Source organism: Janthinobacterium sp. CG3 (assembly GCF_000344615.1).
GTDB lineage: Bacteria > Pseudomonadota > Gammaproteobacteria > Burkholderiales > Burkholderiaceae_D > Janthinobacterium.
Genome location: NZ_KB467825.1, coordinates 392484 through 449874, shown reverse-complemented (window position 1 = coordinate 449874; position 57391 = coordinate 392484). Strand labels below are relative to the sequence as shown.

Annotated in this window: 47 protein-coding genes (2 of these 47 only partly in view); 26 read left to right on the top strand and 21 right to left on the bottom strand. The window is 66.3% G+C overall.

Annotated elements, in window-relative coordinates:
• The 4 genes from JANGC3_RS0126615 to JANGC3_RS0126600 all read left to right on the top strand — a co-directional run.
• Nucleotides 1-49 carry the end of a Re/Si-specific NAD(P)(+) transhydrogenase subunit alpha gene (locus JANGC3_RS0126615; RefSeq protein WP_026133558.1) on the top strand. The gene continues 1064 nt to the left of window position 1, outside the view, so 49 of the gene's 1113 nt are visible here — the last part of the coding sequence; the start codon falls outside the window, past its left edge; its stop codon occupies nucleotides 47-49.
• Nucleotides 50-119: 70 nt separating this feature from the next.
• Nucleotides 120-452 carry an NAD(P) transhydrogenase subunit alpha gene (locus JANGC3_RS0126610; RefSeq protein ID WP_017879543.1) on the top strand — a complete coding sequence of 111 codons (333 nt, stop codon included), beginning with the start codon at nucleotides 120-122 and terminating at the stop codon, nucleotides 450-452.
• Complete coding sequence (locus tag JANGC3_RS0126605) at nucleotides 449-1906, top strand: NAD(P)(+) transhydrogenase (Re/Si-specific) subunit beta (protein ID WP_017879542.1); 1458 nt, start codon at nucleotides 449-451, stop codon at nucleotides 1904-1906. The genes JANGC3_RS0126610 and JANGC3_RS0126605 overlap by 4 nt, the downstream gene beginning before the upstream one ends.
• A gap of 292 nt (nucleotides 1907-2198) precedes the next feature.
• On the top strand, nucleotides 2199-3221 hold the full coding sequence (locus JANGC3_RS0126600; protein WP_017879541.1) for a M28 family peptidase: 1023 nt from the start codon (nucleotides 2199-2201) through the stop codon (nucleotides 3219-3221).
• A 119-nt stretch (nucleotides 3222-3340) separates the two neighbouring features.
• Here JANGC3_RS0126600 and JANGC3_RS0126595 read toward each other — a convergent pair whose 3' ends face one another.
• The 4 genes from JANGC3_RS0126595 to JANGC3_RS0126580 form a co-directional block, all read right to left on the bottom strand.
• On the bottom strand, nucleotides 3341-4486 hold the full coding sequence (locus tag JANGC3_RS0126595; RefSeq protein ID WP_017879540.1) for an FAD-dependent monooxygenase: 1146 nt from the start codon (nucleotides 4484-4486) through the stop codon (nucleotides 3341-3343).
• Entirely contained in the window at nucleotides 4483-5817 is a 1335-nt protein-coding gene (gene pepP / locus JANGC3_RS0126590; protein WP_017879539.1) for a Xaa-Pro aminopeptidase, read from the bottom strand. Before pepP ends, JANGC3_RS0126595 begins: the two co-directional genes overlap by 4 nt.
• Nucleotides 5814-6521 (bottom strand): N-acetylmuramate alpha-1-phosphate uridylyltransferase MurU, encoded by a 708-nt coding sequence (gene murU / locus JANGC3_RS0126585; RefSeq protein ID WP_026133556.1) that lies wholly within the window; start codon nucleotides 6519-6521, stop codon nucleotides 5814-5816. Before murU ends, pepP begins: the two co-directional genes overlap by 4 nt.
• A 121-nt stretch (nucleotides 6522-6642) precedes the next feature.
• Entirely contained in the window at nucleotides 6643-7701 is a 1059-nt protein-coding gene (locus JANGC3_RS0126580; protein WP_017879537.1) for an aminoglycoside phosphotransferase family protein, read from the bottom strand.
• 98 nt (nucleotides 7702-7799) lie between these two features.
• Between JANGC3_RS0126580 and JANGC3_RS0126575 the strand changes: the two genes are divergently transcribed.
• The 4 genes from JANGC3_RS0126575 (at nucleotide 7800) to rsmA (ending at nucleotide 13407) form a co-directional block, all read left to right on the top strand.
• On the top strand, nucleotides 7800-10055 hold the full coding sequence (locus JANGC3_RS0126575) for an LPS-assembly protein LptD (RefSeq protein ID WP_017879536.1): 2256 nt from the start codon (nucleotides 7800-7802) through the stop codon (nucleotides 10053-10055).
• A 102-nt stretch (nucleotides 10056-10157) separates the two neighbouring features.
• Nucleotides 10158-11504 (top strand): peptidylprolyl isomerase, encoded by a 1347-nt coding sequence (locus tag JANGC3_RS0126570; RefSeq protein WP_026133555.1) that lies wholly within the window; start codon nucleotides 10158-10160, stop codon nucleotides 11502-11504.
• Nucleotides 11505-11511: 7 nt separating this feature from the next.
• A complete protein-coding gene (gene pdxA, locus JANGC3_RS0126565) occupies nucleotides 11512-12591 on the top strand; it encodes a 4-hydroxythreonine-4-phosphate dehydrogenase PdxA (protein WP_017879534.1) in 1080 nt (359 codons plus the stop codon).
• A gap of 36 nt (nucleotides 12592-12627) precedes the next feature.
• The gene (rsmA, locus tag JANGC3_RS0126560; protein ID WP_017879533.1) at nucleotides 12628-13407 is read left to right on the top strand and encodes a 16S rRNA (adenine(1518)-N(6)/adenine(1519)-N(6))-dimethyltransferase RsmA; all 780 of its coding nucleotides are present in this window, start codon (nucleotides 12628-12630) and stop codon (nucleotides 13405-13407) included.
• Nucleotides 13408-13637: 230 nt separating this feature from the next.
• Here the strand turns inward: rsmA and JANGC3_RS0126555 are convergent, their stop codons facing one another.
• Together JANGC3_RS0126555 and JANGC3_RS0126550 are read right to left on the bottom strand one after the other, a co-directional pair.
• A complete protein-coding gene (locus tag JANGC3_RS0126555; RefSeq protein ID WP_017879532.1) occupies nucleotides 13638-14225 on the bottom strand; it encodes a hypothetical protein in 588 nt (195 codons plus the stop codon).
• A gap of 54 nt (nucleotides 14226-14279) precedes the next feature.
• Complete coding sequence (locus JANGC3_RS0126550) at nucleotides 14280-14861, bottom strand: hypothetical protein (protein WP_017879531.1); 582 nt, start codon at nucleotides 14859-14861, stop codon at nucleotides 14280-14282.
• A 215-nt stretch (nucleotides 14862-15076) separates the two neighbouring features.
• On the opposite strand from JANGC3_RS0126550, the gene JANGC3_RS0126545 reads away from it, so the two are divergent.
• Together JANGC3_RS0126545 and hrcA are read left to right on the top strand one after the other, a co-directional pair.
• Nucleotides 15077-15793, top strand: a complete 717-nt coding sequence (locus JANGC3_RS0126545) for an HAD family hydrolase (protein WP_232429822.1) — start codon at nucleotides 15077-15079, stop codon at nucleotides 15791-15793.
• Between the two features lie 74 nt (nucleotides 15794-15867).
• Nucleotides 15868-16884, top strand: a complete 1017-nt coding sequence (hrcA, locus tag JANGC3_RS0126540) for a heat-inducible transcriptional repressor HrcA (RefSeq protein ID WP_017879529.1) — start codon at nucleotides 15868-15870, stop codon at nucleotides 16882-16884.
• Between the two features lie 41 nt (nucleotides 16885-16925).
• Here the strand turns inward: hrcA and fur are convergent, their stop codons facing one another.
• On the bottom strand, nucleotides 16926-17354 hold the full coding sequence (gene fur / locus JANGC3_RS0126535) for a ferric iron uptake transcriptional regulator (protein WP_017879528.1): 429 nt from the start codon (nucleotides 17352-17354) through the stop codon (nucleotides 16926-16928).
• 76 nt (nucleotides 17355-17430) lie between these two features.
• Between fur and JANGC3_RS30295 the strand changes: the two genes are divergently transcribed.
• From JANGC3_RS30295 to JANGC3_RS0126455, 16 genes are all read left to right on the top strand, one after another.
• Entirely contained in the window at nucleotides 17431-18027 is a 597-nt protein-coding gene (locus JANGC3_RS30295) for an outer membrane protein assembly factor BamE (protein WP_081612042.1), read from the top strand.
• A gap of 16 nt (nucleotides 18028-18043) precedes the next feature.
• Nucleotides 18044-18853, top strand: a complete 810-nt coding sequence (gene dapB / locus JANGC3_RS0126525) for a 4-hydroxy-tetrahydrodipicolinate reductase (RefSeq protein ID WP_017879526.1) — start codon at nucleotides 18044-18046, stop codon at nucleotides 18851-18853.
• A 19-nt stretch (nucleotides 18854-18872) separates the two neighbouring features.
• On the top strand, nucleotides 18873-19562 hold the full coding sequence (locus JANGC3_RS0126520) for a MotA/TolQ/ExbB proton channel family protein (RefSeq protein ID WP_017879525.1): 690 nt from the start codon (nucleotides 18873-18875) through the stop codon (nucleotides 19560-19562).
• Between the two features lie 38 nt (nucleotides 19563-19600).
• Nucleotides 19601-20029, top strand: coding sequence for an ExbD/TolR family protein (locus JANGC3_RS0126515; protein ID WP_017879524.1), 429 nt, complete (start codon nucleotides 19601-19603; stop codon nucleotides 20027-20029).
• Between the two features lies 1 nt (nucleotide 20030).
• Nucleotides 20031-20357, top strand: coding sequence for a barstar family protein (locus JANGC3_RS0126510; RefSeq protein WP_017879523.1), 327 nt, complete (start codon nucleotides 20031-20033; stop codon nucleotides 20355-20357).
• Nucleotides 20358-20729: 372 nt separating this feature from the next.
• Nucleotides 20730-23372 (top strand): leucine--tRNA ligase, encoded by a 2643-nt coding sequence (gene leuS / locus JANGC3_RS0126505; RefSeq protein ID WP_017879522.1) that lies wholly within the window; start codon nucleotides 20730-20732, stop codon nucleotides 23370-23372.
• 15 nt (nucleotides 23373-23387) lie between these two features.
• A complete protein-coding gene (locus tag JANGC3_RS0126500) occupies nucleotides 23388-23972 on the top strand; it encodes an LPS-assembly lipoprotein LptE (RefSeq protein ID WP_157407044.1) in 585 nt (194 codons plus the stop codon).
• 9 nt (nucleotides 23973-23981) lie between these two features.
• Nucleotides 23982-24998 carry a DNA polymerase III subunit delta gene (gene holA / locus JANGC3_RS0126495; RefSeq protein WP_026133554.1) on the top strand — a complete coding sequence of 339 codons (1017 nt, stop codon included), beginning with the start codon at nucleotides 23982-23984 and terminating at the stop codon, nucleotides 24996-24998.
• A 46-nt stretch (nucleotides 24999-25044) separates the two neighbouring features.
• Complete coding sequence (locus JANGC3_RS0126490; protein WP_017879519.1) at nucleotides 25045-26310, top strand: glutamate-5-semialdehyde dehydrogenase; 1266 nt, start codon at nucleotides 25045-25047, stop codon at nucleotides 26308-26310.
• A gap of 15 nt (nucleotides 26311-26325) precedes the next feature.
• A complete protein-coding gene (locus tag JANGC3_RS0126485; RefSeq protein WP_017879518.1) occupies nucleotides 26326-26757 on the top strand; it encodes a CopD family protein in 432 nt (143 codons plus the stop codon).
• Between the two features lie 10 nt (nucleotides 26758-26767).
• Nucleotides 26768-27382 carry a 2-hydroxychromene-2-carboxylate isomerase gene (locus JANGC3_RS0126480; protein ID WP_017879517.1) on the top strand — a complete coding sequence of 205 codons (615 nt, stop codon included), beginning with the start codon at nucleotides 26768-26770 and terminating at the stop codon, nucleotides 27380-27382.
• 112 nt (nucleotides 27383-27494) lie between these two features.
• Nucleotides 27495-28709, top strand: coding sequence for a THUMP domain-containing class I SAM-dependent RNA methyltransferase (locus JANGC3_RS0126475; RefSeq protein ID WP_409030178.1), 1215 nt, complete (start codon nucleotides 27495-27497; stop codon nucleotides 28707-28709).
• 96 nt (nucleotides 28710-28805) lie between these two features.
• A complete protein-coding gene (locus tag JANGC3_RS0126470) occupies nucleotides 28806-30092 on the top strand; it encodes a multidrug effflux MFS transporter (RefSeq protein ID WP_081612041.1) in 1287 nt (428 codons plus the stop codon).
• Nucleotides 30093-30509: 417 nt separating this feature from the next.
• Nucleotides 30510-32600, top strand: coding sequence for an HDOD domain-containing protein (locus tag JANGC3_RS0126465; protein WP_017879514.1), 2091 nt, complete (start codon nucleotides 30510-30512; stop codon nucleotides 32598-32600).
• A 7-nt stretch (nucleotides 32601-32607) separates the two neighbouring features.
• Entirely contained in the window at nucleotides 32608-34854 is a 2247-nt protein-coding gene (locus tag JANGC3_RS0126460; RefSeq protein ID WP_017879513.1) for a putative bifunctional diguanylate cyclase/phosphodiesterase, read from the top strand.
• 6 nt (nucleotides 34855-34860) lie between these two features.
• Nucleotides 34861-36462 (top strand): tetratricopeptide repeat protein, encoded by a 1602-nt coding sequence (locus JANGC3_RS0126455; protein ID WP_017879512.1) that lies wholly within the window; start codon nucleotides 34861-34863, stop codon nucleotides 36460-36462.
• A 3-nt stretch (nucleotides 36463-36465) separates the two neighbouring features.
• On the opposite strand, the gene JANGC3_RS31045 is transcribed toward JANGC3_RS0126455, so the two are convergent.
• The 14 genes from JANGC3_RS31045 to JANGC3_RS0126380 form a co-directional block, all read right to left on the bottom strand.
• Entirely contained in the window at nucleotides 36466-39381 is a 2916-nt protein-coding gene (locus JANGC3_RS31045) for a bifunctional diguanylate cyclase/phosphodiesterase (RefSeq protein ID WP_017879511.1), read from the bottom strand.
• 159 nt (nucleotides 39382-39540) lie between these two features.
• Nucleotides 39541-40584, bottom strand: a complete 1044-nt coding sequence (locus tag JANGC3_RS0126445) for an MBL fold metallo-hydrolase (protein WP_017879510.1) — start codon at nucleotides 40582-40584, stop codon at nucleotides 39541-39543.
• A 395-nt stretch (nucleotides 40585-40979) separates the two neighbouring features.
• Nucleotides 40980-41402: a 3TM-type holin gene (locus tag JANGC3_RS31040; RefSeq protein WP_017879509.1), complete on the bottom strand. Its 423-nt coding sequence runs from the start codon at nucleotides 41400-41402 to the stop codon at nucleotides 40980-40982.
• A complete protein-coding gene (locus JANGC3_RS0126435) occupies nucleotides 41399-41878 on the bottom strand; it encodes a glycoside hydrolase family 108 protein (protein ID WP_017879508.1) in 480 nt (159 codons plus the stop codon). The genes JANGC3_RS31040 and JANGC3_RS0126435 overlap by 4 nt, the downstream gene beginning before the upstream one ends.
• Entirely contained in the window at nucleotides 41875-42171 is a 297-nt protein-coding gene (locus tag JANGC3_RS33070) for a hypothetical protein (RefSeq protein ID WP_157407042.1), read from the bottom strand. The genes JANGC3_RS0126435 and JANGC3_RS33070 overlap by 4 nt, the downstream gene beginning before the upstream one ends.
• Nucleotides 42172-42220: 49 nt before the next feature.
• On the bottom strand, nucleotides 42221-44497 hold the full coding sequence (locus JANGC3_RS31035; protein ID WP_017879505.1) for a C1q-like domain-containing protein: 2277 nt from the start codon (nucleotides 44495-44497) through the stop codon (nucleotides 42221-42223).
• 45 nt (nucleotides 44498-44542) lie between these two features.
• On the bottom strand, nucleotides 44543-50530 hold the full coding sequence (locus JANGC3_RS0126415) for a hypothetical protein (RefSeq protein ID WP_017879504.1): 5988 nt from the start codon (nucleotides 50528-50530) through the stop codon (nucleotides 44543-44545).
• Nucleotides 50530-52650, bottom strand: a complete 2121-nt coding sequence (locus JANGC3_RS0126410; RefSeq protein ID WP_017879503.1) for a transglycosylase SLT domain-containing protein — start codon at nucleotides 52648-52650, stop codon at nucleotides 50530-50532. Before JANGC3_RS0126410 ends, JANGC3_RS0126415 begins: the two co-directional genes overlap by 1 nt.
• Nucleotides 52650-53207 carry a virion core protein, T7 gp14 family gene (locus JANGC3_RS31030; RefSeq protein WP_017879502.1) on the bottom strand — a complete coding sequence of 186 codons (558 nt, stop codon included), beginning with the start codon at nucleotides 53205-53207 and terminating at the stop codon, nucleotides 52650-52652. The genes JANGC3_RS0126410 and JANGC3_RS31030 overlap by 1 nt, the downstream gene beginning before the upstream one ends.
• A gap of 54 nt (nucleotides 53208-53261) precedes the next feature.
• The gene (locus JANGC3_RS0126400) at nucleotides 53262-55328 is read right to left on the bottom strand and encodes a hypothetical protein (RefSeq protein WP_017879501.1); all 2067 of its coding nucleotides are present in this window, start codon (nucleotides 55326-55328) and stop codon (nucleotides 53262-53264) included.
• Entirely contained in the window at nucleotides 55325-55996 is a 672-nt protein-coding gene (locus tag JANGC3_RS0126395) for a hypothetical protein (protein ID WP_017879500.1), read from the bottom strand. The genes JANGC3_RS0126400 and JANGC3_RS0126395 overlap by 4 nt, the downstream gene beginning before the upstream one ends.
• A 64-nt stretch (nucleotides 55997-56060) precedes the next feature.
• On the bottom strand, nucleotides 56061-56390 hold the full coding sequence (locus tag JANGC3_RS0126390) for a hypothetical protein (RefSeq protein WP_017879499.1): 330 nt from the start codon (nucleotides 56388-56390) through the stop codon (nucleotides 56061-56063).
• Nucleotides 56391-56437: 47 nt separating this feature from the next.
• Nucleotides 56438-56932 carry a Bbp16 family capsid cement protein gene (locus JANGC3_RS30270; RefSeq protein WP_017879498.1) on the bottom strand — a complete coding sequence of 165 codons (495 nt, stop codon included), beginning with the start codon at nucleotides 56930-56932 and terminating at the stop codon, nucleotides 56438-56440.
• 67 nt (nucleotides 56933-56999) lie between these two features.
• Nucleotides 57000-57391, bottom strand: the 3' portion of a protein-coding gene (locus JANGC3_RS0126380) for a major capsid protein (RefSeq protein WP_017879497.1). It continues 628 nt past the right edge of the window; 392 of the gene's 1020 nt are visible here — the last part of the coding sequence; its start codon lies off the right edge, out of view — the gene reads right to left on this strand; its stop codon occupies nucleotides 57000-57002.

The following is a 57391-nucleotide window of genomic DNA, read 5'->3' as shown; positions in this document are numbered from 1 at the left end:
CATCAAGGCCAGCCTGGTCTGCCACGGTGGCGAAGTGCTGCGCAAATAAACCGCGCGGGTCACACACAACAGTGGGAGGGGCGGCCGCGGCCGGTCCCGCCCATGCAATCGGAGGAATCATGGAAATCAGTCACACCATCATCAATCTTATTATTTTCGTGCTGGCGATCTACGTCGGCTACCACGTGGTCTGGACCGTCACGCCGGCGCTGCACACGCCGCTGATGGCCGTCACCAACGCCATCTCGGCCATCATCATCGTCGGCGCCATGCTGGCCGCCGGCCTGACCACCGGCCCGGTGGCGCAAATCGCCGGCACGCTGGCGGTGGCGCTGGCGGCGGTCAACGTCTTCGGCGGCTTCCTGGTCACCCAGCGCATGCTGGAAATGTTCCGCAAAAAAGCGCCGAAGGCGGCGCCGGCGCCAGTTGCCAAGCAAGAGGTGAAAGCATGAACTTCATCACCATGAACCTCGTGACGATGATGTACCTGATCGCCTCGGTGTGCTTCATCCAGGCCCTGAAGGGCTTGTCCTCGCCGGCCACGGCGCGCCGCGGCAACGCCTTCGGCATGTCCGGCATGGCCATCGCGGCGCTGACCACGGTGGCGCTGATCCTCAAGCTGCAAGCGCAGCAGGGCGTCGGCGGCATGGGCTTCGGCCTGGTTATCCTGGGTATCGTCGTCGGCGGCGGCGTCGGCACCTACCTGGCCAAGACCGTTGAAATGACCAAGATGCCGGAACTGGTGGCGGCCATGCATTCGCTGATCGGCCTGGCGGCGGTGTGCATCGCGGTCGCCGCGGTGTCCGAGCCGACCGCCTTCGGCATCGCCCTGGCGGGCCAGCCGCTGCCGTTCGGCAACCGCCTGGAACTGTTCATCGGCACCTTCGTCGGCGCCATCACCTTCTCCGGCTCGGTGATCGCCTTCGGCAAACTGTCGGGCAAGTACAAGTTCCGCCTGTTCCAGGGCGCGCCGGTCAGCTTCGCCGGCCAGCACATGCTCAACCTGGTGCTGGCGCTGGTGATGGTCGGCCTGGGCCTGGTGTTTTGCTTCGCCGACGGCAGCGAACCGGCCTGGACGCCGTTCGTCGTCATGGCCGTCATCGCCTTCGCGCTGGGCGTGCTGATCATCATCCCGATCGGCGGCGCCGACATGCCGGTGGTGGTGTCGATGCTGAACTCGTACTCCGGCTGGGCCGCGGCCGGCATCGGTTTTTCGCTGAATAACTCGATGCTGATCATCGCCGGCTCGCTGGTTGGTTCCTCCGGCGCGATCCTCTCTTACATCATGTGCAAGGCGATGAACCGCTCCTTCTTCAACGTGCTGCTGGGTGGCTTCGGTGGCGCCCCCGCCGCCGCGGCCGCCGCCGGCTCCGCCGAGCAGCGTCCGGTCAAGTCGGGCTCCGCCGACGACGCCGCCTTCCTGATGAGTAACGCCGAAACCGTCATCATCGTGCCGGGCTACGGCCTGGCCGTGGCGCGCGCCCAGCATTCGCTCAAGGAGCTGGTCGAGAAGCTGACCCACAAGGGCGTCATCGTCAAGTACGCGATCCACCCGGTGGCCGGGCGCATGCCGGGCCACATGAACGTGCTGCTGGCCGAAGCCGAGGTGCCGTACGACCAGGTGTTCGAGATGGAAGACATCAACAGCGAGTTCGGCCAGGCCGACGTGGTGCTGGTACTGGGCGCCAACGACGTCGTCAACCCGGCGGCCAAGGACCCGAAATCGCCGATCGCCGGCATGCCGATTTTGGAGGCGTACAAGGCCAAAAGCATCATCGTCAACAAGCGCTCGATGGCTTCCGGTTACGCCGGCCTGGACAACGACCTGTTCTACCAGGCGAATACGATGATGGTCTTCGGCGACGCCAAGAAAGTCATCGAGGACATGGTCAAAGCGGTCGAATAAGAGCAAGCGCCGGCGCGAAAAAAAAACCAGCGGTCTGTCCCCCGCACCGCTGGAGGATTTTCGTAGGTCGGGTTAGCCCGCGAGGGCGTAACCCGACTGGCGTCGACGGTGGCTCGGCGTTACAAAAATTTAAACCAACGGCGTAACCCCCTGGGGCAGACCCTCCGCGCCAAGGCGAGAAGGTCTGACCCCGGCTCTTTAGCCAGCAAGGCCCCGATCTGTTTTCACCAAGCGTCCCGCCGCCGCGGCGGCGATGCGCTATCCTCGGGCTGTCTCCACCGCAGCAGCCGCCATGAAAAAAATCCTGTTGAGCACAGTCCTGGCGCTGGGCGCGCTGGTGTTTTACCTGGCGCTGGCGCAACGCGGCGAAGAAGCGCGCATGGCGCAGCCGCTAGCCGGCGCCGCGCGCGACCCCGGCGGCCCGGTCGACCTGCGCGTCCTGCTCGACGACGTGCGCACGCTGTCCTCGGACGCCTTCGAAGGCCGCGCCACCGGCACGCCCGGCAGCCGCAAGGCGCAGGCCTACCTGCAGGCGCGCTTCCGCGCCATCGGCCTGCTGCCGTTCGGCCGCGACTACGCCCAAGCGTTCGCCTTCAGCACCCACAGCGTCGGCAACATCTTCGTGCCGGGCCGGCCGTTCCGCGGCGACTATCCCGACGCCGCCAACATCGTCGGCTACCTGCGCGGCAGCGCCGCGCCGGACCAGTTCCTCGTGGTGTCGGCCCACTACGACCATCTCGGCATCGTCGACGGCAAGCTGTATCCGGGGGCCGACGACAACGCCTCGGGCGTGGCCGCGCTGCTGGCGATCGCCAGCTATTTCACAGCCCACCCGCCGCGCCATTCGGTGCTGTTCGCCGCCTTCGACGGCGAGGAGCTGGGCCTGCGGGGCGCGCGCGCCTTCATGGCCGCGCCGCCGGTGCCGCGCGCGCAACTGGCCGCCAACCTGAACCTGGACATGCTGGCGCATAACGACAGCAACGAGATCGTCGTGGCCGGCAGCCACCTGTGGCCGGCGCTGAAGGCGCCGCTGGAGCAGGCCGCCGGCCGCAGCGCCGTGCGCGTGCTGACCGGGGACGACCGGCCGGTGCTGGCGGCCGGGCTGGTCGAGCGCTGGGACGACAGCTCGGACCACGCCGTATTCAACGAGGCCGGCATCCCCTTCCTGTATTTCGGCGTCGCCGACCACGCCGACTACCACGCGCCCAGCGACACCATCGAACACATCAACCCGGCGTTTTTCGGGCGGGTCGCCAATTTGCTGGTGGACGTGGCGGCGCTCATGGAGCGTGACCTGGACAGGGTCGCGCGGTAGGTGCGCAGGGCTTCGGCGTTGAAACAATCAAAACCAAGGGCGTCACCCCGGGGCCAGACCTGAAGGTCCGACCCCGGCTCTTTGCCTTGGCTTGATTTTGGCGTGGCCGGCCCGCTGGTTTAACGGCGGCCGTACATCATCAGTTCGGCCAGCAGCTTGCGGGCCGGGTTGATGGCGTCGATCAGGCCGAGCGAGGCGCCCAGCAGCGCTTGCGCCGGGCCGGCGCCGGTGAAGGCGCGCGCCATGGTGTCGGTCAGGCGTACGGTCAGGCCGCGGTCCTGCGCGCGCAGCGCGTGGAACCGCGCCAGCATGGCCGGCGTGGCGTCTTGCGCCAGCAGGCGCGCCAGCACGGCGGCGTCGCGCAGGCCCAGGTTCAGGCCCTGGCCGGCGACCGGGTGCAGGGTTTGCGCGGCGTTGCCGATGGCGACCGTGCGGGCGCTGGCGGGGGCGCCGGCGTTCAGTCCGAGCGGGTAGGCGAAGCGCGCCGAGGTGGCGCTGAAGCGCCCCAGGCGGCTGCCGAAGGCCCGCTCCAGCTGCGCCAGGAAGGCGGCGTCGTCCAGCGCCAACAGCTGTTGCGCCCGCTCCGGGGGCACGCACCAGACCAGCGCGTAGGCGTCGCCCTGCGGCAGCAGCGCCAGCGGGCCTTCGTCGGTGAAGCGTTCATAGGCGCGGTGGGCGATCGGCGCGCTGGCGTGGATCTGCGCGATGATGGCGCTTTGCCGGTAGTCGCGCTGCTGCGCGCGTTGCGCCTGGGCGCCGAATAGGCCGCCCTCGGCCTGCACCAGCAGCGCCGCGCGCAGTTCGCGCGGCGCCGTCTCGCCTTCGCGAATCGTCAGCGCGACGCCGGCGCCGTCCTCTTTGGCGTCCCGCACCAGCGCCGGGCGCAGCGCCGTCACGCCGAGGCGGGCGCAGACCGCGCCCAGCGCCGCCACCACGTCGCCATAGCGCGCCACGTAGCCGAGCGCCGGCACCTGGTGGTCGGCGCGGTCGATCAGGCTGCGCCCGAAATGGCCGCGGCGCGAGACGTGGATCTGGTGGATCGCGGTGGCGGCGATGGGCCAGGCGCCGATTTCTTCGAGGATCTGGCGGCTGCCGTGCGACAGCGCGATCGAGCGCGGGTCGGCGCCGGCCCGGGCCAGCGTTTTCGCGTCGAGCAGGGCGACCCGCGCCGGCGCCACGCCGCGCCGCGCCAGCAGGGCCGCCAGCGCCATACCGACCGGGCCGGCGCCGCAGACGGCGATGTCGTATGTGTTTTGCCGGTTCATGCCGCGCCCCGCATCAGTGCTTCGATGTCGGCCACGCTCTTCGGCGCCGCCGCGCTCAGCACCGTGTGGCCGGCGGGCGTCACCAGCACGTCGTCCTCGATGCGGATGCCGGTGTGCCAGAAGCGCTCCGGCACGCCGGCGCCCGGGCGCACGTAGAGGCCCGGCTCCACCGTCAGCGTCATGCCCGCCTGCAGCGCGCGCCACGGTTTGCCTTCGCGCGCGCTTTCGCGGTAGGCGCCGACGTCGTGCACGTCCATGCCGAGCCAGTGGCCGGTGCCGTGCATGTAGAACTGGCGGTAGCTCTGGTTGGCGATGACGTCGTCGACGCCGCCCACCTGGTCGCGCGCCAGCAGGCCCAGGTCCAGCATGCCCTGCGCCAGCACGGCGACGGCGGCGTCGTGGATGCCCTGGTAAAGCCGGCCCGGTCGCACCGCGTCCAGCGCCGCCGCCTGCGCCGCCAGCACCAGTTCGTACAACTGCCGCTGCGCTGCGCTGAAGCGGCCGTTGGCCGGGTAGGTGCGGCTGATGTCGGCGGCGTAGCCGTCCAGCTCGCAGCCGGCGTCGATCAGCACCAGGTCGCCGTCCGCAACCAGGGCGTTGTTGGCGCTGTAGTGCAGCACGCAGGCGTTGGCGCCGGCCGCGACGATCGAGGTGTAGGCCGGGGATTGGGCGCCGTGGCGGCGGAATTCGTATAGCAGCTCGGCTTCGATTTGGTATTCGCGCATGCCGGGCCGGGTTGCGCGCATCGCCCGCGCGTGGGCCTGCCCGGAGATGGCGGCGGCGCGCGCCATGACGGCCTGTTCGCCGTCGTCCTTGAACAGGCGCATCTCGTCGAGCAGGCCGAGCACGTTGTGCACCACGGCGGGCGCGGTCACGCCGCTGCGGGCCTGGCTGCGCACGTCGCGCAACCACAGTTTGACTTGCGCGTCGAGTTCGTTGCTGCTGCCGAGCGCGTAGTAGATCGCCGGCGCGTCGGCCAGCAGTTTGACCATCTCGGCGTCCAGTTCGTCGATCGGGAAGGCGGCGTCGACGCCGCAGGCCAGGCGCGCGCCCTCGGGGCCGTGGCGGAAGCCGTCCCAGATTTCGCGCTCGCTGTTTTTGGCGCGGCAGAACAGGATGCAGCGGGCCGCCGCGCGCGGGCCGGCGGCCAGCAGCACCAGCACGCTTTCCGGTTCGGCGAAGCCGCTCAGGTAGTAGAAGTAGCTGTCGTGGCGGTAGGGGTAGTCGCAGTCGCTGTTGCGGGTCACTTCGGGCGCGGTCTGCAGCACGGCCACGCCGCCCGGCTGCATCTGGGCCAGCAGGGCGGCGCGGCGGGCCGCGAACGCCGTCATGGCGCGGTCCCGCCGTTCAGTTCGGCCAGCTGTTCGGCGGTGCCGACGTTGGCCCAGGCGCCGGCGTAGAGCTCGCCGCCGATCCGGCCCAGGTCGGCGTACTGGCGCAGCAGCGGCGCCAGCTTGGCGTGGCTGCCGGGCGCGACGGCGTCGAACATCTCGGGCCGGTAGACGCCGATGTTGGCGAAGGTGAAGCGCGGCGCGCCGTCGTTGTTGAGCGAGTACAGCGTCAAGCCGAAGTCGCCGTCCGGGTGGTAGGGCGGGTTGTCGACCAGGTACAACCAGGCGATGTCGCGCTGCTCGGCCGGGTAGGGGTTGCCCAGGATGTCCTTGTCGGCCAGCACGTCCTTGACTTGCTCGAAGTCGAAGTAGGGGATGTAGATGTCGCCCGAGACGGCCAGGAAGGGCTCGTCGCCGAGCAGGTGGCGGGCGTTGGCGATGGCGCCGGCCGTCTCCAGCGCCTGCGCCTCCGGCGAGTAGACGATGCGGGCGCCGAACTGGCTGCCGTCGCCCAGCGTGTCTTCGATCATCTGGCCCAGGTGGGCGTGGTTGACGACGATGTCGGTGATGCCGGCGCGTACCAGGTTCAGCACGTGCCAGACGATCAGCGGGCGGCCGCGCACTTTCAGCAGGGGTTTGGGGCAGGTGTCGGTGAGGGGACGCATCCGCTCACCGCGGCCGGCGGCGAAAATCATGGCTTTCATGGGGGGCACTCGTGGTTGGGTGTAGGGGGCTGGCGGGCCGGCGGCGCCGAAAAAAACCGGGGGCGAAGAGCCGCGGCCGGACCCCGAGGGTCTGAGCCCGGATCGGCGGCGCCCGGCGTGCCTAGAAAGTGTAGCCGACTTCCGGCGTCTTGTTTTCCAGCGCGTCGAGCAGGCGCACCAGCGGTTTCAAGTCCTTGTAGCGGTTGGCGGTCTTGCGCACGTAGTCGAGCACCGTCGGCAGGTCCTCCAGGTAGGCGGCCTTGCCGTCGCGGTGGTTCAGGCGGGCGAACAGGCCGAGGATTTTCAGGTGGCGTTGCAGCGCCATGAATTCGAAATCGCGGTAGAAGGCGTCGATGTCGGGGTTCACCGGCAAGCCGGCCTTCTTGGCCCGCTGCCAGTAGCGGATCACCCAGTCGAGCACCATTTCCTCGTCCCACTGGATGTAGGCGTCGCGCAGCAGCGAGGCCAGGTCGTAGGTGACCGGGCCGTACACGGCGTCCTGGAAGTCGAGGATGCCGGGGTTGCCCTCGTCCATCCGCATCAGGTTGCGCGAGTGGAAGTCGCGGTGCATGAACACCTGCTGCTGCGCCATGACGTTGCCGACGATGGCGTCGAACACGCCGTCCAGCTGGGCCTGCTGCGCCGCGGTCAGCGTGGCGTTCAGGTGGCGGCCGATGTACCACTCTGGGAACAGGTTCATTTCGCGCAGCGCGAAGGCGCGGTCGAATTCGGGCAGCACGCCGGGCTGGCTGGCTTGCTGGATTTTTACCAGCGCCTCCAGCGCCTCGCTGTAGAGGACGGCGGCGTTGTCGTGGTCGAGCGCCTGCAGGTAGGTCGTGTCGCCCAGGTCCGACAGCAGCAGGAAGCCGCGTTCGAGGTCGTGCGCGACGATCTCCGGCGCCGACGCGCCGGCCGCCTTCAGCAGGCCGGCCACCTTGACGAAGGCGGCGACGTTCTCGCGCTCGGGCGGCGCGTCCATCGCCACCAGGGTGGCGCCGTGGGCGGCGCGGCTGCCCGCCAGCGTGTCGAGGCGGAAGTAGCGGCGGAAGCTGGCGTCGCACGAGGCCGGGCGCGCCGACTCCGGCGTGACCAGGTTCAAGCCGCCCAGCCATGCTTGCAGCAAGGCCAGGCGGGCGTCGTCGGCGGCGGCCGCGGCGGGTAAAACGGGGGTGATTGACATAAAGCGACCTGTGGAATCCGGTTGATTGTGAAGATTCCCATATAATAAGGGATTGCAATCAAAAAATCGCCTGCCATGGTGTTTCACCTCTTCTTTTCATGAGCTGGTATACAGCCCCCCCATCGTCGCAGCGCTGGGCCTTCGCCCTGAGCGCCATCGCCGCCGCGTTCGCCGCGGTGCCGAGCCACGCCCAAACGCCCAAGCGCGCCGCGCACGTGGAAGACAAGAACGCGCCCACCCATTTGCGCGCCGAGCACATCAGCGGCCGGGCCGAGCGCGAGTTAAACCTCGAGCGCGACGCCGAGGTGGTGCGCGACCAGACCAGGATGACCGCCGACACGGCCTGCTACCAGATGGTCGAGGACCAGCTCGACGCCAGCGGCAATGTGCGCATGTGGCGCTTCGGCGACTACTACAGCGCCGAGCTGCTCAAGCTGAACCTGGAGACCGGGCGCGGCTTCGCCCTCAAGCCGACCTATAAAATCGCGGTCGGCAACGGCCAGGGCCACGCCGAGCGGATCGACTTCATCAACTCGGAAGAGGCCGACGTTGTCGACGGCACCTACAGCACCTGCGAAGGCACCAAGCCGGACTGGTATCTGAAGTCGAGCACCTTGAACCTCGACACCGGGCGCGACGTCGGCACCGGCGGCAAGACGGTGGTGTATTTCAAGGGCGTGCCCATCCTCGGCACGCCGGCGATCTCGTTCTCGCTGTCGGGTGCGCGCCGCTCCGGCTGGCTGGCGCCGACGCCGCGGCTGGACTCGAAGAACGGCCTGGAACTGCTGGTGCCCTACTATGTCAACATCGCGCCGAACCGCGACCTGACGCTGTACCCGAAATACATACAGCGGCGCGGCCTGCAGTTGGGCGCCAACGCGCGCTACCTCGGCGAAACGGCGGCCGGCGGCTACGCCGGCGAAACGTATATCGAGTACCTGCCCAACGACAAGGTGCGCGACAGCGACCGCTATATGCTGCACTCGGTCCACACCCAGGCGCTGGCGCCCGGGCTGTCGTACGGCTGGAACCTGCGCAGCGCCTCGGACAACGACTATCCGACCGATTTCTCGAAAACCGTCGCCACCAGCGCCGAGCGGCAGTTGCTGCGCGAGCTGCGCACCGATTACCGCGGCGAATTCTGGAACGCCACGGCGCGCGTGCAAAACTACCAGGTGCTGCAAGACCCGGGGGCGGAGAAAAATCCGGGCCTGTTCGTGCCGCGCCCGTACGACCGGCTGCCGTCGCTGAACCTGCACGCCGGCCGCTTCGACGTCGCCGGCGGCTTCGACTGGGCCGTCGACAGCGAGCTGACGCGTTTCTGGCACCCCGAGCAGGTACGCGGCAACCGCCTGGTGGCGGTGCCGCAGGTCAGTTATCCGTTCATGCGCCCGGGCTACTTCGTCACGCCCAAGCTGGTGCTCAACGCCAGCGCCTACCAGCTCGACAACAACAACGCCGTCGGCAGCGTCCAATACCGGGACACCGCGTTGACGCGCGCCGTGCCCACCGTGTCGGTCGACAGCGGCCTGGTGTTCGAACGCGACGCCAAGCTGTTCGGCCGCGCCGTCACCCAAACGCTGGAGCCGCGCCTGTTCTACGTGTATACGCCATACCGCGACCAGCGCGCCTTCCCGCTGTTCGACACCTCCGACGCCGGCTTCAGCTTCGCCCAGCTGTTCAGCGAAAACCGCTACGTCGGCGCCGACCGCATCGGCGACGCCAACCAGGTCACGGCGGCGCTGACGTCGCGCTTCCTCGACCCGAACGGCGCCGAGCGGCTGCGCTTGGCCTTGGGTCAACGCTTCTATTTCAACGAGCAGCGGGTGCAACTGGGTAGCGCCGCGGCCAACGAGGCGAGCCGCTCCGACGTGCTGCTGGCCGGCGCCGGCCGCATTGCCGATTCCTGGGGCTTCGACAGCGCGGTGCAGTACAATCGCGACGAGGGCCATTCGATGAGCTGGAACTACGGCGCGCAGTGGCAGCCGGCGCCGAAAAAGGTGCTGAACCTGGAGCACCGCTACCTGCGCGGCGTCAACGGCATCAAGAACGTGCTGGTGTCCGGCCAGTGGCCGCTGTCGACGCGCTGGTACGGCGTCGGCCGGGTCAGCTACTCGATGCGCGACCGGCGCGTGCTCGAGAGCCTGGCCGGCCTCGAATACAAGCAGGACTGCTGGGTGTTGCGGATGGGCGCGCAGCGCTTCGTGACGACTACCAAGAGCGTCTCGAATTCGATCTTCTTCCAGCTTGAGCTGATCGGCCTGTCGAGCAACCTCGGCTTCGGCAGCAACGCGCTCGATACGTTGACGAAGAGCATCCCCGGCTATCAAAGGCTGACGCCGTCCAGCCGTTAGGGATGGCAGTAGCACCGGAACTTTCGGCCGGCGGCGCGCCCTTACCAGCGCCGTGGCCGGCGGTTTTTTTATCCACCCGAACTCATGAGCGCTCTACACATTATGCGGAATGCCAGTATGCACCAACTGAAAATTGCAGCGGTTTTGCTGTGCGCGCTGTCCGGCGCCAGCGCCCCCGGCGCCTGGGCGCAGAGCGCCGCGGCCGCCGCCACGGGCAAGCCGATCGACTCGATCGCCGTCGTCGTCAACGACGACGTCATCACGCGCAACGAGCTGGCGGCCCGCATCAAGACCGTCGAACGGCGCATGAAGGCGCAAAACGTCGCGCTGCCGGAGCAGGCCGACCTGCAGCGCCAGTTGCTCGAACGGATGATCGTCGAGCGCGCGCAGATGCAGCTGGCCAAGGAAATGGGTATCCGCGTCGACGACTTGACGCTCGACCGCGCCATCGGCCGCATCGCCGAACAGCAGAAAATGACGGTGCAGGAGCTGCGCAACCAGATGGAGAAGGAGGGCACCACCTTCGCCGCCTTCCGCGAGGAGATCCGCAGCGAGATCGTGCTGCAGCGCCTGCGCGAGCGCGAGGTCGACGCCAAGATCCAGATCTCGGACGCCGAGGTCGACAATTTCATGGCGGCCGAACAGGCCGCGGCGCGCGAGCAGGTCGAGCTGAACCTGGCGCAAATCATGGTGCGCATCCCCGACAACGCCTCGCCCGAGCAGATCGCCGCGCGCCGCGCCCGCGCCGAGGAAGTGATGCGCCAGTTGCGCACCGGCGCCGACTTCGCCAAGATGGCCGGCACCTATTCGGAGGCGGCCGACGCGCTGAAGGGCGGCGAGATCGGCTGGCGCAGCCCGGAGCGGCTGCCGCCGCTGTTCGCCGAGCAGCTGGCCAAGCTGAAGCCGGGCCAGGTCACGCCGATCATCAAGAGCACCGGCGCCTTCCACATCCTGAAGCTGGTCGACAAGCGCAGCGCCGCCGACGCCCAGGCCAGCGCGGCGGTGCAGCAAACGCACGCGCGGCACATCCTGATCAAGGTCACGCCGACGGTGTCGGCCTACGACGCCAAGCGCAAGCTGGCCGAACTCAAGGAGCGCCTCGACAACAAGGCCGCCAAGTTCGAAGAGCTGGCGCGGCTGTTTTCGACCGACGGCGCGGCCGCCAAGGGCGGCGACCTGGGCTGGCTGTATCCGGGCGACACGATGCCCGAATTCGAGGCCGCGATGGCCGCGCTGAAGCCGGGCGAAATCAGCGCGCCGGTGGAAACGAGCTTTGGCTTCCACCTGATCGAGGTGCTCGAGCGCAAGAGCGACGACGTCTCGAAGGAAAAGCAGCGCAACCTGGCGCGCAACGCGCTGCGCGAGCGCAAGCTGGAAGAGGCCACCGAGGATTGGCAGCGCGAAGTGCGCGACCGCGCCTACGTCGAATTCCGCGCCGACGACAAGTAAGAAGACGATGAGCCCAGCCACCCCGGCGCGTCCCGGCGCCCGCCCGGCGCTCGCCGTCACCTGCGGCGAGCCGGCCGGCATCGGCCCGGAAATCTCGCTGCGCGCCGCCTGGGCGCTGCGCGACACGGTCAATTGCGTGCTGCTGGGCGACGCCGCCTTCCTGGCGCTGACGGCCAGCCTGATCGACCCCGGGATCAAGCTGGCGGCGCTGTCGCTGCAGGCACTGCGCAACGGCGGCCTGCCGCAGTTCGGCCCGGGCCGCGTCGCCGTGGTCGACGTGCCGCTGGCCGCGCACGTCGTGCCCGGCGTGCTCGACAAGGAAAACGGCCGCGCCGTGCTGGCCACGCTGGACGCCGCCGTCGAGGGCGTGGCGGCCGGCTGGTTCGACGCCATCGTCACCGCGCCGCTGCAGAAAAGCACCATCAACGACGCCGGCGTGGCCTTTTCCGGGCATACCGAATACCTGGCCGAACGCACCGGCACCGCCCAGGTGGTGATGATGCTGGCCGGCGAGCCGGGCGGCTCCGGCGCCGCCGCGCCGCTGCGGGTGGCGCTGGCGACCACCCACCTGCCGCTGGCGGCGGTGCCGGCGGCCATCACGGCGGCCGGCCTGGCCACCACGCTGGACATCATCGCCCATGATTTGCAAGAGAAATTCGGCGTCGCCGCGCCGCGCATCCTGGTGGCCGGCCTGAACCCGCACGCCGGCGAGGGCGGCTACCTGGGGCGCGAGGAGATCGAGACGATCGCCCCGGCCATCGCGGCGGCGCGCTCGCGCGGCATCGACGCGCGCGGCCCGTATCCGGCCGACACGCTGTTCCAACCGAAATACCTGCAAGAGGCCGACTGCGTGCTGGCGATGTACCACGACCAGGGCTTGCCGGTGCTCAAATACGCCACCTTCGGCAACGGCGTCAACATCACCCTCGGCCTGCCGCTGATCCGCACCTCGGTCGACCATGGCACCGCGCTCGACCTGGCCGCGCGCGGCCTCGGGCTGGCCGACTGCGCCAGCATGGAAGCGGCCATCCACACCGCCGTGCGGATGGTGCAAGCGCGCCGCCGCCACGGCGCCGGCGCCGGCTGATTGCGCCGCGCGTCCCACCCCACTGAAAACAAGAATATGAAACACATTGCCCGCAAGCGCTTCGGCCAGAATTTCCTGCACGATAAATACGTCCTCGACGAGATCACCGCCGCCATCGCGCCGCAGTCCGACGACGCCCTGGTCGAAATCGGCCCCGGCCTGGGCGCGATGACCGAGCAGCTGCTGAAGCGGCTCGACAAGATGCACGTCGTCGAACTCGACCGCGACCTGGTCGCGCGCCTGGAAAAGACCTTCAACCCGGCCAAGCTGACGATCCACGCCGGCGACGCGCTGAAGTTCGACTTCGCGACGATCCCCGTGCCCGAGGGCAAAAAGCTGCGCGTGGTCGGCAACCTGCCGTACAACATTTCCAGCCCGCTGCTGTTCCGCCTGGCGGAAATCGCCCCGCTGGTGCAAGACCAGCACTTCATGCTGCAAAAGGAGGTCGTCGAACGGATGGTCGCCGCGCCCGGCAGCAAGACCTACGGCCGGCTGTCGGTGATGCTGCAATGGCGCTACGACATGCACCTGCTGTTCATCGTGCCGCCGACCGCGTTCGACCCGCCGCCGAAGGTGGAGTCGGCGATCGTGCGCATGATCCCGCTGGCCGAGCGCCTGCCGTGCGACCTGGAAACGCTGGAGGCGGTCGTCATGAAGGCGTTCTCGCAGCGCCGCAAAGTGATCCGCAACTGCCTGGCCGGCATGTTTACCGAGGCGCAGATCGTCGAAGCCGGCATCGACCCGAGCATGCGCCCGGAGACGGTGGGCCTGGCCCAGTACGTCGCGCTGGCCAACCTGCTGAAGGCGCCGGCGTAAAGGCCGCGGCGGACGTCAAAAACCAGCGCCCCTTGCGCTGGTTTTTTTTACGTTCACCACCGCCTCCGCCACGAAAAGCCGGGCAAAAAAAAGCCCGCTGGTAAAAGCGGGCTAAATCCAATTCTTGGAAGAGTTGGAGGAGACAGATGCATTATGCTGTGGCGCCGCATATAACGCCAATTTATATTTCACATATCATTCATATGGAATTTGAATATCTGCCTTCCTATTTAGATGCAAGTGACCAGCACGTTGCTGACGGCGGCCGTGCCCATCACACCGGCGCCGTTGGCGACGCTGCAGGTCTGGTTGGGGGCGTTGGGTTGCGGCGGCACCACCACCACGCTGTACGGCGTGCCGTCGGCAACCACGGCGAACTGGAAGGCGACGCTGGCGGCGGCGGTGCCGGTCACGGTGATGGTTTCGATCTTTCCGTTCGCCAATTTCACGGTGTTGCCCACTTTTAAGCCCGTCACGCTGCCGCCCAACAAGCGGGTCTGGCGCGTGCAGACGACGGTCGCGGTAATCGAGGTGAAGTGGCCGGCGCTGCCGCTGCCGCCGGCGACGCTGCAATTCATGTGCGCCGGCTGGTTCGCCGTGATGTTATACGCGGTGCCATAGTCGATTTGCTTGGGGAACGTGAAGCTGGTATCGTCCTTCTTCGGCGCCACCGTGTCGCCGTTGTTCGTCAGCACCAGGTCGTTGTCGCTCACCCCGCTGAGCGTGCCGTTGACCTGGAACGATTCCTTGCCGCCGCAGGCGGACAGGCTCAGGACGATGGTCAGCGCGGCGAGGGTGCGCGGATAAGATAGTTTCATGTGTGTCTCCAGGGATAGATGGTGCCGGCGGCGCCCGGCCCGGCGTCGGTAGGGTTATTCGGGAACGCAGGTGACGGTCAAGCCGTTAAAGTCGGTTGTCGGCATGGTGCCGCCGCCGTTTGGCAGGCTGCACACCTTCCCGGGGGAGGACTTGAGCACGCTCACGCCGTAGTTATTGCCTTCGCCAACCGTGAAGGCGAAGGTGAAGGCGCCGCTGCCGGTCTGGACAAGCTGCTCCGGGGCGTTGATCAGGGTCACGCTTTCGCTAGCCGCGAGGCCGCTGACGGTGCCGCCCAGCTTGTGTTGCTTGGTCAGGCAGGAAATCACCACGCTGGTGATGTTGAAGTTGGACGCCTTGGCCTTGCCGTTGAGCACGGTGCAATCGGCGCCGGTCGGCTGTTTGTTGATCTGCACGTCGTAGTTCGACTCGGAGGCGATCCGCTCGGTAAACGCGAAGGTGCCGGCGTTGGCGGCCACGTCGAGGGTGGCGCTGCCGTTCTTCAGTTGCAGCCCGGTTTTCGAGAGGCCGACGACGCTGCCGCCCAGGCTCAGGTTGCCGTCGTCTTTGCCGCCGCAAGCGGCCAGGGTGGCGGCGCAGGCGAGCGCCAGCATCGAGCGCATATACAAGTTTTTCATACATTCTCCAAACGAATCAGGTAACGGGGCCGGCGCCGCGCGTGCGCGCTCGCGGCAGCTATTTTAGTATATCCGGCAACATCCGGGCTCCCCCTGTTGTATCTCCCTGTAACAATTTTCCCCTTGCGCGGCGGCGCGCCCGGCGCCGCGCACGCAGGCCGGCGGCGCCGATAAGTGCGACAATACGGCCATCCACAGCGAAGCCCCCGATATCCATGAAGCAGTTACGCCCGCCCCGCCCGAAAGCCATGCTGTTCGACCTCGACGACACGCTGTGGCCGATCGGCCCCGTCATCGCCCGCGCCGAGGTCGCGCTGCACGACTGGCTGGCGCGGCATGCGCCGCCGGTGGCGCGGCGGTTTTCAATCGCGCAGTTGCGCGCGCGCCGCCTGGCCCTGCTGGCCGAGCGGCCCGAGTTGCACATCGACCTGGGCGAACTGCGCCGCATCGGCCTGCACGCCGCCTTCGAGGAGGTCGGCGCCGACGCCGCCAAGGTGGCGCCGGCGATGGCGCTGTTCCACGCCGCGCGCAACGCCGTGACGCCCTACGACGACGTGCTGCCGGGGCTGGCGCGGCTGCAGGGCCGCATCTTGCTTGGATCGATTTCGAACGGCGTGGCCGACCTCGACAGCATCGGCATGGCCCACCATTTCACGGTGTCGCTGGCGGCCAACCGCTTCGGCCGCGCCAAGCCGGACCCGGCCATTTTCCACGCCGCCTGCGCGGCGCTGGGCGTGGCGCCGGCCGAGGCGGTCTACGTCGGCGACGATTTGCAGCTGGACGTGGTCGGGGCGCAAAACGCCGGCATGCGCGCGCTGTGGCTGAACCGCCTCGGCGGCGAGGCCCACCTTGAAGCGGGCGTGCGCCCGGACGCTATTTGCGCGACGTTTGACGAACTGCTGCTCTGGCTCGACGGCCATGCGGAAGAATGATGCACGGCGCGCCTGCCAGCGTGCATAATGGAGCCAAGTAACTAGCGCACCCCGCGTCTGCCGAGAATAGACTTATGCAACTCGATATCCGTGCCCAAACACTGCTCAAAGCCCTGGTCGAGCGCTACATCGCCGACGGCCAGCCGGTCGGGTCGCGCGCGCTGTCGAAGATCTCCGGGCTGGAGCTGTCGCCGGCGACCATCCGCAACATCATGGCCGACCTGGAGGAAATGGGTTACGTGTCGAGTCCGCACACCTCGGCCGGGCGCATCCCGACCCCGCGCGGCTACCGCATCTTCGTCGACACGCTGCTGACGGTGCAGCACATCGACGAGCACGCGGTCGAGTCGCGCATGCGCCTGCAAATCCAGCAGCCGCAGAAAATGATCGCCAACGCTGCGCAAATGCTGTCGTCGCTGTCGCAGTTCGCCGGCGTGGTGCTGAGCCCGCGGCGCGAATCGGTGTTCCAGCAAATCGAATTCCTGCGCCTGTCGGAAAAGCGCATCCTGCTGGTTATCGTCGGCCCCACCGGCGACGTGCAAAACCGCCTGCTGCTGACCGCGGCCGACTACACGCCGGCGCAACTGGTGCAGTCGGCCAACTACATCAACCAAAACTACGGCGGCCTGTCGTTCGACGACGTGCGCATCCGCCTGCAGGGCGAGCTGCGCCAGTTGCGCGACGATATGGGGCGGCTGATGCAGGCGGCCGTCGAGGCCGGCAGCGAGGCGATGGCCGACAACTCGGACGACATGGTCATCTCCGGCGAGCGCAACCTGCTCAGCGTCAGCGACCTGTCCTCGAACATGAGTTCGCTGCGGCAAATGTTCGACATGTTCGAGCAAAAGACCGGGCTGATGCAACTGCTGGACGTGTCGAGCAAGGCCACCGGCGTGCAGATCTTCATCGGCGGCGAGTCGAACCTGGTGCCGATGGACGAGATGAGCGTGGTCACCGCGCCTTACGAGGTGAACGGCAAAATCGTCGGCACCCTCGGCGTGATCGGGCCGACGCGCATGGCCTACGAGCGCGTGATCCCGATCGTCGACATCACGGCGAAGCTGTTATCGAGCGCGCTCAGCCAGCATTGACGCGGCGCGCCACATAGGAAAGACCCGCGGCGCGTAGCGTATTATGCCCGGTGCGGGCAAGCAACCTTGATGCAGTTGCCGTAGATCGCCAGCGCGTGCTCGGCAATCTTGAAGCCGCGTTCCTCGGCCACGCGTTGCTGGCGCAGCTCGATTTCCTCGTCGAAAAACTCTTCGACGCGGCCACAGTCGAGGCACACCAGGTGGTCGTGGTGCGAGCCTTCGTTCAATTCGAAGATCGCCTTGCCGGTTTCGAAATGATTCCGGTTTAGCAAACCGGCTTGCTCGAACTGGGTCAGCACGCGGTAGACGGTGGCCAGGCCAACGTCCATATTGTCGGCCAACAGGACCTTATACACGTCTTCGGCCGTCAAATGGCGTACCGGGCTGCTCTGGAAAATGTCCAGAATCTTTAGGCGGGGCAGCGTGGCTTTCAGGCCGCTGGCCTTCAGATCGCTAGGATTGTTACTCATGTTTTGCTCGCATATGGTTCATGTGCTTTATCATATAGCGTTTTAGCACTTCTGCTCAATCGAATTGAGGACACTTATGCGCGTAACCACGGCTTTATCGCCATCTTTGCTGCACCGTATTGCGTCAAGGACGCCACTGCTCGCCGGCCTGGTGTGCGCCGCGCTGGCGCTGTCCGGCTGCGCGGGCCGCAGCGTGCTCGGCGAGAAGCCAGCCGCGACCAAGGAAGGCGGCGCCGCCGTCGAACCGGCCAGCGGCGCGCAGACCAGCACCGTGACGCCGCTGCAAAAATTCCTGTGGGTGTTTTCGCCCTACCGTCCGGTGATTCAGCAAGGTAACTTTATTTCCGAGGAAATGCTGGCGCAGTTGAAAGTCGGCATGAGCCGCGAGCAAGTCCGCTTCATCCTCGGCACGCCCCTGCTGACCGACGTGTTCCACGGCGAGCGCTGGGACTATCCGTTCCGCCTGGCCAAGGGCAATGGCGAACTGACCACCAGCCGCGTGGTCGTCTTCTTCAAGGACGGCAAGGTCGAGCGCTTCGAGGGCGGCAACCTGCCGACCGAAAAGGAATACATCGCCCGCATCGCCGGACCGGCCCCGGCCTTGACGAGCGCGGCGCCGGCCCCGGCGGCGAAGCCGCCGACGCCCGCGCCGACGCCCGAAGTGACTAAATAATTCCTTGAGAATAGCGATGACTGAACTGAAAATTGCAATTGCCGGCGCCAGCGGACGCATGGGCCGTATCTTGATCGAAGCGATCGACCAGGCGCCCGACGCCGTGCTGGCCGGCGCTCTGGACGTGGCCGGCGCGCCCGGCATCGGCCAGGACGCCGCCGCCTTCCTCGGCAAGCCGGCCGGCGTGGCCATCGCCTCCGAGCTGGCCGAGGGCCTGGCCGGCGCCGCCTACCTGATCGACTTCACGCGCCCCGAGGGCACGCTGAAGCATGTGGCCTACTGCGCCGAGCACGGCATCAAAATGATCATCGGCACCACCGGTTTCGACGCCGCCGGCAAGGCGGCCATCGCCGCCGCCGCCGAAAAGACCGCGATCATGATGGCGCCCAACATGAGCGTAGGCGTCAACGTCACGCTCAAGCTGCTTGAAATGGCCGCCAGGAGCCTGTCCGAAGGCTACGACATTGAAATCGTCGAGGCGCACCACCGCCACAAGGTCGACGCGCCGTCGGGCACCGCGCTGCAAATGGGCGAAGTGGTGGCCGCCGCGCTCGGGCGCGACTTGCAGGAGTGCGCCGTCTACGGCCGCGAAGGCGTCACCGGCGAGCGCGACCCGTCGACGATCGGCTTTGCCACCATCCGCGGCGGCGACATCGTCGGCGACCACACCGTGCTGTTCGCCGGCATCGGCGAGCGCATTGAAATCAGCCACAAGTCGAGCAGCCGCGCCACCTACGCCCAAGGCGCGCTGCGCGCCGCGCGTTTCCTGGCGGGCAAGACCAGCGGCCTGTACGACATGCAGGACGTGCTGGCGCTGAAGCGCTAACCGCGAGCGCCGCCCGACGATGACCCCGACCCTCGACAACCATTTCAGCCTGGCGCGCTATTGGTCGCAGGGCGACGCGATCAGCCACGCGGTGGCCTACGTGTTGCTGGCGATGTCGCTGCTGAGCTGGTACCTGATCCTGTCCAAGGGCTGGAGCGCCTGGCGCATCCGCCGCAGCGCGGTCGCGTTGGACGCGTTCTGGGCCGCCCCCAGCATGGCCGACGCGGTCGCCGCGCTGACCCTGGCCGACCCGGAACAAGTCTACGCGCCGCTGGCGCAGCACGGCGCCGCGCACCTGGCGGCCGCTGGCGGCGCTTCGCTGGGCGCCGAGATGGAACCGGCCGAACAAATCACCCGGGTCCTGCGCCTGGCGATCCACCGCGGCGGCGCCCGGCTGGAAAGCGGCTTGACGCTGCTGGCCTCGATCGGCTCGACCGCGCCCTTCGTCGGCCTGCTCGGCACGGTCTGGGGCATTTACCACGCGCTGGCGGCCGTCTCCAGCGCCGGCGTGGTGCAGATCGACAAGATCGCCGGACCGGTCGGCGAGGCGTTGGTGATGACCGGCATCGGCTTGTCGGTGGCGATTCCCGCCGTGCTGGCCTACAACGGCTTGAACCGCGTCAACCGCCTGACCCTGGCCGAGCTGGACGCGTTCGCGCACGACCTGCACGCCTACCTGACCAGCGGCGCCCGCGCCCGGCGGCACTAACCGGCGCCCGCCGGCATTCGCGTAGAGGAGGAGGCACGATGTCTTTTGGCAGCTTCAACCACCACCGGCAGCAGCCGCTGATGGCCGACATCAACGTCACGCCGATGGTCGACGTGATGCTGGTGCTACTGGTGATTTTCATCATCTCGGCGCCGATGTTCACGCACGCGGTCAAGCTTGAGCTGCCGCGCGCCCAGGCCGCCGCCGCGCCGCGGAACCCCGGCGCCACCGTCACCCTGGCGATCGACGCCGCCGGCACCGTGTTCTGGGACAACGACGCGCTCACCCCGGCCGAGCTGGGGGCGCGCCTGGCGCGGGCCGCCGCCCTGCCGGCGCAACCGGAACTGCAGCTGCGCGCCGACAAGGCCACCCGCTACGAAGCGGTGGCGCAAGTCATGGCGGCGGCCCAGTCCAACGGCCTGAGCAAACTGAGTTTTGTCACCGACCCCAACAAAGAAAAGAAATAATATGCCAAGCGCCATACTCAACGGCAGTGCCATCACCGACTGGACCAGCTTCCACGAACAATGCAAGCGCGCCCTCGGCTTTCCCGAGTTTTACGCCGACACCATGGACGCCTGGGTCGACTGCCTGAGCTACCTGCGCGACGAGGACGGCATGACGCAATTCCTGCTCAAGGCCGACGAAACGCTGGAAATCGTGGTGCGGGACGCCGAGGCGATGCGCCTGCAAGTGCCGGACATCCTCGAGGAAGTGACTTTTTGCATCGCCGGCATCAACGAACGCTACGAGGACTACGGCGAAAAACCGGCGCTGAAGCTGGTATTGCGCTGAACCCCGCGAGATTTTCGTAGGTCGGCTTAGCCCATCGGGCGTAACCCGACTGGCGTCGGCAGCGGCCCGGCGTCGGATGACGCGTTCGGCTAATCCGGCCGACGATTCTCGATCAGCCCGACCTGCTTGCCGTACGGGTCGAGCAGCTCGGCCACGCGGATGCCTTCGCATAAATCATCGTGCGCAGTCCTTTGATCATCTCGTTCCCCGTTTGATGGTTGAAAACCCCACGCTGCCATCGAATCCGCGCAAGCAATTGGAAAATAAACAAGAGTGCGCCGGCCGCGGGGCGGCCAGCCAGGCATCGACCTGCTATCGGGGCGCATGAACCCAGTATAATGCTTGGTTCATATTCACTTTTGGCCGCACATCATGCAAGATAAATATAGTCCCGCCGACGTCGAACAAGCCGCCCAATCGCACTGGAAGGCGATCGACGCCTACAAAGCCGTCGAGCACGACCCGCGTTTCCCGAAGGGCAAGTACTACGCTTGCTCGATGCTGCCTTACCCTTCGGGCAAGCTGCACATGGGCCACGTGCGCAACTATACGATCAACGACGTGATGTACCGCTACCTGCGCATGAACGGCTACAACGTGCTGATGCCGATGGGCTGGGACGCCTTCGGCATGCCGGCCGAAAACGCCGCGATGGCCAACAACGTGCCGCCGGCGCAGTGGACCTATTCGAACATCGCCCACATGAAGCAGCAGATGGAGTCGATGGGCCTGGCGATCGACTGGTCGCGCGAAATGACCGCCTGCACCCCCGAATACTACAAGTGGAACCAGTGGATGTTCCTGAAGATGCTGGAAAAAGGCATCATCTACAAGAAGACCGGCACCGTCAACTGGGACCCGGTCGACCAGACCGTGCTGGCCAACGAGCAGGTCGTCGACGGCTGCGGCTGGCGTTCCGGCGCGCCGATCGAGAAGCGCGAAATTCCGATGTACTACGCCCGCATCACCGACTACGCCGAGGAGCTGCTGGCCTACGTCGACGACAAGCTGCCGGGCTGGCCGGAGCGCGTGCGCACCATGCAGACCAACTGGATCGGCAAGTCGACCGGCGTGCGCTTCGCCTTCCCGCACCAAATCGCCGACGCCGACGGCGCCCTGATCGGCGAGGGCAAGCTGTACGTCTTCACCACCCGCCCCGACACCGTCATGGGCGTGACCTTCTGCGCCGTGGCGCCGGAGCACGCGCTGGCCGCGCACGCCGCGCAAAGCAACCCGGCGCTGGCCGCCTTCATCGCCGAGTGCAAGCTCGGTAGCGTGATCGAGGCCGACATGGCGACGATGGAGAAGAAGGGCATGCCGACCGGCCTGTTGGTCACCCATCCGCTGACCGGCGCCCAGGTCGAGGTGTGGGTCGGCAACTACGTCTTGATCACCTACGGCGACGGCGCCGTCATGGGCGTGCCGGCGCACGACGAGCGCGACTTCCTGTTCGCCCAAAAATACGCGCTGCCGATCAAGCAGGTAATCGCCGTCGAAGGCAAGCAATACTCGACCGACGCCTGGCGGGAATGGTACGGCGACAAGGACAGCGGCGTCTGCGTCGACTCCGGCAAATACGACGGCTTGCATTACGCCGCCGCCGTCGACGCCGTCGCGGCCGACCTGGCCGAACGCGGCCTGGGCGAGAAGAAAACCACCTTCCGCCTGCGCGACTGGGGCATTTCGCGCCAGCGCTACTGGGGCACGCCGATCCCGATGATCCATTGCGCCGACTGCGGCGTGGTGCCGGTGCCGGAAAAAGACTTGCCGGTGATCCTGCCGGAAGACTGCGTGCCGGACGGCAGCGGCAACCCGCTCAATAAATACGAAGCCTTCCTGCAGTGCGACTGTCCGCAGTGCGGCAAGCCGGCGCGCCGCGAAACCGACACGATGGACACCTTTGTCGATTCGTCGTGGTACTACATGCGCTACACCTCGCCGGGCAGCAAGGACGCCATGGTCGACGCGCGCAACGACTACTGGATGCCGATGGACCAGTACATCGGCGGTATCGAGCACGCCGTCATGCATCTGCTGTACGCGCGCTTTTGGACCAAGATCATGCGCGACTTCGGCCTGGTCAAGTTCGACGAGCCCTTCGTCAACCTGCTGACGCAGGGCATGGTGCTGAACGAAACCTACTTCCGCCAGGAAGCGTCCGGCAAGAAGGTCTGGTTCAATCCGGCCGACATCGACCTGACGCTGGACGACAAGGGCCGAGCGCAAGGCGCGACGCTGAAGTCCGACGGCCAGCCGGTGCAGATCGGCGGCACCGAGAAGATGTCGAAGTCGAAGAACAACGGCATCGACCCGCAGGCGCAGATCGAGCAGTACGGCGCCGATACCGCGCGCCTGTTTACGATGTTCGCCTCGCCGCCGGAGCAGACGCTGGAATGGTCGGGCAGCGGCGTCGAGGGCGCCAACCGCTTCCTGCGCCGGGTTTGGGCCTACAGCTACGCCCAGGCGCCGCGCATTGCGATGGCGCTGGCCTCGGCCCCGGCGGGCGCCGCCAGCGACGCGCAGAAAACCCTGCGCCGCGAATTGCACAAGATCTTGCAGCAGGCCGACTACGACTTGAAGCGCATCCAGTACAACACCGTGGTGTCGGCCTGCATGAAGATGCTCAACACGCTGGAGTCGGCCAAGCTCGACGACGGCGCCGCCTCGGCCGCGCTGGTGGCCGAGGGCCTGGCGATCTTCCTGCGCCTGTTGAACCCGGTCGCGCCGCACATCACCCATGTGCTGTGGCAAGAGCTGGGCTACGCCGGCGTGCATGGCGACATCCTCAACGCGCCGTGGCCGCAGGTCGACCCGGCCGCGCTGGAACAGGCCGAGATCGAGATGATGATCCAGGTGAACGGCAAGCTGCGCGGCTCGATCACCGTTGCCAAGGGCGCCGACAAGGCCAGCATCGAAGCGGCCGCGCTGGCCTGCGAGAGCGTGCAGAAGTACATTGACACCCCGCCGAAGAAGATCATCGTCGTGCCGGGCAAATTAATCAGCATTGTGGTGTAGACGATGAGCGCTTTCATGACGATCCAACGGGCCCGCGTGGCGGGCTTGATGTTGCTGGCGGCGCTGGCGCTGTCGGCCTGCGGCTTCCACCTGCGCGGCGCGAACGGCAGCTTCAACCTGCCGTTCGCGACGCTGTTTATCACGCTGCCGAAATTGTCGCCGCTGGCGATCGACTTGAAGCGCAACATCCGCGTCAATGGCGGCACCGAGATCCTCGAGGCGCGCGACGGCGCCGACGGCATCATCGACGTGTTGAGCGATCCGGACACCACCCGCGGCAAGACCATCCTGTCGCTGAGCAACAACGGCCGGGTCCGCGAGTACCAGCTCAGCTACACCATTGTGTTCCGCGTGCTCGACCGCCAGGGCACCGAGTTGCTGGGGCCGACGACGATTTCGCTGACGCGGCCGATCAGCTTCAACGAGTCGCAACTGCTGGCCAAGGAAACCGAAGAGGCGCTGCTGTACCGCGACATGAAGTCCGACATGGTGCAGCAGATGATGCGCCGCATCGCCGCCGTCAAGCTGGCGCTGCCGGCGATGTCGGTGCCGCCGGCCGCGTCGGCGGCCGCGGCACCCGCCGCCGCGGTCAAGCCATAGGACGGCGCCATGCAATTGCGGGTTGAAGCGCTGGACGGCCATTTGGGCAAACCGCTGGCGCAGTTGTACGTGATCAGCAGCGACGAGCATTTGCTGGCGCTGGAGGCGGCCGACAAGATCCGCCGCGCCGCCCGCGCCAACGGCTACTCCGAGCGCGAGGTGCTGACCGTCGAGCGCAGTTTCAAGTGGGGCGAGCTGCTGGCGGCGAACCAGGCGCTGTCGCTGTTCGGCGACAAGAAGCTGATCGAGCTGCGCATCCCGACCGGCAAGCCGGGCAAGGACGGCGGCGCGGCACTGCAAAGCTACGCCAAGGACCTGAGCCCGGACAACCTGACGCTGATCACGCTGCCCAAGCTGGACTGGGCCACGCAGAAGGCGGCCTGGGTCGCCAGCCTGCAGCAGGCCGCCGTGTATATCGAGATCGCGCCGGTCGAGCGCGCCCACCTGCCGAACTGGATCGCCGGGCGCCTGTCGGCCCAGGGCCAAAGCGCCGAGCGCCACAGCATCGACTTTATCGCCGACCGGGTCGAGGGCAACCTGCTGGCGGCGCACCAGGAGATCCAGAAACTGGGCCTGCTGCACGAGCCGGGCAAACTCAGTTACGAGCAGGTGCAGGACGCGGTGCTGAACGTGGCGCGCTACGACGTCTTCAAGCTCAGCGAGGCGATGCTGTCGGGCGACCCGGCGCGCCTGGTGCGCATGCTCGAAGGCTTGAAGGGCGAGGGCGAGGCGCTGCCGCTGGTGCTGTGGGCGGTGTCCGAGGAAATCCGCACGCTGTTAAAATTGAAGGCCGGGATGGCGCAGGGCCGCCCGCTCGGCGCGCTGCTCAAGGAATACCGCATCTGGGGACCGCGCGAGCGCATGATGGACCCGGCGCTGCGGCGCATTTCGCTGCCGACGCTGGAGGCGGCGCTGCGGCAGGCGGCGCAGGTGGACAAGATGATCAAGGGGCTGCGCGCCAAGGCTTACGCCGGCGACGCCTGGGACGCAATGCTACAACTGGCGCTGAAGGTGGCGCGCGGTTGATGGACAATCAGCGCGAACAATCAGCGCGAAGGATAAGGCAATGACGATGAACATCACTGAGTACATGGAACAGGTCGGCCAACAGGCGCGCGCCGCCTCGCGGGCGATGGCCAAGGCCGACAGCGCCACGCGCAACCGCGCGCTGACGCTGATCGCCGCGGCGATCGTGCGCGACGCCGACCTGCTGCGCGAAGCCAACCGCCTCGACCTCGCGGCGGCGCGCGCCAACGGCCTGGCGCCGGCCATGTTGGACCGCCTGACGCTGTCGGACGGCGCCATCGCCACGATGGTGGAAGGTTTGCGGCAGATCGTCGCGCTGGCCGACCCGATCGGCGAGATCAGCGGTATGAAATTTCGCCCGAGCGGCATCCAGGTTGGCCAGATGCGGGTGCCGCTGGGCGTCATCGGCATCATTTACGAGGCCCGTCCGAACGTGACGGTGGACGCCGCCGGCCTGTGCATCAAGAGCGGCAACGCGACCATTTTGCGCGGCGGCTCCGAGGCGATCCATTGCAACCGCGCGCTGGCCAAGCTGGTCAAGGAGGGCCTGGCCGGCGCCGGACTGCCGGAGAACGCGGTGCAGGTGGTCGACACCACCGACCGCGCCGCCGTCGGCGCCCTGATCACCATGCCGCAATACGTCGACGTCATCGTGCCGCGCGGCGGCAAGGGCTTGATCGCGCGCTTGATGGCAGAGGCGACGGTGCCGATGATCAAGCACCTGGACGGCATCTGCCACGTCTACATCGACGCCAAGGCCGACCTGGCCAAGGCGCTGGCGATCGCCTTCAACGCCAAGTGCCAGCGCTACGGCACCTGCAACACCATGGAAACGCTGCTGGTGGCGCGGGCGATCGCGCCGCAGGTGTTGCCCAAGCTGGCCGAGCTGTACCTGGCCAAGCAGGTCGAGCTGCGCGCCGACCCGGAGGCGCACGCGCTGCTGGCCGGCTACCCGCACCTGGCCGCGGCCGGCGAGGCCGACTGGAGCACCGAGTACCTGGCGGCGATCCTGTCGGTCAAGGTGGTGGCCGGCATCGACGAGGCGATCGACCATATCGACGCGTATTCGTCCAAGCACACCGAGGCCATCGTCACCGAGGACTACAGCGCCGCCATGCGCTTCCTGCGCGAGGTCGATTCGGCCTCGGTGATGGTGAACGCCTCGACGCGCTTCGCCGACGGCTTCGAATACGGCCTGGGCGCCGAAATCGGCATCTCGAACGACAAATTGCACGCGCGCGGGCCGGTCGGCCTGGACGGCCTGACGTCGCTGAAATACGTGGTGTTCGGCCACGGCGAAGTGCGCACATAACCACGCGGGACAGCCATGCTCTGGATTAAAGCTTTACACATCGTTTTCGTCACCAGCTGGTTCGCCGGGCTGTTTTACCTGCCGCGCATCTTCGTCAACCTGGCGCAGGAAAGCGACACCGTGACCACCGAGCGGCTGCTGCTGATGGCGCGCAAGCTGTACCGCTTCATGGGCATGCTGGCGCTGCCGGCGCTGGCGCTCGGCCTGGTGCTGCTGTGGATGCAGTACGGCGGCGCCGCCGCCGGCATGAAGATGCCGGCCTGGATGCACGCCAAGCTGGCCTTCGTGGTCCTGGCGCTGGGCTACCACCACGCCTGCGGCGCGATTTTGAAAAAGTTCGAGAACGGCGTCAACCAGCGCAGCCATGCCTGGTTCCGCTGGTTCAACGAAGTGCCGGTGGTGCTGTTGCTGGCGATCGTCGTGCTGGTGGTCGTCAAGCCTTTCTGATCGGAGCAGCATGAGCAAAATTTGCCAGTATTTTTTCGCCCCGCAGTCGCCGTGGACCTATCTGGGGCACGCGCGCATGGTGGCCATGGCCAAGCGGCACGGCGTGCAAATCGAGGTGCGGCCCTTCGACCTGGGCAAGGTGTTCAGCCTGTCGGGCGGTCTGCCGCTGGCCAAGCGCGCGCCGCAGCGCCAGGCCTACCGCCTGGCCGAGCTGGCGCGCTGGTCGGCGTTCCTGCAAATGCCGCTGAATCCGCAGCCGAAGTTTTTCCCGGTCTCGCCGGACGCCGCCGCCAAGCTGATCATCGCCACCCGGCTGGCGCTGGGCGTCGAGGTGGCGCTGGAACTGTCGCAGGCGATCATGCGCGGCCTGTGGGCCGAGGAGCGCAACATCGGCGACGACGAGTCGCTGGTGCAGATCGCCAATAGCTGCGAGCTGGACGGGCGCATGCTGCTGAAGTCGTCGCAGACCGCCAGCGTGCAGGCCGAGTACGACCGCAACACCGAGGACGCCAGCGCGGCCAGCGTGTTCGGCTCGCCGTGGTACGTCTTCGACGGCGAAGGCTACTGGGGCCAGGACCGCCTGGACTTCCTGGAACGCGCCTTCGCCGGCGACGTGGACAAGTAATCTGCCCTTGTTTTGTTTTTTTTGATGTGCGGCGCAGCGTCTGGTCGCGCCCCGGTATTTTTTACCGCGGCAGTTTTTTGTTTTTTTGTTTTCAACGGATAAAAGGTACACCATGGCTTCATATTTTTGCCCATGCCCGCGCGGCATGGAAGCGGCGCTGGCCGAGGAACTGGGCGAGATCGCCCAGCAGGCAGGCGCGACCCTGAAGGTGCACAACCAGGTACCCGGCGGCGTGCATTGCTCCGGCGACCTGACCGACGCCTACCGCGTCAACCTGCATTCGCGCATCGCCTCGCGCGTGCTGATGCGCATGGCCCATGCGGGCTACAAGAATGAAAACGACATCTACGACCTGGCGCTGGCGCAGCCGTGGGAAGACTGGTTCGGCGTGCACCACACGATCCGCGTCGACGTCACCGCCGTCAAATCGCCGCTGCGCAGCCTGGAGTTCACCACGCTGAAGATCAAGGACGCGATTTGCGACCGCTTCCGCGACCAGTGCAACGAGCGCCCGTCGGTCAACACCAAGACGCCGGACATGCGTATCGTCGGCTTCCTCGACGCGCACACCTTCACGCTGTACCTCGACACCTCGGGCGAGGCCCTGTTCAAGCGCGGCTGGCGCGAAGAGACCGGCGACGCGCCGCTGCGCGAAAACCTGGCCGCCGGCCTGCTGCGCGTGTCCGGCTGGAAGCCGGGCATGGTGCTGTTCGACCCGATGTGCGGTTCCGGCACCATCCTGGCCGAAGCGGCGCAGATGGTGCAGGGCATTCCGCCCGGCGCCAGCCGCCAGTTCGCCTTCGAGAATTTCAACGGCTTCAAGCCGCAGCCGTGGCAAGACCTGAAAAACGCCATCAAGGCGAACCCGCTGCCGCTGGAACCGACCATTTTCGGCAGCGACATCTCGGGCGACATGGTGGCGATGACGCGCCACAACCTGCGCTGCGCCGGCGTGGTGTTCGAGGTTCCGCTCAAGCAGATCGAGGCGCAGGAAGTCAAGCCGCCGAGCGAGCTCGCCGGCATCATGCTGACCAACCCGCCGTACGGCGAGCGTATCGGCGTGCGCGGCGACAGCACGCTGCCGGAAGACGAGTTGTCGAGCGCGTTCTACTCGGCCATGGGCACCACGCTGAAGCAGCGCTTCGCCGGCTGGACCGTGTTCCTGTTTACCGCCGACCTGGGCCTGCCGCGCCTGCTGCGCTTGAAAGAGGCGCGCAAAACGCCGTTCTTCAACGGCGCGTTGGAATGCCGCCTGTTCCGCTTTGACATGGTGGCCGGTTACAACCGCCGCGAGGAAGCCAAACCGAAGGGCCCGGCCGCGGGCTGACGCCGTGGCGGCGCGGGCCGGGTCGGCAGCCCGGCCTGCCGCCGCCAGCCCCCCCATACCAGCGACCCCCGGCACGCCCGGCTTACCAGGATTCCCATGTTCCCCACTCCCACGCCGAACATTCCCGCCGATCCGGTGACGCCGGTGCCGCCGCCGCCGCCCAGCCACATGGCGCCGCTCAGCGGCGTCGCGCTGGCGACCATGCTGGCGCTGCTGGCCATGCTCGGGCCGTTCTCGATCGACACCTACCTGCCGGCCTTTCCGGCCATCCAGGCTTCGCTCAACGCCAGCGCCATCGAGGTGCAGCAGTCGCTCACCGTCTACATGCTGGCCTTCGCCGGCATGGTGCTGTGGCACGGCGCGCTGTCGGACTCGTTCGGCCGGCGCAATCTGATTTTGATCTCGCTGGCGCTGTTCGCCATCGGCACGCTGGGCTGCGCGGCCGCCAGCACCGTGCATTACCTGTGGGCGTTCCGGGTGCTGCAGGGCGTTTCCGCCGGGGCCGGCGTGGTGGTCGGGCGCGCCATTATCCGCGACCTGTATTCGGACGCGCCGGCGGCGCGCCTGCTGTCGATGGTGACGATGATTTTTTCGATCGCGCCGGCCATCGCCCCGATCATGGGCGGCTGGATCGTCAAGCTGCTGGACTGGCGGGCGATCTTCCTGTTCCTGTTCGCCTACACCCTGATCCTGCTGTGGTTTTGCTACAAGCGGCTACCGGAAACGCTGCCGCCGCACCTGCGCCAGCCGTTCAACCCGCACTACATCGCGCGCAACTACCGGCAGATCCTGAGCGCGCCGCTGTTCCACATGAAGGCCGGCGTCACCGCCTTCAATTTCGCCGGCCTGTTCCTGTTCATCACGGCCGCGCCGGTGATGCTGCCGCGGCATCTGCACCTCGGCCCCGACCAGTTCGGCTGGCTGTTCATCCCCGCCGTCAGCGGCATCTTCCTCGGCGCGCTGGCGGCCAACCGCCTGGCCGGCTCGATCACCTTGGTGCGGCAGATCGGCATCGGCTTCGCCCTGCTGCTGGGCGCCGCCGTCTGCAACGTCGGCTACCACCTGTTGTTCGCGCCGTCGCTGCCGTGGTCGGTCGCACCGCTGTTCTTCTACACCTTCGGCATGTCGCTGGTCACGCCCGGCGCGACGATGCTGGCGATGGACCTGTTTCCGCACATCCGCGGCACCGTCGCGTCGTGCCAGTCGTTCGCGCAGACGCTGCTGGGCGCGCTGGTGGCCGGCGTCATCGCGCCGTTCCTGTCGCACTCGGTGCTGTGGCTGGCGGCGGGCCAACTGGCCTGCGCGGCGATCTCGCTGGCGCTGTGGATCGCCTCGCGGCTGTTCCGCGAACGCTGGCGCAAGGACGTCGCGGCGCCGTTTTAACGCCGCTCGGCCAGGCTTGCGCCGGTCGGATTGGCAAAGCGTCGTCCGCCGCCGAGCCGCCGCCGGCGCCGGTCGGGTGACGCCCTGGCGGGCTAACCCGACCTGCGACAATCTTGGAGGGCTGATGTCCTTGGTTCGAGCCACTTCACGGTACGAATGGGTATAGGGAAATGCTCAACTAGTTTTTCTTATTTGCAAGTTATTCTGCGCTTTATGCTAATATCACTTTTTTGTCGAATCGGCTCGCACTAACAAAACAGCCGCTTCAGCTGAGTTCCAGAGTCAACCAACGTGGCTGCGCTGCGCCGTTCCAGCGCACCTCCGATCCGACCCTCTCTTTTGGCGGCTGTGCTTGATACGATGCATCATTCAGACCAAGATATTCGCAATCGCCTGCTGATTGCCCGCCTGCCGGCGATGCCCCAGATACTCATCAAGCTGATCGAGCACCTGCAGGCCGACGACGCCGGCATGCCGGAGCTGGCCGCGCTGATCGCCAAGGACGCCGGCATGACCAGCAAGATCCTGGCGGTGGCCAACAGCTCGGCCTACCACCGGCCCGGCCGCAGCGTCGGGTTGGAGCAGTCGCTGGTGTCGCTGGGCACCGACATGATCAAGACCCTGGTCATCAGCGAATCGGTGTTCCAGACCTTCAGCAGCTTCCCCCACTCCGGCAGCACCGACCTGCGCGGCTTCTGGAAAACCTCGCTGACGGCGGCCGTCATCGCCCGCGACATCGCCAAGGCGATGGACTACCCGCACGTCGAGGAAGCCTACCTGGCCGGGCTGCTGCACAACGTCGGCCGGCTGGCGCTGCTGGCCACCGCGCCCAAGGAATACGCCGTCAACTTCATGGCGCGCGACGACGAGGCGCTGTGCGCGGTCGAGCAGCGCACGCTGCAAATCACCCATTCCGAAGCCGGCGCCTGGCTCATCGAGCGCTGGCACCTCGACTCCTTCCTGGCCGACAGCGTGCTGTACCACCACGAACCGGCCGCGCGGCTGGAGTCGGCCCACCCGCTGATCCGCATCGTGCGCCTGGCGCATCTGCTGTGCTGCCACCGCGACGAGCAGGGCGCCATCGACGACGCCGTGCGCCTGTGCGGCCTGGACCGGGAGCGGCTGGCGGCGGTCGTCCAGACGGCCGCGCGGCAGGTCGCCAAGGCGGCCGACCAGCTTGGCATCGACCTGAGCGGCGCCGACGACGTGGTGGCGCCGCCGGCCTGCGCGGCGGCGCCGCCCGACCCGGTGCAGCAGCGCCTGTCGGAAGAGGTGCGCAACATGGTGCTGGTGTCGGAAATGGGCCAGACCTTCGCCCGCCAGCAGGGCGAGGCCGGGCTGCTGGACTCGATCACCCGCTCGGCGCGCATCCTGTTTGATTTCGACGCCACCGTGGTGCTGCTGGAAAACCCGACCGGCCACGCGCTGGTCGGCGCCGCCGGCGGCGAGCAGCAGCAACGCCTGGCCGAGTTCGCGGTGCCGCTGGCCGGGGGCGGGCCGCTGGCCGGCGCCGCGCTGCAGCGCCGCCTGGCCTGCGTCGGCCGCGGCGACGCCGCCCTGGGCATCGCCGAGGAGCAGTTGCTGCGCATCCTGGCCAGCGACACCCTGGTGTGCCTGCCGCTGGTGGCCGGGCAACGCTGCCTGGGTCTGCTGGTCGGCGGCGCGCGGGCCTGGCAGGTGCCGGGCTACCTGAAGCGCGAGCGCTTCCTGCAAGCGTTCGGCCACCAGGCCGCCGCCGCGCTGGAGACGGCGATGAGCGAGCGCGGCCACGCGCGCCGGCAACTCGCCCACGTCGCCGAGGAGTACCGCGAGGCGTCGCGCCGCGTGGTGCACGAGGTGAACAACCCGCTGTCTATCATCAAGAACTATTTGAGCGTGCTCGACAGCAAGCTGGCGCGGCAGGAGCCGGTGCTTGGCGAAATGGCCATTTTGAACGAGGAAATCGACCGCGTCGGCCAACTGGTCGGCGGACTGGCCGACCTGCAGCCGAGCGAGACGGCGCGCGCCACCGACGCGGCGCGGGTGGCGGCCGAGGTGCTGCGCCTGTTCCGCGCCACCGACTTCGTGCCCGCCTCGGTGCAGATCGTCGCGCGCATGCACGACCAGCCGGCCGAGGTCGAGGCCGACGCCGACATGCTCAAGCAGGTGCTGGTGAACCTGGTCAAGAACGCGGTCGAGGCGATGCCGGCCGGCGGCACGGTGGAAATTGCCAACCGCGGCCACGTCAACCGCGAACGCCGCCTGTACCTGGAACTGTGCGTCAGCGACACCGGCCCGGGCCTGTCGGCCGAGGTGCTGGCCAACCTGTTCGCGCCGGTGCGCAGCGCCAAGGACGGCGCCCACCACGGCCTCGGCCTGTCCATCGTGCACGGCCTGGTCAAGAAAATGCAGGGCATGATCAGCTGCCGCAGCGGCCGCAACGGTACCTCGTTTGAAATCCTGCTGCCCGCGCGCAGCGGCAACAGCCAACCGTCCGGCGTGCACACGCGGGCGATGGACCCAGTTTAAGGCCAGAATGAACGCGAACCCCGCCGGCGCCGCCGCCACGCACCCCGCCGCCGCGACGCCGCACGGTTTCGACACCGAACACTGCGCCCGCATCCTGCTGGTCGACGACGAACCGCGGCTGCTGTCCTCGCTCTACGAACTGCTGCGTGGACGCGACTACCAGCTCGTCACCGCCACCTGCGGCGGCGAGGCGCTGGCCGAGCTGGGCAAGCTGCGCTTCGACCTGATCCTGCTCGACCTGCGCCTGCCCGACATGAGCGGCCACGAGATCATGGACTACATGAACAGCCGCGGCATCGAGGGCGACGTCATCGTCATGAGCGGCGAGGTCGGCATCGAGGCGGCGATCGGCGCCCTGAAGCGCGGCGCCTACGACTACCTGCGCAAACCCTACAGCCGCGAGGAGCTGCTGAAGACGGTCGACAACGCGCTGCAAAAGCGCAAGCTGGCGATCGAGAACGAGCGCATCGCCTCGCAGCTGGAAAACTCCGAGCGCATGTACCGCTACCTGGTCGACAGCTCGCCGGACATCATCTACACGCTCAACCATGACGGGCGTATCACCTACGTCAACGACCGCGTCCAGCAATTGCTCGGCTTCAGCCGCGAGGAGCTGATCGGCAAGCACTATACGACCCTGGTGCACGACGAGGACCAGGAGCGCGCGCGCTATGCCTTCAACGAGCGCCGGCTCGACGAGCGCGCCTCGCGCAACGTCGAGCTGCGCCTGAAATGCCGCAACGGCAACGGCGCCGACCGCACCTTCAGCAATACCCTGATGATGATCGGCCTGAACGCCATCGGCATGCACGCGCCGCCGCTGGGCGCCAAGAAGGCGGAGCTGTTCGGCACCTACGGCGTGGCGCGCGACATCACCGACCGCAAGCGCGCCGAGGAGGTGATTTCCTACCAGGCCTACCACGACATCCTGACCGACCTGCCGAACCGCATGCTGTTCAAGGACCGGCTCGGCCTGGCGGTGATCCAGGCCAAGCGCAAGCTGAGCGAGCTGGCGGTGATGTTCATCGACCTGGACCGCTTCAAGCTGGTCAACGACACGCTCGGCCACGTCAAGGGCGACGAGCTGTTGCAGCAGGTGGCGCAGCGCCTGAAGGATTGCCTGCGCCGCGGCGACACGCTGGCGCGCCAGGGCGGCGACGAGTTCACCATCGTGCTGCCGGAGCTGCGCGACCGCGAGGACGCCAAGCTGATCGCCGACAAATTCCTCGACAGCCTGCAGCGGCCGTTCGACCTGGACGGCCACCAGGTGCATATTTCGGCGAGCATCGGCATCGCCATCTACCCGGGCGACGGCGAGGGCATCGACGAGCTGCTGCGCCACGCCGACATCGCCATGTACCAGGTCAAGGCGCTCGGCAAGAACGGCCACAGCTTCTACCACACGTCGATGCTGGACGTGTCGCACCAGAAGATCGCGCTGGAGCAAAGCCTGCGCAAGGCGCTCGAGCTGAACCAGCTGGAAATGTACTACCAGCCGCAGATCGACGTGGCGAGCGGGCGCATCATCGGCGCCGAGGGCCTGATGCGCTGGAACCACCCGCAGCGCGGCCTGCTGTCGGCCGGCGAGTTCCTGCCGTTCGCCGAGGAAAACGGCTTGATGCTGCCGATCTCCGACTGGATGCTGGGCGCGCTGTGCCGCGACCTGTTGCAATGGAACGCCGCCGGCGGCGAGGACATCCGCCTGTCGCTGAACGTCTCGCCGCAGTACCTGGACCGCGGCGACTTCTTCGAGAAGATGCGCGGCGCGCTGATACGCTACGGTATCTCGCCGGCGCAGATCGAAGTCGAGATCACCGAGAACATTTGCATCCGCAACCCGCAGTACGCGATCGAACAGCTCAACAAACTGTGCCAGCTGGGCGTCTCGGTGGCCATCGACGATTTCGGCACCGGCTATTCGTCGCTGTCCTACCTGCACCGCTTTCCCATCCACACGATCAAGATCGACCAATCCTTCGTCAAGGAAATCCACGACGAGCACGGCCACTTCCCGGTGATTTTGGCGATCATTTCAATCGCCCGCGGGCTCGGCCTGCACCTGATCGCCGAGGGCGTCGAGACCGAGGTGCAGGCGCGCTACCTGCAGGCCAACGGCTGCAGCACGATGCAGGGCTATCTGTACCACCGGCCCATCTCGCTGGACGATTTCATCGACGTCTTGCAGCAGCAGCGCCGACCCGCCGCCGCCGCCGCCGCCGCCGCCGCGGCGCGGCACTTGGCGGCCAAGGCTTAAGCGGCGATGCCGAACCCGAGCGCCAGCGTGGCCGAGGCCGCCGCCAGCGGCCACTTCACCGCCGAATTGCTGCGCGTCAAGGCGTTGGCCGAGCGCGGCGTCGCCAACGCCCAGCACAGCCTGGGCTTCATGTACTTCAACGGCCAGGGCGCGGCGCAGGACTACGCGGCGGCCGTGGCCTGGTACCGGCGCGCCGCGGCGCAGGGCTTGGAGCACGCCCAATACAACCTCGGCGTAATGTGCCAAAAGGGCCAGGGCGTCGAGCAGAGTTACGAACAGGCGGCGCACTGGTACGGGCAGGCCGCCGAGCAGGGTTACGCGGCGGCGCAGTACAACCTGGGCTGGTTGCACGCCAAGGGCCACGGCGTGGCGCAGGACAGCGCGCTGGCGATGCACTGGTTCAGCAAGGCGGCCGAGCAGGGCGACGCCGGCGCGCAAAACAACCTGGGCATGATGTACGACAACGGCAAGGGCGTGCCGCGGGACTTGAACCTGGCCGTCGCCTGGTACCGCAAGGCGGCCGAGCAGGGCCACGCGCGCGCCCAGTTCAACCTGGCGCTGCGCTACGACAACGGGCAGGGCGTGGCGCCAGACCGCCAGCAGGCCACGGCCTGGTTCCGCAAGGCCGCCGAGCAGGGTTACGCGCCGGCCCAGTTCAACCTGGCGCTGCGCCACGACAAGGGCGCCGACCCTCTGCTGGAACGGGACAGCGAGCAGGCGATCCTGTGGTACCGGCGCGCCGCCGAGCAGGGCCACGCCAGCTCGCAGTTCAACCTCGGCCTGATCTTCGACAACGGCCAGGGCGTGCCGCGCGACGAGTTCAAGGCGCAGCAATGGTATCGCCAGGCGGCCGGGCAGGGCCACGCGGCGGCGCAGAACAACCTCGGCCTGCACTACGAGCACGGCCAGGGCGTGGCGCAAGACTACGGCCAGGCCCAGCTGTGGTATCGCAAGGCCGCCGAGCAGGGCTTCGCGGCCGGGCAATACCACCTCGGCCTGCTGTACGAGCACGGCTACGGCCTGCCGGCCGACCCGCAGGAGGCGGTGTTCTGGTACCGCAAGGCGGCCGACCAGGGCCACCCGCGGGCCCAGTTCGACCTCGGCCTGCGCTATGCAACCGGGCAGGGCGTGCCGCGCGACGCGCGCCTGGCGCTGGCCTGGTACCGCCGCGCCGCCGAGCAGGACTACGCCGCCGCGCAATACATGCTGGCGCTGCTGCACGACCAGGACGACGGCCCGGCGCCGGACGGCGCCCAGGCGCACGCGTGGTTCCGCAAGGCCGCCGAGCAAGGCCACACGCAGGCGCAGTTCGCCCTTGGCCTGCGCTACGACAACGGCCAAGGTGTACCGCAAGACTACGCGGCGGCCCACTGTTGGTACCTCAAGGCGGCCCAGCAGGGGCACGCGCGGGCCCAGCTCAACCTGGGGCTGATGTACGCCAGCGGCCAGGGCGCGCCGGCCGACCCGCTGCAAGCCTACCTGTGGCTGTCGCTGGCCGACAAGGGCGGCGCCCACGGCGCCGCCAAGTTCATCCGGCAGGCGGCGGCGCGCATGGGCGCCGCCGAGCTGGCGCAGGCGCAGCAGCGCCTGGAACTGCTGCCGGGCTAAGGCTCAAGCGCGCGGCGCCGGCGCCAGCGGGCGCGGTTTGCCGAGCAGGAAGCCCTGGGCGAAATCCACGCCGATCGCCTTCAATTGCTGCAGCGTGTCCTGGTTGCTGACGAATTCGGCGATCGTGCGCCGGCCCATCAGGTGGCTGATCTCGTTGGTGAAGCGGACCATTTCAAAATCGACCTGGCTGCGCCCCATCGCCTGGATGAAGGAGCCGTCGATCTTCACGTAGTCGACCGGCAACTGCTTCAGGTAGGCGAACGAGGCCATGCCGGTGCCGAAATCGTCGAGCGCGAAACTGCAGCCGAGCGCCTTCAACTCGTTGATGAACGACAGCGTCTTGTGCAGGTTGGCGGCGGCGCCCGTTTCGGTGATTTCAAAGCACAGTTTCTGCGGCGGCAGCGACGACGAGCCGATGCGCGCGACCGCGTATTGCCGGAACGCCGGGTCGGCCAGCGTGCGCTGCGACAGGTTAATGCTGCACAGCTCCAGCTCGGCGACGTGCTGTGGATGCTGCTCCAGCCACGCCAGGCTGTGGTCGAGCACCCAGCGGTCGATGCTGGGCATGATGTCGTAGCGCTCGGCCGACGGCAGGAAGGTGCCGGGCAGGATCGGGCCGGCGCTGCCGTTCTTCATGCGCAGCAAGATTTCGTAGTGCAGGCCCCGCGCCGCGCCGCCGAGCGCCTCGATGGGCTGGTAGAACAACTCCAGCTGGTTGGCCCGGAAGGCGTCGCCGACGCGTGTGGTCCAGTACATGTCGTTGCGCCGCTGCACCATCTCGACGTCACCGCTTTTCTGAATGAAGACGCGGTTGCGGCCCGACTCCTTGGCGATGTAACAGGCGTGGTCGGCCAGCCGCAGCGCCTCCTCGACGCTGTCGGCGACGCCGTCGATGGGGATCAGGCCGATGCTCACGCCGAGCTGGAACGAGCGCTCCTTGCAGACGTAGCGGAAGGCGCGGGTGGTTTCAAGCAGCTTGTCGGCCACGCGCATGGCCTCGGCCTCGGTGCAATGCTCGACGATCAGCGCGAACTCGTCGCCGCCGATGCGCGCCAGCGTGTCGCGCTCGCGCACGTGCTGGCCATAGGCGTAGGCGAGCTGGCGCAGCAACTCGTCGCCGGCGCCGTGGCCGCAAGTGTCGTTGATGATCTTGAACTGGTCCAGGTCCATGTACAGCAAGGCGCTGTTTTTCTCGGCCGTCTCCTTGTTACGGTCGAGTGCGCGCTGCAGGCGCACGCTGAATTCGCGCCGGTTGACCAGGCCCGTCAGCGCGTCGTGGGTGGCCTGGTGGCTCAGGCTGTCGAGCAGCCCGCGCGCCTCGGTCACGTCGTGCAGCACCAGCACGGCGCCGTCGGGGCGGCCGTTGGCCAGGTGCAGCGGCGCGCTGGCGTGCTCGACCGAATAGCGGCGCCCGCCGCGCGCCAGCAGCAGCGCGTGGCCGGGCGAGCTGACCGCGCGGTTGTCGCGCAGGCACAAGGCGATCGGATCGTCGGGCGCGGCGGCGCCGTCGGCGTCGCGCAGCTCGACCACGGCGCCGACCGCCTGGCCGCGCGCCTGCGCCTCGCTCCAGCCGGTCATGCGCTCGGCGGCGGCGTTCATGCTGTCGACCAGGCCGTCGAGGTCGGTGGTGACGACGCCGTTGGTGATCGCCTTCAGCGTCACCTGGGCGCGCTCCTTTTCCGCCTCGAGCAGCTTGCGCAGGCGCGTTTGCGCCTCGATGTCGTGCATCACCGACACCGCCACGCGGGCGACGCCGTCGTCATCGTGCACCGGCGCGGCGCTGACGGAAAAGTGCGCCAGCGCGCCATCGGCCTGGCGCGCCAGCACTTGCTCGGCGCTGGCCGGCGCGTCCTGCGCGATGGCGCGCGCCAGCGGATGCTCGTGCGCCGGCAGCGGCCGGCCGTCGGCGTCGGCCAGCTGGAATTGCGCGTAGTCGCGGTAACTGGGCAGCGCAAGCGGCGGCGTGCCGAACAGCCGCTGCGACACATGGTTCTGGTACAGCACGGCGCCGCCCGGCACCTCGGCGAGCACGACCGACACCGGCATCTGGTCGAGGATCGCGGCAAAGCGGTTGCGCTCGGTTTGTATCTGCAGCGCCAGCGCCTCCCTTTCCTGCGACAGCAGTTTCCTGTCGTGGATGTCGACGTTCACGCCCATCAGCAAAAACGCCCGGTCGCGTTCGTTCCAGCGCCAGTCGGCGCGCATGTAAAACCAGCGCCACGCGCCGTCCTTGCGGCGCAAGCGCAGCTCGCACGCCAGCGGCAACGCCGGGCATTGCTGGCGCACCGCGGCGAGCTGCGCGCCCCATCCCGGCGCGTCGTCCGGATGCACCAGCTTGGCCCAGGCGTCGTCCTGTTGGCCCGGTTCGTGCTCCTGATAACCGAGCATCCCGAGGAAGGCCGGGGAAAATTCGATGTGGCCGTTGCCGACCTGCCATTTCCACGTGCCGGCCTTGGCCGCCTCCATGATGCGCTGGGTTTCCTCTTTTTCATCGAGGCATTGTTCGAGCATTTTGTGGGGCGTCAGGTCCAGCGTGACCTTGGAGAAGCCGAGCAACTGGCCGCCGTCGTCGCGCAGCGCGGTCAGGGCGATGTGGGCGAAAAACAGCGAACCGTCCTTTTTCTTGCGCCAGGTCTCTTCGCGGTAATAGCCGTGTTTAGCCGCCTCGCGCAGGTTGTGCGCCGGCCGGTCGCGGGCCACGTCTTCCGGCGTGTACAGGATGCCCAGATACTGGCCCACCGCCTCGTGGGCGAGGTAACCCTTCATCACTTCGGCGGCCCGGTTCCAGGTGGTGATGACGCCGTGCGGGTCCATCAGAAAAATCGCGCATTCCTCGATTTCTTCCGCCATCAGGCGGAACAGTTCCGCCGCCTCGTGCGGCACCGGGACGATGTCGTGTTTGGAATCGGATGTGCTCATAATAGTGGGCTGGCCTCGATACGGGGAAAAAGTGGACGTGGCGCAAGCTTGCCACGGGCGCAATTCGGCCGAATTCGGCCGTTACCGTATAGATCGTTTTTGCGCGCAAGCGTTCCCGCTTCGTCCACGGCGGCGGTTTTTCCACACCGTAGCAATGGCCTAGTCCGCCAACGTATTCACCAAGCCGTAGACGCTGTACCCGATCATATAAGGCAGCTGGTATTCGGGGAACGCGCTGGCGAAGCGTCCCTGTAGCGCCTGGTAATGCGCCTTGCTTCGCGCCGGGTCGCGCAATTCGCGCTTGCGCTGGCCCAGTTCATCGATATAGCCGGCCACCAAGGCCCGCGCCCGCGCCAGGTAGCGCTGCTGTTCACGCACGGCGTCGGCAACGGCGATTGCCTCGCCGCGTCCGCCATACAGCTTCGCCGCCGGTTTGCCGGCGGCCAGCGGCGGCAATTCGGCCACCGCGTCGGACCAGCGCCGCAGATCGGCGTGCGGCTTGCCGTCTACCAGGCCGCCTTCGAGCCACAGATGGGCCTTGGTATGCACCAGGTCGCCGACGAGCAGGTCGCCGGTGGCGTCGATGCGCACCACCACTTGGTGCGCCGCCACGCCGGGATTGTCGAGTTCGAACAAGGACAGCGTTTCGCCGGACTTCAGGCGAATGGTCGAGGACTTGGCAAACGTCGTCTTCACCTGCTCGAAGGCAGGGTAGGTGCCCGGCTTGAAGGCCTCGGCCACGTTCACCCAGAAGTTCTCCTTGTACGCATGCACCAGCGGCATGTCGGCGGCAACGGCCGCGCTGGTGATGGAGTCGACCCCGAGTTGGTGCAGGTAGGGCAGGCCATTGAACTTGTCCGGATTGGCGTGGGTGACGATGACGCGGGTGACGGGGGACGCGGTCTGGCGCTTCACTTGCGCCAGCATGGCGGCGGTCAGCGCCGGCACGAACTGGGTATCGATCAGCGTGACTTCCTGGCCGTCGTCATAATAATAAGTGTGGGTGTCGAAGCCGTTGGCGTCCGACGTGAACGTGCCCAGGGTGCCGGCGCACGCGGCGCCCGCCGCCAGTCCGGCGCAAGCTGCAAGCACCAGCGCGGCGAGCCGCGCCCATGCGTTTTTGCTGTTGCCGGCTGCAGCCGGGGCGCCGGTGGCAAACCGGCTTGCCGGCGCCGTTTTCTTGCCTATGATTGCGCTATGCATGTTCTCTCCTGTCGTGGTGGGGGGGCGGTACTGCTGGGTCCCAGTATGGTTGACAGTGCAATGGAGATAAACGGCGCCGCGCTTACTTAATTTGTAACCACCGGTTCGCAACCGACGGCTAGCCCAGCTTCGATGGATCTGCTTGGACGCGAGTGAAATTTGTCAACGATGTGCAAACTCGCGTAGAATGCGAGCTTCGCGGGTGTAGCTCAATGGTAGAGCAGAAGCTTCCCAAGCTTTAACATAAACCCAGCAAACATGCGGGTTCTGACCAGATTCCAGCACCGCAAAAAGCTAAATTCTTCGCGTTTTCTAGCCCTTGCCGCCGGCAAAATGCGCCTGTTTTGCGGAGCAAATTTAAGCCAGAATACGCGCCCCTTTTACTCGCGCGTAGGTCATGCGACGCCCTTGATTTTCTCGCCCGTCCGCATGGCGCCAAGGCCAAGCAAGGCAAACAGGATGGTTGACATTTCGGAGAAGTCCAATTCGGGCAAGTCAACAGGATGGCCTACCAAAGCCGCGCAGAACGCCAGCAGCGGCCCCAGGATGAATTTAAACGCGAGGGATGCCCCGCACACCCACCCGATGAACGGGCGCCAGCCAGCGACGAACAGGGACGTGCTAGCGGCCTCGGCGGCGTTGACGCCGATCTGCGCTTTCGCCAGGTCGGTCGCGGCGGCAAGCTGGGCCAGCTCGCCATTTTGCACCATCACCGCCAGTTTGAGTTGCGCGTCGGCCTGCGCCGCCGGGTCCGGCCAGACTCTGGTGATGACGCCCTTGATGATGTCGGCCAGCGGCCCGAGCAGCAGCGGGTTCACGCGGCCCCCAGCAGCAGGTTCGCGGCGATGCGGCGCGCCCAGCCCTTGCCGAACGAGGGCCAGACGGCCAACCCGGCCAGGTACTGCTGGCGGTACGCGTTGAAGCGCGCCATGACTTTGATCGGGTCGGTCGCCCGCAGCGCCCCGATGGTCTTCGCGCCGATCACGCCATCTTCGGTGGCGCCGACCGCGCGCTGTAGCCATTTCGCCGCCGGCCCACCGTTATACGCCGCGTCGAACACCTGGAACCCGAGCACCGGGCCGAGCTGGTCGCATTGAAATTTGTCCCAGTAGTCGGCGCGGGCGACGGTTTTGGCGAACGCCAGCGGCAGCGCGCGCATATCCCCGGCGTATCCGCGCGCGCGCGCCACGCGCTCGGTGACGCCGTACATCGTGGCGCCGCCGGTGTCGTCGGGGTGGTCGCTGTAGCCGCCCTCGCTAATTTGCAGCTCGTCGAACGCTTCGTCAAAATTCATTTCATGTGCTCCCTGACCCAGTTGAAGCCCTGGTACGCAGCGGTGCCGAGGCCCGATAGCGCGCTGATAATCATCCACCCGCCGACACTTGCCTTGATCTTCTCGGCCGTCTCGCGCTTGCGCCGCTTTTCATCGATGACCTCAACCAGATACGCGTGATGCTCGCGGTGCATGTCGTCGGGGATGCTTTGAGCGGCAACTTCCTCGCGCACAGCAACCACGACAGCTCGCACAAGGTCGTGCTGGCGATCTGGACGGCGGCGGTCCTCTTTCTGTAATTCTTGATTTGGCATGACGATCCTTTATTCCATTGATGTGACAACCGCACTGGTCGAATAATGTTCACAGTGGCCATGGTGACAACTTGATCACGAGTTGCGAATAGCTTCCCGTGATAGCCTTCCCGCTTACACCAGAAGAGAAAATATCAAGCGTGTCTCCAGCGTTACAGTACACGCGATATCCGCCTGCCATTAATGTCCGGGAAAGCGAGTTGCCCGAAAAATTGAATTCGGTCACAAGTACGGCGTTTTTTCTCAATTGGAATTGATAATACTCGGCGGTCGTGGCGCTAACCACGACGATAGAGAACGCAATGTCGTAGTACCCTGTTACTGGACAGGTAAATACGCCGGTCGCTGTGTTGTACAAGGTGGCCGCGAAAATCTGGAGGTTAACCGCTTCTTGCGTGCCGAATATTACGACTGCCCCCGCCGGAACGGTGGCCGAAGTGGCTTGGCCGATGTATTCCGGCAACGGGCGGCCCGGTATGCAATCGGACGACAGCCCGCCGTCTATCGCGCAATAATCGTAGCGGACATTGAAATTAGACGATGTGAATCCAACGTATTTATTCAGCGTAGCCCCGGAGTTATTTGAGTACGTCGTATCAACCACTCGGATATTTGTCGTGTTTGACGAATTTGCAATTACGAATGCATTACAAATCCCCGCCGTGTCGATTCGCACGTTGCAGTGGTCAATATGAACGCCGCCGACATTTGACCCTGCGCCATCCGGCGCGATGACCACGCCGCCTACGCTTGGGGTGAGCGATCCCGTCGCGTTCCGGTCGTTGAAAATGAAACGGGATTGTGAGATCGTGACGGTGGAACAATAGTCAAGTTTCACGTGAGCAAGGCGCGCAAAATCGAACTCACAGCCGCGCATGGTAATACGATTCGTGCCGCCGGCAATTGAGCCTATCTGGAGATGCGAACCGCCCGAACGTGCTACCCCCGCTGGCGAGTAGCCGCTTCCGACGAATGAGCAATCGAGGAATGAATTTCCCGCGCTGGCGATCGTCGCTCCCATGCCGCAGTAGCCGAACAGCACTTTTTCGAACTTCCACGACCACGCCCCGATTGCTCCGGTCTGGTTGACGCCTTGGCCAGCGCAATCCCACAGCCATGTGTCGATGATGTTGATGCTGGATGACGAGTAGTCGGCATTCGGGAATCCGGTATCGACCCATTGGCGCACGCCGTCGCGCGGGAACGTGGTGATATAGCAACCTACAATCTCGGCGTACTGCCAGCCCTGCACGAAAATGGCGTCCGATGTGCCCGTTGCGCTTTGCCCGTCAAACCGGATACCATAAATCCCGCCGCCGTTGAAAAACCGCGATCCGGTTCCGCCAGACGCGAAACTTTTCGTGCCACGGATATCGAAAACAGGACCATTGGCGATGAATGACCGCAGGATAGTGGCATCGCGCCCGTCCCCTACAAATGCAGTGCCCGGCTGGTCTGCACTGGTTGTGTTATTCCAAGTAATCGGCGCGGTGATTTTGAATGTGCCGGCACCGAACAGTACCCGTTTTCGCTTTTTCGTCACTGCGGCATTGATGGCCGATTGAACTGCCGCAGTGTGGTCCATCGCCATAGCCCCGGACTCAACGTCTGCAATCATGGCGCTCGACATAAATTCAAACACGCGAACATCTTGCCGCTGAAGCCAATTATCTACGGTTGCAGCAACCGCGCCAGTTGCAGCGCGGATTATCCCGATGAGGGATACGCCAATCGAAGCTGCCAGAACACGCTTATCGGCCGCATTGCCGACGTAGGTCACGCCCTCAGTTCCGGCCAGCAATGCCTGTAGCGCGCTCGCGCTCTGCGCTGCCGGCGCCACGGCGACCGGGTTGCCGGACGCATCGAAGCCCAACAGGTTATTAGCCCGCACCTGAGCGGTCGGTAAGTCCCCGTTGATCGTATCGGAGAACGCGAATTTCAGCGAGCGGCCTACTTGCTCGGCGAGCTGCTGCACCTCGATGGTGACTTTGTCCAAGCCGTCCTCAACGACCTTCGGGTAAAACCCGCCGTTGTTCGGAATGCTTTGCCCTTGCAGCGCCGGCACTCGGCTACCGAGGGTAAGCAAGTAGCCCACCGGCGGAGCCACCAGCATGGTCACGGTGCCGCCGGGGGTAGCGTTCTGGTCCGCGCTCAGCGTCACGGTGTAATTCGTCGTCAACGCCAGCGTTGTTTCCGCGCCGGCCGCGTCAGTCTGCACCACCAGCACATCGCTGGCCAGAAAGACCTTGTAGCCGAATGGGTAGGCGGTTTGGGCGCCGGTGCCGCTATACGGCCCTGCTTTGCGGGTGGTGGAAGAGATCGTCATGCGGGGGATTTTCCCCGCATGCTATTCGGTCACGCGCACCCGCCATCACTGCTTGCTTTGCGGGCCGGCCGCCCCTGTAACCGCGCCCCGCGCCATGTCGACCGGCCCTGTGGGGGCGATACGGCCGTCGGCGATGTCGGCCATGTAGCTTATTGGGCGCGCCATCGTCGATGCGGGCAGGCCGGTGGTGAGCGTAATGAGCGTGGCCACGTCGCGCACGGCCTTCGACGGCTTGGCGTCATTGGCAATGGCGTCGTAGACCGACACGGGCGAGCGGGCCGCGCTTTCGATCATGCTGACGGCCGGCGAGGTGGCCACCCGGTCATCATACGGCTTGCTGTTGGTCGCGTTGGCCACCGCGTTGATGCCCTGGCCAACGACCGGGACAAGCGCGGTGGCGGCGCGCAGCGTCCCCCAACCGAATAGCGCCGCCAACCAGTCATCCAGGTACTCGCCGTCCCGGTCCTCGTCCGGCGGCCCGCCACGGAACGCTTGCGCGATCAGCTCGGCGCACCATGCCGGCGCGAGGAAGCCGAACAGCAGCACGTAGAAGCCGCGCCCCAAGCCGTTGCGCAGTCCTACGTCTTCTCCTATTTTGGCGAACTCTGTGCCGAGAACGTTCGCTTGCATGTTGAAATACCCCGTGAACTGGGTGAACAGGCGCACGAATGCGTTGCCGGTTTCAAGCCGGCTGATGTCCTCGGGCAAGGTGCTGCCCTGGGTTTCGCGCACGGCCGAGTCGGCCAGGCGCCGAGCGTAGGTTTTTATCTGGTCATCGGTTGACCCGGCTGGCGCCGACTCCATCGCCTCGTTGTAGGCGCCCAACCACACCATCGGGCCGATTACGTTGTCCACCGCCGACTGCATAAAATACGCGTGCCGCGCCGCCCAGGCTTTCGCATTCTCGTACACGCTCGGGTTGAGCAGGATATCGTTGATGGCGCCGCTCATGTGCGCCACCTCGTTTTCCATCCGGCTGGCCATGTACGGCGACGCCGCGGCGACGGCAGCGGCCACCTGGCGCGGGCTGAGAATGAACTCGGCGGACGCGGCCAGCAGGTATTTTGGCTTGACCTTGAGCAGCGCGATCGATAGACCCGTCACCTGCTGTACGCTGTTCGACACGTTGGCGAACATGGCTGCCATGCCGGCGCGCGAGCGCGTCGCCGAGAAAAACCGCATCATGCCGTTCGATCCGCTTACCGGAGTTTCCACTTGCTGGCGCGCGGTGCGGTTCAACCAGGGCGTCAACAGGCCGTCGAACGCCGCCGGGTCAATCCGGTTTATCGCGTACGCCACCTCGCTTGACGCCAGCACGCGGCGCACGTCGCGGATGGGTTGCTCCAGGTGCGAGAACAACAGCACCTTGTCGATGTGGCCGGACAGGCTGCGCAGGTCCAGCAGCAGCGGCTTGTTGTAATCGACGCGGGCTTTCGTGAAGCCCTTGCCGGTCGAAGGAAACGACGCTTGCAACGTGCTGTTTTCTTCTTCGGCCAGCGCGCGGGTCTTGGCGTCGGCGACGATGCGCGAATCCGCCATCGCCGGGACGTAGCCCCCGGCGTAGCTGCCGAACTGGTTGGTGAAGGCGTCGGCCGTCACCTCGTCGAAGTACCGGCCGAACACGTCGCGGTGCGTTTTCTGCGCCTGCGGCTTCATCTTTTCAAGCAAGTCCCATACGCCCTGGGCGAAGTCGAAGTCTGCCTTGACCAGCCGACCTTCCGCGATCATGCGATCAACAAACGCGTCCCACCGCGAGGTGTCTACGGAGCCGTCTTCGTTCTTGCTCGCCCACTTGCGCCCGAGTAGCAATTTTGTCTTGTTGCTTTCGTTCCCGGTATGCAAGATCGCGTGCAGCAGTTCGGCCTTGCCGGCGCCGCCTTTGTCGTAGCCGAAGGTGTAGTTCAGCTCCGGCGCGGCGATCTTGCCCTGGGTGAGGGTGGGGGCCACGCCATCCAGCAGCTGGCGGTATGCCTTCAAATACTTGGCCTTGTCGACGCGGTAATTGTCGGCACCCTCCTTGACGGGGTTCCAGACGAACTTGCGGAACGCCCCCATTTTGTTAGTGCCGTCCTTGGCGCCAACCCACGACTCGACGCGGCGCGCGGCGGCGCGAAACGATTGCATCATCGACAGCCGGGTTTCGGCTTCGGTGATAGCGTGGCCTTCGCCGGGCGCTTCCGCTGGAATTCCAATTTCTTCCAGCCGCGCGCGCAACGCATGCTGCACCTCCTCGCGGTCCATCAAGTCGCCGTCGATCTCCATCTGGCGGGAGCGACGCGCCAGATACCACAGGCTTTCCACCTCGTCGCGTAAGGCGCGCATTTCCCCGACGGTCAGCTCGTCGAAGGGCTTGGCGCGCTCGGTTGCCGCCGCTACCTGGTCGCTCAGGATCGCATACATGCCCGGGTCGTTGGCCTCGACGAGCGCCAAGTACTCGAGTGCGCCCTTGCCCTGCGTCCCGACCCCGTAGGCGGCCAGGATAGCCCGGGTCGCCTGCACCATGTCCATATCGCGGGTCTTGGTGACGGTATCGGCCTTGCCGGTTGTCATCTTGCGGAAGCGCTCGGCGGTCTTACGCACCTCGTCGCGCGCCTCGTACGCGGCCTTAGCCGCGTAGCTGTTCACCAACTGGTTTTGCTTTTCCTGTGCGGCGGTGGCGATGTCGCCTTTTTTGAACGCGGCATCGGCGGCCTTCGCGGCCCGGCTGGCGGCGGCGCTGTACCGGTTCGGTTTGATATCGGCAACCCTGGTGCGCGCGATTGTCTGCTCGGCGTACAACTTGGCCGCTTTGACCAGCACGGTGCGGTTGCCGGCGGCCAGGTGCAACGCGTTCATTTCGGTGGCCACGGCGCGCAGGCGCATGTCGTTGTGCAGGGCGGCGTCCGCCGCGCGCCCAATGCTATCGGCGTCGGTGAGATCGCCGTAGCGCTCAAGCATGCGCTGGTCGGTGATCGCTTCGATCTTGTCGCGCGCCGGCTCGGCAGTCAGCAAATCGCGCACCATCTGGTCACCGGACGCGTAGCCAAGCATATCGGCCACCACGTCCGGCGCCAGGCCGTCCTTGGCCAACATGCCGAAACCGCCGTATCCAAGCGGCTCCCAATCGAGCAGTGCGAAGCGGTCGCCGTCGCCGCTGTACATTTCCTCTAGCGCGGCGATGCTGAGCTTATTTGGGCCGGCGAGCTTGTCGATCTCGCCGGCCGCGTTGACGAACTCGCCGCGCTTCAAGAGCTGGCGCGCGCGGTTGACCGGCTCGGCCGTTACCTCGGCCTGCACCTCGGCGCGTATGGCTTTCCGCTTGGCGCGCGCGTCGCGCTGCATGGATGAAAGCAGTTTCGACTTGGCGTTCGTCAGCCACTGCATGTCGCGCAGGCTGCGCGTCTCCAAAATGTGAATGGCACTCTGCGTCGCACCCAGGGTGTCGTCGCGGTACTGCCGCCATTCGTCATCACTCATGCCGTCCGGCTTGGACTCGAACAGGCCGGCATAGCCGCGAACGGCCTCGGCTTCCACGATAGTTTCCGTGGTCGCCAGCATGCGGTCGAACACGCCGCGCACGTCGGCGCTCAATTCGACGTTGAGGGCCTTGAGCGACTTGTAGACGTTTAGCATCCACGCGCGGAAGCGCGAGAACAGGTCTTGCATTTCTACGTTCGGCGCCTTGCCTTCGAACAGGTAAGCTTCGAAGCCGCGGGCGAACTGCTCGTGGCTTTCGCGCTTGCCTTCCAGATCAAGCGCATTCCAGGTCGTCAGGTCCGCCACGCCGAACCACTTCAGCACGGTATCCATGTCGTCGGTGATGCCGGCCGGCGCATCCGGCCGGCTGGCCATGTCAGCCATCACCTCAAGGAAGAAATGCCCCGACTCATGTAGGAAGGTGGACAGGTCCGCTTTCGCCAGCAGGCTGATCGTGTTCGTTTCAGGATTGAAGGAACCGCGATTGCCCTGTTCCAGCACCTTGCCCGGCGCCACGCGGTACATGCTTTCAGACGTGGTGAAAGCACGGTTTTTGCCTTTGTTCTCGATGAAGCCGAAACGCTTATAGAAGGCGGTGAGTCGCTTCTTATTGCCACCGAAGTCCGCCGATGGTGAAAGAACGACGTGCTTGCCGGCCGCATCGGCGTAGTCGATTAGCGCCTGCATCGCCGCAGTGCCTTTTCCGGCGCCGCGCGCAGCATCCGGGACGATGATCTGCGAAAGAGTAACCCGGTCGCTGGATTCGAAGATACCGTGCTTGATTCCGGCGCTATCCCATTGTTGACGCACATCGTCAAGTGTCGGCCCCTGATCCAACCTCGCCCCGCCCAGCACCTCGGCCGTCACCTTGAGCGGGTAGCGTGCCGCCATTTCCGTGGGGGTGATGCCGAGCTTTGCCGCCTGCACCGCGTAGAAGCTACCCATCATCGTGGCGTACGCGGTATTTACGTCGGGGGAGAGCCGTCCCGCCGCCGTCAACTGGCCCAGCACCTGCGCCGTCACCTCGTCGCGTGACGCTTTGAACGCCGCGTCGCCCTGTTGCTCAATCAGTGCCTTTGCCACCTCGGCCTGCAGGTCCGCGCCCTGGCTCTGCATGTACGCTTGCGCCTCGGCCTGCGACATGCCGCCCACGTCCGTTTTCAAGTGCGGCAGCATGGCGGCGGCAAAGTCGCTGCCGGCAATGCGCGCGGCGAACTCGTCGACCGGAATGCGGATATCGCCACCAGTGGCCGCCGCGTCGTTCATCTGCTCGGCCACTGCCGACGAGAGTTGCGCGAGGGCGGCCACGTCGACGCCGGACTGCGCCAGCGTGTTGGCGCTAATGTACACGTCCTGCACCGGCCCATCGGCCATCGCCTCCTTGATGAAGGTTTGGAAAGCTGCTGGATCGCGGGCGCGCAGCTTCGACGCGGCGGCCAGGTCGTTCATCGCCGCCAGCGCCGCCGCATCTCGTTCGGCGGCCTGCGCATCGCTGCCGCGCGCTTGCACCCGGCCGACGGCACCGCTCGCAGCAGCCATAACGCCGGCTTGGGTGATGGTGGCCACCAGCGTTTGGTACGCCGCGCCTGGGCGCTCTTCCAGATACTGCCCCCAGGTCTTGTCGGGGTTCGCTATTGCGGTATCCACCGCGTCCTGTGTCAGCGTTGCGAGCTGCTCGCTGGGAATCTCGCGCGCGAGCAGGCCGGCGAGGAAGTGGCCCGCGCCGGCCTTGCCGAACTGGTTCACCATGAAACTCATCGGTATCATTTCGGTGCCGACCTCGATAGCCCCCTCGCCCACGGCGCCGGCCAGCGCTTGGCCGGCGGTGGCGCCTCGCGCGCGGTACTTGCCGTACGCGTCGGCCTCGGTCTGGGCGCCCATCGTCGCCAGCAGCGGCGCCGGGGTGCGGGTGAGTAGCGACGCGGCCAGCCCTGGGATCATGCGGACGATGCTCTCTCCACCCCCGTAGACGCCGCGCAACGTCGGCGATTCGATCTCCGGGCGCCCTACATCCGCCTGGAGACTCGCCAGGCTGTATTTGCGCATGGCGTCGTCGCGCACCGCGTCGAAGCCGAACGCGTCCGCCAACTGCATTCGGATGCCTTCGCGTGCCATGCGCGCGCCGATAGGGAGCGAATTGGCGAGTCCGCTAAGGACGGACCCGAAGGAAGCCTTTGGCCCGCTGATAGGGCCAATGGTGCTTTCGATGTCAGCCAGGTTCTGCGTGTCGTCGTGCGCTACGGCCGCGTTTGCAGGGTCGGACAGGAACCGGGTAGTAGACGGGTATTTCTTGTTGAACTGGTCGATGCCCAGGGCATCGAGCTTTGCGCGCCGCTCCACGCCGGGTTGGTCGAGCCGCACCGCGTCGACGGGCAGATTGTACTGGCGGGCCAGCCCTTGAAGCCGGGCCTCCACGTCGGGCTGCTTATCGATCGACACTTGCATGGCGCCGCGCAGCGCGCGCGCGCTATCCTGCTCAAGTGTTTGCAGATAGGGGTTCGTGGCGGCCGCGCCGCCCGGCGCCGTGGCCGGCGCGGATTGATCCAGGGCCACCAGAAAGGGGTTGTCGACTGCCATTATTTAATGCCTTTGCTGAGCTTGTATAGGTCGAGAATCGAGTTTTCGTTGACGGGTTTGTTGCGCGCCCGAAGCGCGGCGATGACCTGCTCCCGATCCGCGCTCGGCACGGCAACCTTGTCGCCTTCGCCCAGCATCACAGCGGATTTCGTGCCATCAAACCACCAGGATCGGTTCACGCCGACTGTGGTGAAGAGCTTCGACAGAACGGTCGTGACCTCTTCCGACTTCAGTTTGCGCCCCGCGACTTTTTCGGCTTCGCTCAGTCGTTTTTCGACGGTAGACCAAATCTTGCCGACCGTCTTGGCGCCGGCAGCGTCGGTGTCTCGCGGCGTGGGGTCGATACCAATTTCCCGGATGTACTGGTTGACGACATCGTGCGTCGACCGCAGCCGCGTGGTGTCGCCCACTTTGCCGGTGAGCAGGTTCTGCTGCTCTTCCGTCAAGCTTTTGAATTCGGTGTCACCCAGCTTGTCGCGCAAGGCCATCAGGTTTGTGGCGCCCAGCACCGCCGTATCGGTTTTGAGCTTGTAGAAAAGCGCCCAGTCGGTTTGCACGGTCTGCCCCTTGCCAATCTTGTCGCCGAACGCCATTACCGAGTCCCATTTATCGGGCGCGTACTGCATCACGTCGGCTTTAATGTCCGGGGAGAGCGCCGGCACGTTGCCCTTGTTCTGCATCAGGGCTTGATACGCGGCCTGGGTTGCGTTCTCGCCCTGCACCTTGCGGTTGCCCATGAAGTCGGTGTACTGGCGCGTCCCCTCGGCCAGCGCGGCCTGTAGCAAGCGCGGATCGGGGTCGGCGCCGAGCTGCGCGCGGATGCGGTCGTGCACATCCTGCTGTGACGGGATAGGGGCGACGGTACTTTTCTGCATCTTGGCCACGTTGTTGGCGACGTACGCCTGCGTCTCCTTCGGCATCAGCACCAGCCAGTCGGCGCCGGTTTTTTTCGCGGTGGTCATCGCCGCATCCAGGGCGCCGGGGCCTGCGTTGTAAGCGGCCCATGCCTTGGCCGGGTCGCCGGCGTAGCGTTGCACCATCGTGCGCAGGTAGTCGCGTCCGACGCGCGCGCGCTCTTCCGGGCTGGCGTCGGCAGCCGGTTTGATGCCAAAGCCGGGATTGGTATTCGTGGCCGGCATCACCTGCATGATGCCTTGTGCGCCCTTGGGGCTAGTCACCGTTGAACCGTCCCGGTTCGTCTCGCGGCCACCGCTCTCGGCCTGCGCCGTGATCTGCACCATGCGGTCGCCGTCGGTCGGCGTCAGCTTGGCTTGCAGCGACTGCATGGCGTTCTGCGCGGTGTTGGTGGCGACGCGGGCGCGCATGTCGGTCTTGATCAGGCCGTTCGCTTTCAACAAGTCGTCGGCGGACATCTGGCCCTTCTTCGATTCGATGTAGGACAGGGCGTAGGCCGGCTCGTTGTTTTGCAGGGCGGAATCGATGACCCCGGAATGGATCGCGCTGGTGGTGGCCTGGATCTTGGCCTGGGTCAGGTTGGCCGGTTCTCCCGCGATCTGCCCCGCCTTCCACACCGCCGCCTGTGCGCTGGCGATCTGCGGCGCGAGCAGGTCCGGCTTGTTCCAGTTCAGTTTCGCGGCGTCGCTGGCCAGCTTGACGGTGCCCTGCTGCGTTTCCAGCCCGAACTGCCGGTATTCCTGGAGCATGTGGCTTTGCACCTGGCCGCCGAACGAGGTAGCCAGTGCGGTGGCTTGCTCGTTGAACACGCGGCGCTGCGCGTCGTTGCCCAGGCCGGCCGCCGTGGCGCTGATGGTGTCCTGCAGTTGCTCGCCGTACGACTGCGGCAGCGAGCGGCCCAGCAGGTCGGGGTCAAGCGCAGCGGCGCCCTTCTTGTTGGCGTAGCCGTTCTCCGGGTTATAGGTCAGGTCGAGCTGCTGCTGGCGCACCGCATTCAATGCCGCGTCGACGCGCACCTGATTGGCCATGCCCTGGGCGTTAACCTCTTCCTGCGTGAGTTGCTGGCCGACCTGTTGAAGCGCGGCGCCGAGCGCGGCCTGCTCGCGCACCGGCGCGCCGGTATCCACCTGGGCCGGCGCACGGTAGGGATTGGGGGCTTGCTGCGGCGCGACTTGCGCGCTGTCGTAGACGGGGACGCGGGGCATCAGCCATTCCCCCACATGCTGGACCACTTGTTTTTGACCGTGGTGCCGAAGTCGGCCGTGCCCTTCAGATTGGCCTTGGCGTCCCACTGGCTGGCAACGTTGGACGCGCCGGTAAGCAGGGAGGTGCCGGCCGCCATCCAGGGGCTGATGGTGTCAGCGGCGCCCTCGGCGCGCTGCGCGTCGACCACGTAGCTCGACGCCTGGGTGCGGTAGCCCCAAGCCTGCATCATGGCGTTGTCATGGATTTGCAGCGCGTCGCGCTCGCTCATAAACTTGGTGGTGGTCAAAATCTCGTTGGCGCTGCCACTGCCCAGGTCGACGCCGTTGGCGGCAAGTTGCGCCCGCTGGGCGCCGAACAAGGCGCCGGTTTTAAGGGCGTGGTTTTCCTCCGCAGTCTGGCCGGAGCGAACGGCGTCGGAGGCGCTGGCCTCGGCGAACGCCGCATTCGACTGTGCTACCGACGCCTGGTATTCCAGTGACGAACGTTGATTTTGTGCTTGCCCGTAGGCGGCGCCGGCGGACGAGATCGCGCCGGCTGCGGTGATGGCTAGGCCCATTGTGATCCTCCAGTATGCGGCGAGTGTGCCGGACACATGGCGCCTCACGCGCACCTAGCCGCCCGTCGCCACCTCGAGCGCAATCGACACTACGGTCAGCGGCAGCGGATCGGACTGGCGCACGCAGATTGCGCCGTCCGGCCCCCACGAAGGCGAAACCATCACCGATACCTCGCCCGACTTGAGCGCCGGCGGCGTTCCCCACGGCTCGTTGGTGCGCTCCTTCACCTCGATCAGGGTATCGAACGTAGGTCCGGCGAAAATGCCGCTGGAGCGCTGCACCCGCAACCACACCTTGTTCACGTTCTTCGGCTTGCCAACGCCGGCGGCGGCGTCGATCTGCAACGCCAGCGGCAGGGTTTGCAGATCGGCGGTGATCGGCAGGCCCACCTGCACCTTGCTGGCGGCGTTCTGTAGCGTGACGGCGCCGCCGGTGACAACTCGCTGCGGCTGCACGGCGCCATCGGCCAAGATGCTGACCGTCTGCCCCTCCAGCCAGGTCAAGCCGGAGATCGTCGTGGCCGCCGCGCCGGTGTAGGTGGCGCCGCAATCGACGAAGAACGCGTCGGCAGGCGTGGCGAAATAGCGTGTGTGCATCCGCTCGACGTACCGTTTCGTCACACCGCCAATGGTGCGGCGCACGACGGCGTACAGCATTTCCTCGCTGGCCACCTGGCCGGCCGGCGTCTCGGTGATCGTGCACACCGCCTCGAACGCGCCGTTGATCGTGTCGTGGCGGTGCCAGGCCGCCACCTGCTGCTCCGGCACGTAGGTCATGCCCAGCAAGTTGCCGTTGCTCGACACGCACCACAGCACCGGGGTGGGCGCCCGCGAGAACGCCATGTCGATGATGTTGTTGTAGTCGAACAGGTGCGGCGCCAGGATAGAAATGTCGTTCGCCTGGTAGCCGTTGGCTTGCCAACTGTAGGACATTTCCCGGATGCGGCCGCCGCGCGCCTGGGCGAACAACACGGAGTTGCCCACCAGGGCGGGGGTGACGTTGTTGCACCCGATGTACGACTGCGGCCTGACCTGCACCGAGGATGGCGTCAGAACGTCGCCGGCGGGGTTCACCCGCCATTCACACGACGGCGTCAGCAAGATCAAACTTGCCGCCGGCACGATGTGGCGGATGGCGCTGGCCTCGCGCGCGGCGATGCGAAACGCCACGCGGTTGTCGTCGCGCGTTGGGATCGAGTACGACATGTTCGACTCGGTACCCGACTTGGTGGCCCAGAAGTTTTGCGGCAGGTTGTTGGTGCCAGCGAAGCACCGGCGCTGCTCGAAGTAGCTCACCGCCCCCGGGTAATTACCGGCGGCATCGTTGAAGCCGGTATCGTTGATCGGCGGCGTGCGCGCCACGTCGGGGGTGATGTTGTTATCGACGAAGGACAGACTGGCCGCCTGGCCAATAAATCCGTACAGGCCGTTGGCCAGCTTGTATACGTTGTACCGGGCGATAGTGCCGGCCGGCGCTGCCCAGCTAATCGTGTTGTAGTGGCCCGAGATGGTCAGATCGTTGGTGATGACCGCCGACGCGCCGGACGCTACCGTCTCTTCCAGGTTGGCCGTGTTCACCGCAGTGACGACGTACTGGTATGGCGTGGCCCCTGCAAGCGTTGGCACGGCGGTGACGCCTGTAGGAACGTTGACCGGCGCCTGGAACGTCGGTGCCGTCAGCGTCCAGCTCAACGCGCCCAGCCGGCGCAGCTCTTGCACAGAATAGTTCGGATGAACGAGCGTCAGCACGTCGGCCGATTGCACGTAGTGGATATCGAGCAGGTCGGCGGCCGCGTACGGGTTCGCCACCTCGTACGGCACGCCGGCGGACAGCAGCGTCGCGCCGTTGGAGTGGAAGCGGAAGTAGCCGGCGCCGACCTCGATCGCCATGGTCTGCGTCACGCTGTAGGTAAACGGGATCAAGCGCGTGGCGACCGCGCTGTTCTTCACTTCGCGCACAAACTCGAAGCCGGCGCGGCTTTCCACCGGCCCGTGCGGCAGCACCTTGAAGTTGCGGCAAATGGCCAGCCCGGCCTGCAACTTGCTCAGGTCGATGCGGCCGAACAGTTCCGGCGTGAGTTCGCCCGCGGCGAACGACTTGGCGAGGGTGCGCTGGCTCATCGTCCAGCCATCCAGGATGTGCTTTGCTGCGCGACGTGGCGCTGCTGGTTGGCGTCGGATGCGGCGGCCTGGGCGAACCACATACGGAACTCTTGCATCATCGCTTTGGCCACGGCGCGCCCTTCGCTGCCCTTAATCACCGGCCCCGCCAGGCGAGCGGCCAGCAGCATGACAAGCGCCTCTTCGAACAGCGGCGAAAACTGGCTGCTGTCCGTCACGCGCGCGGTGTAGCGCAGTACCGCGCCTGCCTGGTTCGTCAGGATGATCTGCGCGCCGGCGCTGTTCGATTCGCAGGTAAAGGTTTGTGGTGTGTAGGCGATCGCGTTGCTCTCGTAGACATCGCCCCAGTTGGCGTAATTCGCGGCGCCGGCGCTGATGTCGTCCAGCGCGTCGGGAGCCAGCACCGCCAGCAAGTTGATGGTGTCGGCCGGCGCCGCGTATGCGTAGCGCCACGAGCTGGGCGGTGCTTCGGCCAGCAACGCCAGCGGGGCGCGCCTGGTGGTAAATCCCCATGAGTGCAATTCCAGCAGCGTATCGCGTGCCATGGGGTAGAAGCGCGCGCAATGGTCGGCTTGGGCGCTACCCTCGGGTGGGGACAGGCTGGCCACCGTGGCGTCGTCGCCCAGGCTGGCCAGCGCGGCATTGCACAGGTCTACGTCAGAACTCAAGGCGTTCTCCTAACAGAAAAGGGGCCGAAGCCCCTGGGTATTGCTACTTGGCGATGCGGGGCTGTTACACCAGCGGGTCGGCGTCGGCTGACTTGGAGTGCTTCGACGAGGGCTTCACCGGCTGCGCCATGGCCGCCGCGATGGCGTCGGAAATCATGGCTGGCATGGCTTGGAAGCAGGCCAGCATCTTGTCGACGTCCTCGCCGCTGTTGGCGGACGCCATGGCGCGCACGCGGGCCGCGTTCGACTCCAGGTATTCTTGATACTTGGCGCGGCCGGCGTCGCACGTCGGCTCCAGATTTTCGGCTGGCAGGCCGTCGTAGTCGACGAGCGCGCCGGCTTCGAACAGTTCGTTGCCGATCAGGGATTTTTCTTTTACGAGGTATTTTGGCATGGCGATTCTTTCTTGTTGAGGCGGGGGTCGAAGCCCCCGTCAGGGGCTTACAGGACCGCGAAGCCCGATTTGCCGTAGATGTTGGCGATGTCCGCGATGTTCTTGACGATGGCGGCGGTGAACGAGCCAGCCGTCAGCGGGCCGGTTGCGACGGTATATCGGAGGCCGACATACCGTCGCGGCGCCAGCGGGGAGGCGCGGTCAACGTGCAGCGCAACCAGCGCACCCAGCACCAGCGTGGCCTTGCCAATAGGGCCGGTGGTACAGATCACCTCCACGTTCGTAGTCAACGCGGCGTCGTCCGCCTGGATGTATTCGAACGTGACGGTGGCGGCGCCGGCGGCGGTGGCGGCCACGGTGACGCCGATGGCGATTTCCAATGGCTCGCCGCGGCCCAGGTCGTTGGGTTGGTTTGCGCCCAGCGTCAGCGGGTTGGTGTCGAGCGTGTTGGTCGACACGGCGGTCGCCGTCACGGCTTGGCCAGTCAGCGCGCCGGCGGCGGATACGCTGCCCGAGAGCAGCAAGAAGTTATCGAGAATCATGGTGTTGCGTCCTTGTAGAATGTGAGGAAGACGAAGTCGCCCCGCCGTGCTGGCCGGGGCGCGGGCGTTACACCACCCGGCTTTCGGTGTTCAGCAGCTGGTCGACCTTGCGCAGCGGCACACCCAGGAAGCGGGTCATCGAATACGGCGTCCCGAACTGGGTGTTGGCCTGCTCGATGGACAGTGCGTTTGCAGACTTGCCCATGGCAGCGACGCGCAACATGCTGTACACCGTGCGGTTCGCGTAGAACACCGCACGGCCCATCGACAGGCTTGGCACACGGTCCAGCGCGCGGCTCATCAGATTGATGATCTGCGTCGCGGCGGTGGCGGCCTGGGTGCCGGACTGGCCGGTCAGGTCGGTCACGTTGATGTTTGCGATGCGCACCACGTAGCGCCAGTCCTTGACGGCCACGCCATTTTTCCACTGGTACAGCGCGCGCATGGCTTGGAAGAAGT

Excerpts from the sequence above, each read along its gene's own strand:
- JANGC3_RS0126610 (WP_017879543.1), top strand. The coding sequence starts at position 120 with ATGGAAATCAGTCACACCATCATCAATCTTATTATTTTCGTGCTGGCG.
- JANGC3_RS0126605 (WP_017879542.1), top strand. The coding sequence starts at position 449 with ATGAACTTCATCACCATGAACCTCGTGACGATGATGTACCTGATCGCC.
- JANGC3_RS0126600 (WP_017879541.1), top strand. The coding sequence starts at position 2,199 with ATGAAAAAAATCCTGTTGAGCACAGTCCTGGCGCTGGGCGCGCTGGTG.
- JANGC3_RS0126595 (WP_017879540.1), bottom strand. The coding sequence starts at position 4,486 with ATGAACCGGCAAAACACATACGACATCGCCGTCTGCGGCGCCGGCCCG.
- pepP (WP_017879539.1), bottom strand. The coding sequence starts at position 5,817 with ATGACGGCGTTCGCGGCCCGCCGCGCCGCCCTGCTGGCCCAGATGCAG.
- murU (WP_026133556.1), bottom strand. The coding sequence starts at position 6,521 with ATGAAAGCCATGATTTTCGCCGCCGGCCGCGGTGAGCGGATGCGTCCC.
- JANGC3_RS0126580 (WP_017879537.1), bottom strand. The coding sequence starts at position 7,701 with ATGTCAATCACCCCCGTTTTACCCGCCGCGGCCGCCGCCGACGACGCC.
- JANGC3_RS0126575 (WP_017879536.1), top strand. The coding sequence starts at position 7,800 with ATGAGCTGGTATACAGCCCCCCCATCGTCGCAGCGCTGGGCCTTCGCC.
- JANGC3_RS0126570 (WP_026133555.1), top strand. The coding sequence starts at position 10,158 with ATGCGGAATGCCAGTATGCACCAACTGAAAATTGCAGCGGTTTTGCTG.
- pdxA (WP_017879534.1), top strand. The coding sequence starts at position 11,512 with ATGAGCCCAGCCACCCCGGCGCGTCCCGGCGCCCGCCCGGCGCTCGCC.
- rsmA (WP_017879533.1), top strand. The coding sequence starts at position 12,628 with ATGAAACACATTGCCCGCAAGCGCTTCGGCCAGAATTTCCTGCACGAT.
- JANGC3_RS0126555 (WP_017879532.1), bottom strand. The coding sequence starts at position 14,225 with ATGAAACTATCTTATCCGCGCACCCTCGCCGCGCTGACCATCGTCCTG.
- JANGC3_RS0126550 (WP_017879531.1), bottom strand. The coding sequence starts at position 14,861 with ATGAAAAACTTGTATATGCGCTCGATGCTGGCGCTCGCCTGCGCCGCC.
- JANGC3_RS0126545 (WP_232429822.1), top strand. The coding sequence starts at position 15,077 with ATGAAGCAGTTACGCCCGCCCCGCCCGAAAGCCATGCTGTTCGACCTC.
- hrcA (WP_017879529.1), top strand. The coding sequence starts at position 15,868 with ATGCAACTCGATATCCGTGCCCAAACACTGCTCAAAGCCCTGGTCGAG.
- fur (WP_017879528.1), bottom strand. The coding sequence starts at position 17,354 with ATGAGTAACAATCCTAGCGATCTGAAGGCCAGCGGCCTGAAAGCCACG.
- JANGC3_RS30295 (WP_081612042.1), top strand. The coding sequence starts at position 17,431 with ATGCGCGTAACCACGGCTTTATCGCCATCTTTGCTGCACCGTATTGCG.
- dapB (WP_017879526.1), top strand. The coding sequence starts at position 18,044 with ATGACTGAACTGAAAATTGCAATTGCCGGCGCCAGCGGACGCATGGGC.
- JANGC3_RS0126520 (WP_017879525.1), top strand. The coding sequence starts at position 18,873 with ATGACCCCGACCCTCGACAACCATTTCAGCCTGGCGCGCTATTGGTCG.
- JANGC3_RS0126515 (WP_017879524.1), top strand. The coding sequence starts at position 19,601 with ATGTCTTTTGGCAGCTTCAACCACCACCGGCAGCAGCCGCTGATGGCC.
- JANGC3_RS0126510 (WP_017879523.1), top strand. The coding sequence starts at position 20,031 with ATGCCAAGCGCCATACTCAACGGCAGTGCCATCACCGACTGGACCAGC.
- leuS (WP_017879522.1), top strand. The coding sequence starts at position 20,730 with ATGCAAGATAAATATAGTCCCGCCGACGTCGAACAAGCCGCCCAATCG.
- JANGC3_RS0126500 (WP_157407044.1), top strand. The coding sequence starts at position 23,388 with ATGACGATCCAACGGGCCCGCGTGGCGGGCTTGATGTTGCTGGCGGCG.
- holA (WP_026133554.1), top strand. The coding sequence starts at position 23,982 with ATGCAATTGCGGGTTGAAGCGCTGGACGGCCATTTGGGCAAACCGCTG.
- JANGC3_RS0126490 (WP_017879519.1), top strand. The coding sequence starts at position 25,045 with ATGAACATCACTGAGTACATGGAACAGGTCGGCCAACAGGCGCGCGCC.
- JANGC3_RS0126485 (WP_017879518.1), top strand. The coding sequence starts at position 26,326 with ATGCTCTGGATTAAAGCTTTACACATCGTTTTCGTCACCAGCTGGTTC.
- JANGC3_RS0126480 (WP_017879517.1), top strand. The coding sequence starts at position 26,768 with ATGAGCAAAATTTGCCAGTATTTTTTCGCCCCGCAGTCGCCGTGGACC.
- JANGC3_RS0126475 (WP_409030178.1), top strand. The coding sequence starts at position 27,495 with ATGGCTTCATATTTTTGCCCATGCCCGCGCGGCATGGAAGCGGCGCTG.
- JANGC3_RS0126470 (WP_081612041.1), top strand. The coding sequence starts at position 28,806 with ATGTTCCCCACTCCCACGCCGAACATTCCCGCCGATCCGGTGACGCCG.
- JANGC3_RS0126465 (WP_017879514.1), top strand. The coding sequence starts at position 30,510 with ATGCCCCAGATACTCATCAAGCTGATCGAGCACCTGCAGGCCGACGAC.
- JANGC3_RS0126460 (WP_017879513.1), top strand. The coding sequence starts at position 32,608 with ATGAACGCGAACCCCGCCGGCGCCGCCGCCACGCACCCCGCCGCCGCG.
- JANGC3_RS0126455 (WP_017879512.1), top strand. The coding sequence starts at position 34,861 with ATGCCGAACCCGAGCGCCAGCGTGGCCGAGGCCGCCGCCAGCGGCCAC.
- JANGC3_RS31045 (WP_017879511.1), bottom strand. The coding sequence starts at position 39,381 with ATGAGCACATCCGATTCCAAACACGACATCGTCCCGGTGCCGCACGAG.
- JANGC3_RS0126445 (WP_017879510.1), bottom strand. The coding sequence starts at position 40,584 with ATGCATAGCGCAATCATAGGCAAGAAAACGGCGCCGGCAAGCCGGTTT.
- JANGC3_RS0126435 (WP_017879508.1), bottom strand. The coding sequence starts at position 41,878 with ATGAATTTTGACGAAGCGTTCGACGAGCTGCAAATTAGCGAGGGCGGC.
- JANGC3_RS33070 (WP_157407042.1), bottom strand. The coding sequence starts at position 42,171 with ATGCCAAATCAAGAATTACAGAAAGAGGACCGCCGCCGTCCAGATCGC.
- JANGC3_RS31035 (WP_017879505.1), bottom strand. The coding sequence starts at position 44,497 with ATGACGATCTCTTCCACCACCCGCAAAGCAGGGCCGTATAGCGGCACC.
- JANGC3_RS0126415 (WP_017879504.1), bottom strand. The coding sequence starts at position 50,530 with ATGGCAGTCGACAACCCCTTTCTGGTGGCCCTGGATCAATCCGCGCCG.
- JANGC3_RS0126410 (WP_017879503.1), bottom strand. The coding sequence starts at position 52,650 with ATGCCCCGCGTCCCCGTCTACGACAGCGCGCAAGTCGCGCCGCAGCAA.
- JANGC3_RS31030 (WP_017879502.1), bottom strand. The coding sequence starts at position 53,207 with ATGGGCCTAGCCATCACCGCAGCCGGCGCGATCTCGTCCGCCGGCGCC.
- JANGC3_RS0126400 (WP_017879501.1), bottom strand. The coding sequence starts at position 55,328 with ATGAGCCAGCGCACCCTCGCCAAGTCGTTCGCCGCGGGCGAACTCACG.
- JANGC3_RS0126390 (WP_017879499.1), bottom strand. The coding sequence starts at position 56,390 with ATGCCAAAATACCTCGTAAAAGAAAAATCCCTGATCGGCAACGAACTG.
- JANGC3_RS30270 (WP_017879498.1), bottom strand. The coding sequence starts at position 56,932 with ATGATTCTCGATAACTTCTTGCTGCTCTCGGGCAGCGTATCCGCCGCC.